The sequence below is a fragment of the Reichenbachiella sp. 5M10 genome (genome assembly GCF_002742335.1).
Taxonomy (GTDB): Bacteria; Bacteroidota; Bacteroidia; order Cytophagales; family Cyclobacteriaceae; genus Reichenbachiella.
The window spans coordinates 115,344-173,014 of sequence record NZ_MDGR01000007.1 but is presented as its reverse complement, the minus strand read 5'-3'; the positions used below and the strand labels follow the sequence as shown (position 1 = coordinate 173,014).

Genomic DNA, 57,671 nt, shown 5'->3' with positions numbered 1-57,671 from the left:
ACTAACTGAAACAGTCATATCTGTGTTCTTCGGTGTACTGAGCAACAGCAACCTAGCAAAAATCAACAGAAAATATAGGTTAACGTATGGCATTGGCAGTCCCTTGATAATCTCCTGGAAACAGAATATAGTACTGATTGAGGTACAAGTCATTTTGGATGTGGTAGTGATATACCGACTCCTCGTTGTACTGAGTGCTACTGGTGTGCCCTCCCGACTCGTCCAAGTCGTCTGGGTACGTCCCCGTCTCTGCACATTTTCGCCCATAGAGAAAAAAACCATCCGCTATAATCCCAATCAATGCGTCATCGTCTTCGGACCAAGCTGTAGTCTCTAGATGATAATGGTAACTCTGAGGACCGGTATGTGCTCCTGTGTAATCCAAGGACCCCACAGCATTGTCAAGAGGTACGTTTGGACCCTCTTCGTCGTTGTAGATGACGGCACCACTCACAGCTATCCCTATCGCTCCCAACCCTGTAGCAGAGCTCGAAGAGGCTCTCTCCGGTGTGGCATCCACGGTCAAAGCATAGGAACCATTGAAATCATCAATATTACCTGGCGCCATCTGCCCATATGAAGTAATCGTTGGTTCCACGAATAATTCATGGTTGCTCGAAGATCCCTGAGTAGTGACGCCATCCATTTCTCGAGTAGTAGTATTGGACCAATAGGGTGAGGTGTGATTAGGCAATCCGTCTGTCTCAACAATGATGTCGTCCCCATCAAGCAACACGGACACATGATCCGCATCAAAGGCAGAAAAGGCAGCAGGTAATTCAGTCAGTGTCACTCCAGAATCACCGTCAGACAATGTACCGTCAGAACTACACCCTATCCAAACAGCTGCTATTAAAACTGTAGCCCATATTGTTTTTGTTACCTTCATACTATAGAATTTTATTTTTCACTATAGACGTAAGTAGATTCCAAATCCCTCGGTAGAGATGTTTTTTTCTCCTCATCCCTACACGACATGATGATTGATCACTAGGCATAAAAAAAGCCGAGCAGTACTGCTCGGCTTTTCAAAAAAATTGTTTCAAACAAAATTAGGATTAATACCCTGGGTTTTGTGTCAACCCATCCAGCAAAGTAACATCTACTTCGTATTTAGGCCACAAGTAATCTTTGCCAGAGTCGAAGTTTCTTGTTTCCAAAGCCGGTGCAGCTCCTGAGAATACATTTCCTTTTTCTCTTCTGACGATATCGTACCATCTGACACCTTCGAAAGCCAATTCCAATCTACGCTCCTCCAGTACATCGTCCACAGTCACAGTACCTGAGATATCTGCAGGGACAGCGCTAGGAGGGTACTTTGAATCACCCGCTCCAGCAGCACCTCTCGCACGTGCTCTCACTCGGTTGATATAGCTGACCGCTTTCGCATTGTCACCCAATTCAACTGCTGCCTCAGCAGCAATCAAAATAACTTCTGCATATCTCATCATGATGTGCTTGGCATTCGAATCTCTCAAACTAGGACCAGTCTCAATACCGTGTATCACGTTGGACTCACCTACTGCTCTGAAATACTTCGCAATAGCTGGTCTAGCTACATTTTGAGGAATAGAGCCCCAATTGGTGAAGTAATAATCCGGAGTCCCCTCGAAAGTAATCGCTGTATCCAAGCTTACCGCTTTTCGGTAATCTTTGCCATCCCAGTTGGTGTATACCTCCAACTCTGGAACGATGGCACTCCAACCGAAAGCAGCTGAATTGACCGCTGTGAATCGCTCATCGCCTCTTGGTCCAGTAACTGATCCAATCTGGTCAGTACCTGCATTAGATCCGCCGATATCACCAGGAGTTTTTTCGTACGAATCATTGGCAATCATGTCTACTTTGAACAAGATTTCAGAAGACACATAGTTTGGATCAAAAATATCGTAGTAATCTTCTTCTAGTCCCACAGCATACTGACCTTCGTTGTTGATCACCTCTTCTGCATGGTCTAGGGCATCTTGCCAATCCGTTCCTTCAGCTGCAGTAGACGTAGCGCGAGTCATGTATACAGACGCTAGCAAACCATGAGCAGCCGCTTTGCCTGGGTGAGACCTGTCCGCTGGGACATCTGCCAACCACTGCGCTGCAAACTCTAAGTCCCCAATGATCCCTCTATAGGACTCGTCGATAGGAGACTGCTGTACCGCCAACGGATCATCGATAGGCTGACCATCCATGTAAATGATCTCACCAAACAATCTCACATACACATAGTGTACATAGGCTCTCAAGAAATAAGCCTCAGCTACTACCGCATTTACATCTTCTTCGCTACCCGACACAACGCCTTGAGCATTGATCACGGTGTTGGCTGCTGCCAATACTTTGTAACCAATCGGCCAAAATACGTTGACCAAACCATTGTCCACTTCCATCTGCATGAGATCACAAGTCTGTCTACGTGCAGCTGTACTCGGATCACCGATTCCACACATGTCCCCTCTTACGAGCAAAGCCAACGACAATTTCCTTCCATAAAACTCCTCTCTAGTCAACAAGGAGTATCCTCCATTCACTGCGGCCTGCAATTCCTCAGGCGTGGTAAATAAGCCCTCAGGAGCCAATACACTCTTTGGGCTCTCATCCAAAGTCTCACAGGACATGGAAAACACCATGACCAAGGCGAACATTGCTGAGATTATATATGATTTTTTCATGATATTCTTAGAATTAATATTTGACATTTGATTAATCTACTAGGCTTGAATTAAAAGCCTAAGTTTAGTCCTACCGTATATGTTTTCACATTCGGGTAACTAGCATAATCTAGTCCCAAGTTTCTGTTGGAATCGGCATTATTTGTACCTTCTCCTTCGTTGGCATATGCCGCTTCAGGATCCAAACCAGAATAATTGGTAATAGTGAACAGGTTCTGAGCACTCACGTACAATCTCAATGAACGTACTTTGATTTTTTCCAATACGGACTGAGGAACAGTGTATCCCAAAGCGACGTTTTTCAAACGTACGTAGCTTCCATCCTCTACCCATCTTGAAGAAATCTTCTGCGTTCTAGCAGGGTCAGCAGAAGGAATATCTCCTGTTGGGTTGTCTAGCGCGTTGTATCTATCTAGAGCCGCTGTAGAGACATTGTTTGTACCTCGAAATGACTCCAATTCCATTCTTGTCAAGTTCAACATTTCATTGCCATGTACTCCTTGAATGAAGATGTTCATGTCAAAGTTTTTGTAGGTGAAATCGTTATTGAACGACCATGTAAAATCAGGATGAGGGTTACCGATGATCTTCTTATCTGCATCTGTCAACTCACCGTCTCCATTGAGATCGGCAAATTGCTCTCCTCCGATTTTTGCATCTGATCCTACCAACAGTGGATCTCCTGGCTGAGTCACACCTTCATAGACATAGCCGTAGTACACACCCATAGACTGGCCTTCTTGCAGCAACTGGAATCCAGAAGTAATATTGAAGTGACCTGGAGCATTGAAGTATGAGATTGTCGATGAATCTGGAAGTGATGTCACTTGGTTTTTATTCATGGCAAATACCACGTTAGAAGTCCATGTAAAATCTCCTACCAAGTTTCTAGTCGTCAACATTGCTTCAAACCCTTGGTTCTGGATCTCTCCATAGTTTTGAAGCTGAGTCGGAACAGACTCGTTCACACCGAAGAAAGCAGGGATCGGACGATCAAACAACAAATCATATGTCTGCTTGTCGTAGTAATCAGCTGTCAATCTTACTCTGTTGTCAAACAACCCAACATCAATACCTATATCCAATTGAGCTGTAGTTTCCCAAGTCAAATCAGGGTTGGACAATGTACCCAAAATCAACGCTCCTTGTCCAGGTCTGTTGCTATAGTACGCATCCACAGTAGCCAAAGACTCGTATGCTCCGATACCTTGGTTACCTGTCAAACCATAACTGGCTCTAAGTTTCATATCAGAGATAGTGCTGATTGACTCCAAGAACGGCTCATCGCCTACATTCCAAGCAATTGCTCCAGATGGGAAATATGCCCACTTGTTGTTCTTCGCAAAGTTCGATGCACCATCGTAACGGATAGTCGCAGTAAACACGTATCTATCCATAAGCGTATAGTTTGCTCTAGAGTAATACGATTTCAAAATTCTAGTAGATTGTGCTGACACAGGCGTTATGCTTGCTGCACCACTCTCCAACAACCAGTATGAAGTAGCTTCAGACAAGAAGCTGCTTGCTCCAGTCTCTACTGCTTCGTCAACTCTTTTCTGGAAAGAATATCCATTCACCCAGTTGATTCTATGTATACCAAACTCTTTGTTGATCGTAAAGTAGTTCTCTGTCAACAAGTTGGTTGCCTTGTCAAACTCAAGTGTCGCTACTCCACTCTCTCCACCTCTCACTAGGTCCGAAGAGCTAAACACCCCTTCTCTATATGAAGTAACACCTGCTCCCAAAGTAGTTTTGAAGCTCAACCAATCCAATAGCTTGAAATCTACAAAACCATTTGATTGAAATCTATCTGTTACTCTTTCTCTATCGATCTCATTAGCGATTGCTACAGGGTTATCAATATTGTCTCCCAATTTAGATTGAGTATAGTTGCCATCCGCATCGCGAACTGGAGTATCAGGCTCCAGTCTAGCTGCTGCACCAACTACCCCTGTACTGCTGCTACCTCCAGTAGTTTCTTGTGTCAATACACCTTGATCGATACTTCGTCTACCGTACAAGTTCATCCCGATGGTTACTCGCTCAGAAGCTTTGATGTTCAAATTACTCGTCACAGAGAAGCGCTCATAACTAGAGTTGTCAATGACCCCTTCTTGTTCAAACTGCGTACCAGAGATGTAGTACTTTACATCCTCGCTACCGCCACTTACAGACACTTGGTTGTTCCAAATATGTCCTGGTCTGAATATCTCATCTTGCCAATCTGTATCTACTGTAGCATCATAGCTATATGCTGGCACCACTTCCAAGATATAATCTCTGTAATCCTCACCTGACAATAAATCCAAGCGATTGCTTGTTTCTTGGTAGGAGTACGAACTGTTGACATCTACTTTCGTTTTACCTGCTCCTCCAGACTTGGTAGTCACGAGGATTACACCGTTGGCTGCTCTAGAACCATAGATTGCAGTAGCAGATGCATCTTTCAATACTTCCATCGATGCGATATCTGCTGGAGGAGGCATTTCACCACCTACAAAACCATCAACCACCACAAGAGGATCACTACTTGCGTTGATCGAGCTACCCCCTCTAATTCTCATGTTCATTTCAGCACCTGGTTGACCACCATTGGTTGACTGAATTTGAACACCAGCAGCACGACCTTGTAGGCCCTGCACTGCACTCAAAGTAGGGAAAGCATTAAGATCTTTTGATTTGACTGAAGACAGTGCTCCTGTATTGTCACTTTTCTTGACCGTACCGTAACCTACGACGACCACTTCTTCTAATTGTTGAAAATCAGTTGTCATGGAAACATCCACTACTGATCTACCCGCCACTCCGATTTCTTGGGTTTCGAAACCGACAAAGCTCACCACCAAAATGGCATCACTTGGTGCAGATATAGAGTATCTACCATCCAAATCTGTCACTGTACCGTTAGAGCTGCCTTTCACAAGCACTGTGGCTCCCGGAACAGTCTCGCCATCCTCGTCGGATACAACCACACCCGTCACAGTAGTATCCTGTGCAGATGCGAAAAACGAAAACAAACACATGACATATATTGCCATGTACTTACTTTTTAAGAGTAATAGTTTTTTCATAATCATTCATTAAAATTTTTAGCAATTCACGTTTCAATTGGACGATATAAAATTGGTTTACCAATCAATTGAGATGCCAATATAGAGAATATCCGAACAACTCCACAAAGAATTTCAGAAAAATCACCCTCTTGTTCGGATAATATCTTCTGTAGAACATGAATTACCCGCTAAAGTGTGACAAGCTCAGCTCATACAGGTAAGCTTATATCCTAGTAGGCAAAGCATAAAGCAGCTAGCCTCATCAATACATGTATAGACATGCATTGACGTGATCAAGATTTCCTCCTATAAGTTAAGTAAATCATTATTAATCATCACGTTAAGTGTGTTAGATACACTTAACGCACATAACTAGTTAAAGCAGTTGGGAAGAAGATCATCAACACTACCCGTACACTAAATCATACTTCCTCTAGCCGCTTGATCACAAGTACAAGCCCCTCTCTCCTATCATTTCATCTATTCGCGACATTTTGGTCTACCAATTGATATTTGTTTAGAATTCCAATTGCTTGCAATCCGATTATTTAATAGGTTTGTCATCGCCTGTAGGAAGACACACCATAAAATGAAGATTATGAAGCAGAGATTATTACTATTCATCGGGATGACTGTTCTATGTATGAATTCCATCACGGGATGCAAAGAAGATGAAGAACAGGAACCCTTGTTGGACGATTCAAAACAGATAGAAAGCTTTTCTTTCGAAGAACTCGATCCAATAGTCACGGGAGCAATCAATGGCACTACCATTACGCTGACCGTACCTTATGAAACAGATGTGACCGAACTAACCCCTACGGTTACCTTTTCCGAAAAGGCAACCTTAACACCCTCATCAGACGAAAGTCAAGATTTCAGTCAAGCCGTAGTATACACGGTCACCGCAGAAGATGAGTCCACTCAGGCTTATTCGGTCATAGTGAGTGAAGAAGCGGCACCACTAAGCGATACGGCAGACATTCTCTCGTTCTCTTTTGAAGGTATGACCCCTATAGTGAATGCCTACGTCGGTGACGGTGAAGTCAAAGCATGGATCACCGACCTCTCTGCTGCCAGCAATCTGACGCCAACCATAACTGTCTCAAATAAAGCAACTGTATCGCCCAAATCAGGCGTAGCGCAAGATTTCACAAGCCCTGTCACTTATACCGTCACAGCCGAAGACGGCTCGACACAAACTTATGTGGCTACTATCGCCGAAGAGACAGAGGTCGATTTAGAGTCCGGCGATGCGTTTACTTGGATCAACTGGTACCTCTCGGTTCCTATTGACAATGGAGGCAGTGCCACCTCTATATACTATGAGGACATAGAAAACGACAACCTATCTACAGAAGCTGCTCCATACTTTTACAAAAATGATGACAACAGCTATACGATGTATACCAAATTTACTGGAGCAACTACATCTGGCTACAAAGAAGTCAATGGATCAGGGTACTGCCGAACCGAATTGCGAGAATATTGGAGAGGCAACCAAACAACCTCAGACAACTGGGTCATGGATAGAAAAAGCGTCCATGGATTAGCTTCCACACTCAGCGTAGATTTTTGCAACGGGATCGGACAAACGTATGTAGCACAAATCCACGGCAGAAGCACCACCGGTGCACCTGGGGACCCCGCTACCGTCAAGGTACTATGGAAAGAAGGCGAACTGATCACCGAACACTATGTAAAACCGACCAAAGAAGGAGACCTTTGGACGAGCAAATACATTAGAAAAAACTCAATAGGACAAGTAGACAATGAAAAATTCACAATTAGTTTGTTGGTCAAAAGAGGTGTCCTCTACTACGCATTGCGCTGTGAGGCCAAAGGTATTGATGTAGAATACACAGAACTCTACGACTATGCTGCCAATGACTATATCCACGAAAACTATTTCAAAACTGGCAACTACTTCAAGTGGAACGACGACAAAACGGAAGACTCTCAAGTCATCCTTTATTCTGCTCGTACCTATCATACAGAGTAAACGATCACAAATAATCACGCACAAAAATGAGAGGCCCCTCAGCATTGCATGCAATGCTGAGGGGCCTCTCATTTTTTACTCCTCATCCGACTCCAGCCTCGTCTCAGTAAGTACTTTGACCATAACCTCGAGTCATCACCTCACTTCGTCCTCACTGACACACCCTCCGTCTCTCTAATCGACTCACCAATTCACCTTGATACTTGGATCACAAAAAGTCATATCAAGACATAATTGGTCTACCAATCATTAATTTTTTAGATTTCCAATTGACTGTGGATCAGTTATTGGTTAGGTTTGTCTCTATCATTTGAGAAGACTAAAAGAATAAATAGAAAGATTATGAAACAAAAATTACTAGGATTCATTGGACTGGCTATCCTTCTAATGAGCACATTTACAGGATGTAAAGAAGACGAGGGCGAAGAACCATCTTTGGATGACTCCAAACAAATAGAAGTATTTTCGTTCGATGAACTCGATCCAGTAGTCACAGGAACCATCGCTGAAACGAACATCACGATGACTGTTCCTTATGACACAGATCTGACCACACTCATCCCTACCATAGTCGTTTCGCCTAACGCTACGGTATCCCCCGAATCTGGTGTAGCACAAGATTTCAGTACACCCGTGACCTATACAGTCACTGCACAAGACGAATCGACACAGGCTTATACAGTCACGGTCACCTTAGGCGAAGAACCTCCAAGCGATGAAAAATTTCTCTTGACTTTTGCCTTTGAAGCCTATGATCCTACAGCTGTAGGAATCGTCTATGAAAAATACAAGGAAGTAGACGCATGGGTACCTTACCAGGAAAATAGGAGCTCGCTCACTCCTACTATAACAGTATCCGAAAATGCCACAATAACTCCCGCATCTGGTGTAGCACAGGATTTCACTGGACCTGTCACATACACGGTAACCGCCGAAGATGGAAGCACACAAGAGTATGTAGTCAATGTTCATGAAGACGAAGACGGAACTGGCTTCCCTAGCTCTGTACTTCACATGAGAGGCCTTTGGAAAATCACACTGCCTTTGAATAAAAGTGGAGAGTACGTCACAGACAATCATGCCAGTGATGCACTCGAAATCAAACCTGAAGAACTCGCCACCTATGAAGAAACCATGTACAACTTCTTCGAAACGGTACAGGACAAAGAAGGTAACGATATCGGAGTTCGTTTTGCGACAAACTGTGGTGGAGAAAGAACCTCCAGCGGCACCTACTATCCTAGAACAGAACTACGCGAATACAACCGCAGTGGAAACACAGACTGGAGCAACGAAGGGAGCACCATGCATCGAATGTATCTCAAACAAGCAATCACCAAAGCCCCTACACAAAAACCTCAAGTTGTCGCAGGGCAAATACACAATGGCGATGACCAAATCCTGATACGCTACACAGGCAACAGCCCAGGCAAATACCAACGAAGCAGTGATGACCCGTGTGTAGGCACAGTCACGCAAGAAGGTGACCCTAATGACAACACAGGTTATCTGGCCTGTTTTTACGAAAACAGCAACCACGTAGTGCCACTTGACCTAGACTACACCCTTGGGGATGTCTTCGAACTCGAAATCATCGCACAAAACAATCAAGTGATTGTCAACTACAATGGTGAAAACAAACTCACCTGGGACAAAACGCTGAAATCATGCTATTTCAAAGCAGGCTGCTACTCACAATCAAGTGCACAGAACCAATGCAACGGAAAGAGTTCCCCTGACGAAGACCCAGACGAAATCGCAGAGGTCATCATCTACGAACTCGAGCTACAATAGCCTCCTACGTTTACTCATCAAACCATAGTCGAGATCAAAGACTCTCAACGGCTATGGCACAGGAAAACCATTTCATTTTAAAAAAATGGTTTTCCAATTTTTGAACAACCAAATCAAACAAAAGAGAAGAAAAAGCATATAAAAGCACATTTCAAGACGCTTTTATAAGATTTTCTCATACAAAGTTGGAATCAAAAAAACTATTCGCTACTTTGGTCAACCAATTATTGGTAGCCCTGTGATTGGAAAACTAGAAATTAAAGACTATTTATTACTAAAATTAAGAATGACTATGAAACAAACATTTCTAACTAAAAGTAAGGCATCTGCCTTTTTCACTAGAGGATTTGCAGCATCTCTATTTGCAATGAGTGCTCTAGTATTTGCAACATCATGTGGCAATGACGATAGCAGCGGTGACGGTGATGATGGTGACGGTGGCCCAGTAGAGGCTCCTGCAGCATCGTTTGTCGCGGAAGTTGACGTATTTGACGTAACTTTCATCAACTCATCTACTGGAGCAGTAAGCTATTCTTGGGATTTCGGTGACGAAAGCGAAGCAGCTACTGACATGAACGTAGAGCACACATATGCTTCTCCTGGAGATTACACTGTAACATTGACAATCACTGGCGCTGACGAAACAACTGACGTTGCAGAAGAAGTAATTTCAATTGTAATCCCTGAAGCATCATTCAGAAACGGAACATTTGATGACGCAGGCTATGAGTCTGAAGTAATCAAAGATGTGTACCAAACCAACAACGATGAGTGGGAACTACCTGCTGATCACGCTTGGGATGACGATGCATTCAGATGTGGCGGTATGACTAGTGATGGAGAAAAACTAGATGACGGTACGAAAACAAACGGTATCAAATTCAACGATGCACTAAGAGGTGCTTACCAGAAAATCACTGTAGTACCTGGTGCTACCTATGAAGTGACTTTCCGTGCATCTACTGAGTCTGTAGACGTCCCTGCTATCGATAAGGTAACAGCTTGGTTGTTGAAAGACGATATCCACTCTGAAACTGAAATCGTAGAAGAAAACACATACACTTCTGTAACTGTACAAAGCTATGCTGAAGCAGCAAAAGCGAACTTCCAAACATACACTATGGAATTCACTGCAGAATCTGAGAATCTAGTATTCTTCATGAAGAGTGTAGATCCAAACGCTAACGGTGATGCAGAAAGCTGGATTGATAACATCACAATCAGCATCAAATAAGACACCCCTATTACAAACAAAGGCCTGGGATTTTCTCAGGCCTTTTTTGTTCACAGCCGTCCCTGTGACCCTAGCTACACCCACCTGACCATTACAGCATGTATAATATGAAAGACAGACTATGTACACATACAAAACCAATATACAAAAGAACCTGAGCCTTGTGCTCTTATGTCTCATGTCGCTTGCTGCACAAGCCCAAGGCATCAAGACGACCGTCTCCACTATAGATGATCTCAAAGACCAAATAGAAACTGCACAACCCGGAGACACTTTAGTCCTAGCGATTGGTAGTTACGATGATGGCAGCATTTCGATCAAAGACCTCAAAGGGACAGATGACGCCCCCATAGTGATCATGGCAGAGTCCATAGGCGCAACCACTTTGACAGGCGGTACCAAATTTGTCCTAAGCACCTCAGAACACCTCATCATTCATGGCTTCACCTTTACCAATAGTGGGACAGCCATCAAACTCGAAGGAAGCAACAACATTCGTATCACGAGAAATACCTTCGACCTCCAAGAAACCTCATCAACCAAATGGGTGTACATCGGGGGAGTTTGGGATCAGCCTACTAGCTCACTGAGCCACCACAACCGCATCGACCACAACACTTTTCAAAACAAGGTCGAAACAGGTCACTATATCACCATCGATGGATCAGGCGAAACCATTCAATCACAATTTGACCTCATCGATCACAACCACTTCAAAAACAACGGGCCTCGAGCAACGAATGAAAAAGAGTCCATACGCGTAGGATGGAGCGAAATGTCCGAATCGAGCGGATACACCACCATTGAATTCAACTTTTTCGAAACATGCAACGGGGACCCCGAAATCATATCGATCAAATCCTGCGACAACATCGTCAGACACAATACGATCACACGCAGTGAAGGAACCATCTCGCTGCGTCACGGCAATCGCAACCGAATAGAAGGAAACTACATTTTCGGGGGAGACACAGCCTGCTCTACCGATGCTGATGGCACTTACTGCTCCGGAGGAATCCGCATCTACGGCGAAGACCATGTCATCATCAACAACTACATCGAGGGAATCAAAGGCAGCAAATGGGATGCCCCTATCACCCTGACCGAAGGAGATGCCGAATCAGGCAACAGCAGTCTATCTAAGCACTTTCGAATCGAGCGAGCTATCATCGCCTACAATACACTTGTCAACAATGACCATGGTATTGAAATTGGGTTTGACAACAACGGAAAGTACAGCAAACCACCCCGAGATGTAGTCATGGCATACAACGTAGTGACTGGAGAGAGCAATGAGCTTATCAAGTTTCACAACGCACCTGACAATATGGTCTGGGTGGACAATGTCATGAACCCTACAGGTAGCGCAGTACTAACAGCTGATGCTTCACAGACATTCACCGACAGTGAAATCCTCGTCTCCAATCCAAATTTAGCTTTTGACAATACTGATCAAGTCTGGAAATCCACTGCCAACACGCCAACTTATGAAACCAATACGGAGGTCATAGGTACGGCAGACGAAGATGTAGAAGGCAAGACTAGAGGAGCCGTGAGTACAGTGGGAGCACATGCTTTCAACCAAGAGTCGGTACGCTACCTCCCTCTTACTGCTGCAGACGTAGGCCCTACATCATACCACCCAGACTATGACGGAGAAACCGAAATTGACCACCTCGTACTAAGCACACAAGCATTGTCATATGGTGAAGCAGCTGGTGAAGCCACTGTAGAAATAACAACCAACCTCGATTGGACTGCTAGCACTACCGACGCATGGATCAGCATCACGCCTACCTCGGATTCAGAGTCAGCCACACTCACTATCAGCACGACTGCCAACCCTGAGATTTTCAAAAGACAAGGCACAGTAACCCTCTCTGCAGGTGCGCTATCCAATCAAATCACAGTGACTCAAGACGGTAAAGATCCCGGAGGAGAGCAACTGGATGTCATAGCCGTCACAGCTTCTGCGGAACAAGTCGAAGCAGATAAAAACAACGGCAAGGAGAATGTCCTCGACGGAGACCTCAGTACACTTTGGGCATCCGAAGGCGAACAGTCAATCACTCTTGACCTAGGGGTCCCTCAGTTTGTACACTATCTCAAAATTGGCTTTGGCAAGGGAGACAGCCGAGAAAGCTACTATGAAATAGCACTATCAATGGACGGCACAACATTCACCACCGTGGTAAAAAACGGCAAAAGCTCTGGCACTACGGCAGAATTGGAAATCATCGATCTAGAGGATACAGAAGCACAATACGTCCGGTTGATTGGCTCGGGCAACACTTCCAACAACTGGAACAGCATCACTGAAATGGAAGTGTGGGGGCTCAAGGAAGAAATTCCTCTAGAGACCCATCTCTTGAAATCGATCACCGTATATCCAGTCCCAAGCAGTGGTCAAGTCCAAATTGATGGGCTAACCTCGTCCTACACACACTATCAAATACTTGGACTCACTGGCCAAAAAATAATTGAAGCGTCTTTGCAAGACGACAGTATTGATATCAGCACATTGGCGAAAGGCATCTGGGCACTACAACTCACTGGATCCAATCAACCTACGGTGACACGCCTCATAGTCAAAGAATGACCTTATAAACGCACACAGCCAACCGCTACAGCATAATTCTAGGCCCTCAAATTGGTCCTAGAATTATGCCTTTTCGATTAAAAACATGAATTATGAAAACAATTCCCACCATACTTGGACTCTTTGCTTTCGTCTTTCTAGCAAGCGGATTACAAAGTGTCATTTACTCGAACCAGCACCCTAGCTTCTCATCCTTCCAAAGCCCTCCTCCCATCCCCATTCCTGCCGGGAGTCACTTCTATCAGGACATTCCGTACAACCGATACGAGAGGACACGGTTTGATTTCTTCAGACCTCCACACAATCCAAAATCATCCCCCTTGGTCATCATCATTCATGGTGGCGGATTCGTCCAAGGGGAAAAAGAGAATACCTATGGCAGCAGCTACCACACCCAATTGATCCCTGAACTCTTGGCTCAAAACATTGCTGTGACAACACTCAACTACCGCTATTTAGACGATGAAGGAGGAATTATCCGAAGTATCTATGACTGCAAACGTGCGTTACAGTACCTACGGCTCCATGCGGATTCCCTGGCTATAGACCCTTCTCGTATTCTTCTCATGGGGAGTTCGGCAGGAGCAGGCACCGCACTCTACATTGGTCTTTGTAACGACATGGGCAACCCCAACCATCTAGACCCCGTCCTCCGGCAAAGTACTCGAGTCTCAGGCATCATCGCTACAGAAACACAGGCTACCTATGACATTATCAACTGGGACAAACTGATCTTCACCCCATATCAAGACCAAGGACTGGACTATTCTTATATCGCTTCGGTCATCGGCCTGACTCGAATACAACAATACCTAGGCATCTCCTCTCTTGCCCAATATTCACCCCACGAAGTAAAGCGCCTGAGCCAAGAACTAGATATCCTCTCTCTAATGAGCTCCGACGATCCCGAACTCTATGTATCCAACGATAAAATCCGTAACCAACTCCCGACAACTACATCCGAGTTGTACCATCACCCATTGCATGCACTAGCACTCAAACTACATGCAGATCAAAGCGAAATCAACAGCCAATTCTACATCCCCAAATTACGAATTGACACGCGTCGCGGGGAATCCATGGAGGGTTTCATCCTCCGAAAACTAACCCCAGTACCTATGCAATAGGCTAAAAGGCCTGAAGAGAAAAACAAAACAAAGTATTTTCCTGCCGTACAGACACCGAACGGTAATGACTGGGACAAACAAGTTCGTACGCTCTCGAAGCATCGAATCCTGTATGATCCAAAACATATATACCACGGCTCTCCTCCCTACCTTGGCAATCGTATCGCACAATATGAAAGCCCGTACCTACTTGAGAAATGCAATACCAACTACCCGCTCCCTCCCCCGACAACCATCGTGCAGTCCGAGGCAGATCAGGCGGTCTATTCGGCTCTGACAATACTTCACCCCAAGCACATTCCTTGGGCACATGCACTACCCCCTCAGTCTGCAAGCGATCACCAAAATCCCCCAAACGCACCAGGTACATTGGGGAAGGTGTCACCATCCAAGGTAGACGCAACAACCACCTCTTGCGCCAGCTTGATACAGAAGACAGCAATACGTGTCGTACAAAACGTGAGCAATTGGTTCCCCTCCTTGCAAATGGACCATAAGTCCATAGTCCCTTTTCTTGCATTGCCTTGATCCGCTTTTGTGTGGACTTCACTCCTGACACAGCATAACAACCCGCGCATAGCACTCCCTCTCCATGGCAAAAAGGATTCTCTGACAGTTCCGTCAGTAGATTGTGCATATTGAGCAACCTCCCACCCTGAATATCGGCGCGTGTCAAAACTTTCAGTTCTGGATCAGTCCACACGCTTCGTACTCTCCCATATCCAAAAGGACTGTGGTACCGGCCAAAATCGAAATATGAACATTCTCCCGTCTCTCCATCCACCAATACTACCGCAGCATGTCCTACCTGGTAGTACCCCTGACGGTTGAAGCCTATCCAACGCATCAATGGATCATACCAAGCACTCGCTTGCTTGCAATAGGTCTCTGGCCAAGCCAGTGCCACGACAAAATCAACTTGAGACGACATCACAATTACAGACTTTCATAATCCGCATATCCTCTTTACTTTTCACATACAATGAGATGAAACGGGTAGTTTTCGCTCACCTCTCTGACCTCAACCAAACCATAGGAACCAAATTCCTCCTCTATGGTCTCTTGATCATAAAAAAACATCTTTACCCCACCAAACATCTCAAACCTATCCTTGCCTATAACATTCCCCTGTCCATAAATAGAGGCTTGTTTGGAAATGGTGGCAAATACCATACGACCAGACTCTGAGAGCTGATGATAGCAATCATGAATCAACTTTCGCCGTTCTTCGTTACCCAACAGATGAATCAATGCGTAACAGTATATCCCGTCATACAACAGGTTATCAAAAGGCATATCAGTCACCGAGCCATGATGAACCATCAGCTCGGGACCAAAATAAGGTCTCGCTAGATCAATAGCCGTAGATGAGATTTCAATCCCAGTCACACGCATTCCAGAAGCAGTAAAAACTCGAGCATTTCTTCCATACCCAAACCCTGGCACCAAAACATTCGACACCCTATTGGTTACAAAATAGTCGTTCACCCACACAGTCGATTTAGCAGGTTCTTCCCCCCACATTTCCTGCTTGTCTTTGAACGCTTCTTCCCAAAACTCAGCCATGGTCAATTATTTTCTCCATTTGATCCTACAATATACTCTTCTGACAACCTCTTTATCAATTTGATGTCTGCCTCACAACATGACAACCCTAAAAATAGTTGCGAAAAACCAAGTCCTTACAGCAAAAAAAAGAGGACAATCACTTGTCCTCTTTTTACTAAACTGAATAAGTATCAATATTTTTTTGAAGATTATCTCTTCACTCCTTGACTGTCACCATCTACAATCGCCATGATTTCTTGGCTCGTTGCTAGATTGAGATCACCAGGAATGGTGTGCTTCATCGCCGAACAGGCAATTGCATAATCAATGGTTTTGTATAGATCGTGCTCAAACTGGATCAGCCCATAGATGATACCAGAGGTCAACGCATCGCCACTCCCCACTCGATCTAGAATATCTGGTATATCAATCACACGTCCTTCGTAGACACTGTGTTCATCCCAGATTGCTGCAGATATTTTGTTGTGACTAGCGCTGATAGTCCTACGCCATGTCACGATTACATTTTTGAGATGAGTAAAACGAGTAGTCAATATCTCGCCAAGGTGAGCTGTACTGGACCTCAAATCATACGGGCAGTCTTGTATATCAAACAACTCCTTGATGTGCTCTTCGTTACCCAACAGGATATCACATTCTTCGATCAATTCGGGTAGCACCTCATTTGGTTTCCTACCCCAGTTCCATAGCTTCTTACGAATATTGAGATCTACCGAAATCGTCATCCCAAGTGCTCGTGCTTCTGTGATCACCTCCAACAGCAGATTGTACGCTTGCTCACTGACAGCTGGTGTCACACCCGACCAATGCAACCAATCATACCCCTTGAGTACCTCCTTCCAATCGAAATCCCCAACTTTTGCTTCCGCAAATGCTGACTGCTCTCGGTCGTAAATTACATTGCTCGACCGAAGCATCGTACCTGTCTCATGAAAATAGAGCCCTAAACGTCTGCCCTGCATCAAGACATCTGACACATCCACTCCTGACTTTTGCATGTGTCCACGAGCAGCTCTGCCCAAATCATTGTCAGGCAAAACAGTCACAAACTTTGAAGGCATCCCCATCTTAGTGAGGTTGACCGCTACATTGGCCTCCGTCCCTCCATAAGATGCCTTGAACCCATTCGCTTGCTCAAATCGCGCTTGATTCGGCACATCCAATCGCATCAATAATTCCCCAAACGTGATTACTCTTTTCTTAGACATATGACTTTAGTTTTGATTCTCACTCAAAAATACCCTTGATGGAGGAAAAAACATGCACCCAAAACATCGAATGCTATTCAAAAAACAACGCCCTGCCTGCCTCGCAACAAGCAGGGCTCTCTTCCCTCAATATTTGGATACTTTAAGAGAATGTCAAATTGCCGTAATCTACGACGTTGCTTTTTGCTCTGAAAAGCCCTTTTTCCACCATAAGGCGGCAGAGGAGGATTAACCCATCCCTGCACTCACTTGGTACCACTACCAACTAGAGTAATGAACTATTGTCCTCCAATCAAGCGCGTACGCCGACTTTCCTTAGATCCCTAAAGCTTGACCTCCACCGATTTGGATCGTCTCAGCCGTGATAAAAGAAGCATCGTCACTGCCTAAGAAAGCTACAACAGAAGCAACCTCTTCTGGCTCACCAATTCGTCCCAACAAAATGTTGTTTTTCCATGAAGCGAACACTTCAGGCTTAGTCGCTTTGATTTGAGCATGGAATGGGGTGTCAATCGTACCAGGAGATACTGCGTTCACTCTAATTCCATATTCTGCCAAATCTTTTGCAAGTGCTCTCGTGATTGCGTGTACTCCTGCTTTAGACGTACCATAGACACCTGCTCCAGGTCCCCCTGCGTTCCATCCAGCGTTTGATGTATAGTTGATAATCGACGCATTTTTTCCTTTTTTGAGGAAAGGAATGGCCGCTCTTGATGCAAAAAACACCGAATCCAAATTCAAAGCCATAACAGATCTGTAAAATTCAGTAGTCATTTCCTCAAATCTAGATCTTCCACCTAGACCACCTGCATTGTTAACCAATAGGTCAATTTTACCGTACTTTTCACCAATTTTGGTGATGTTTTCAGTGACAGCTTCATCACTAGTCACGTCAAACCCAACGTACTCCGCAGTGATTCCTTCTGCCTCAAGCTCTTTTACTCTTTCCGCTCCTTTTTCTTCTTCAATACCATTCAAAACAACAGTATATCCCTCTTTTCCTAATCTTTTTGCTACTGCAAAACCGATTCCACCTGTAGCTCCTGTCACTACGGCTACTTTACCTTCTGACTTCATAATTGTATTAATTTTAATATCTAGTTCTATTTTATTTCTATTCTTTTGATCTCCTTACAAAGGACAAATATTGCGATCACACTCAAGGGCACGAATGCACCGATGATCACGAAAGCAGGCGTATAAGACGTCTCTGTAATAAACGGGATGAGAAAATTCATTCCAATCACACAAAACAGACCGACTGTTCCTCCAAAACCAGCCAATGCCCCCACAGATTTTCCACTGAGCAAATCACTCGGTATAGTCTGGACATTGCTAATCGAAAACTGGAAGCCGAAAAGGACCACTGCAACAATCCCTACAAATTTTTCTGGCGTATTGGCAATAAAAATAGTAGCCAACAACCCCAAGAACATCAACACAGCACCAATCGAAATCGTCGTTTTACGTGCTTTGTCTACTCCTTTGCCTTGTGCAATCAACTTGCCCGCAAACCACCCTCCAGACATACTACCTATGGCAGCTCCTACATAGGGTACCCAAGCAAACATTCCGATTTCTTTGACATCAAAGCCATAGGTATCAGCCAAATAAATAGGCATCCATCCCGCAAACAGCCACCACAGCGGCTCTAAGAAAAAACGCGATGCGGGTACAGACCACGCTTCCTTGTGCGACAAGATCTCTCTTAAAGTCAAAGCTCGCTCATCCTCGTCTCGAGTCTCTACTGGCTGGTCCGACAAGATATGCTCTTGCTCCTCTGACGTAATCCAAGGGTGTTTTTTGGGAGAGGCCTTGTTGATGATCAACCATGGAATAACCCACAAAAACACCAAACTACCTACAATCACAAAAGTGACTCTCCATCCAAATCCGAGGTAGAGCATCGCAATCAATGGCGGTGCTATCACAGACCCCATAGAGGCTCCAGCATTAAAGATTCCCTGTGCCATTGCTCTCTCCTTCGCAGGAAACCACTCTGCATTACTCTTAACTGCTCCCGGCCAGTTGCCTGCCTCTGATACTCCGAGCATCACTCGAAACAACCCAAACGACAACAATCCTGAAGCCAAGGCATGCATCGCCGTGGAAATCCCCCACGCCATGATACTGACCACATAGCCCATTCGTGTACCAATCTTGTCAAACATTCGCCCCGAAACAGACTGACCAATAGCATAGGCCACCATGAATACGTTCAGCATGATAGAGTAATGGTGCTTAGTAAACCCAAGCTCCTCAGATATCCCTGGCCACATCACACTGATGGCTGTTCTATCGATATAATTGATGACGGTGGCCAAAAAAATCAATACAATGATCCACCATCTTAGTCCTTTCACTTTCATAATCTCTGCTTTTCAAAGCCCCATGGCCGCACCCCTCTCAGCATGAGAGGCATTTAGACCGAAGCACGGTTTACTATTTTTTTCCAAAATATGATACTTCCCCACCCTCAAGAAAATCCTCTCTCACTGGGCTGAAAACATCAATAAGAATACCTGCTTCGAGACAGATGGCTCCATGCAATAAATTTGGCTCTATGTAGACTCCATCACCTCCTTTGACAATCTGCTTTTCACCATCTATGGTAAACTCAAACTTGCCCGAAGCACAATAAGTAGACTGAGTATGAAAATGAGCATGTGGTGTACCTTCTGCTCCTTTTTCGAACTTCACCTGTACCATCATGATCTGGTTGTCAAACCCCAAGAACTTGCGTGAGACACCTCCGCCTAGTTCTTCCCATTCCATCTTGTCTGTTAAAATAAATTTGTCACTAAATCGTTTCATAATATCCCATTTGTTATTTTCCAGTACGTTTCCTAGATCATTTTCTCTGAAGAAAATAAGGTCCCGTCCAAGAGAGTTTTTCTGATTCTATTTCTATCGTATGTGCCTGATCGGCCTTATTGTCTTTTTTACAAATCACCAATCTAAACGACGCACCTCCATGATGCCGCACCTCGACAGCAGTATATTCATCGGATTGCATCAGTACTTCCACAGCATCCACCATTGCAAAAGCGTCCCTAGAGAATTCACTCACTGGAGAATAATCCCCATGTGACTCTAGTGTTGCTGCAAAAACAGTGCTTTTCGCTTTCCTTCGGAGCATAAACATCGGATCATGCCTCAAGTTGAAGTTAGGGTCATTTGCTCCGATACGTCCAAACACAAACTCATCCGCATCACTATCCGCAGCAGTCCAAGAGTAAAAGCGGTAGTCGTTCATCCAACTCAACTTGGCATCTTCCATCAACGATGAAGCTCTGGCCTCCTCCATGATATGCTGATACCCGTATTTCTCTCCTAGGGGCTTCCGAGCCTCCAAAGTCTCATACTCCATATTGGCAGAAATAATTTGTCCAAAATAGTAGTACGGCAAATCATACGTGTTTTCCTTCTCAGACTCTACGTCCATCACATCTACCAGCAACGGCCGCTCCCACAGCGAATCTGCAATCAGAGCAATCGTACGCTGCATACGCACTCCCTCGTAGGCATGTGTGTCTGTGGCACTAGCAATTTGTATATCCGGCTGACTTGCATCGAAAAAGAAGCGATCAGCATGGTGTTTGTTTGCGATATCAATATTCCCACCATAGTTGGTCGTTTGGTTCACTACCAAGGTATTGTGCGCTATCGTTTGCTTCGCATAAGTCTTGTTTTCTTTGAGGTATCCCCCTCCGTATTTCTGTTCGATGTTGACAAATCGTGCTACGCCATAGTCTTGCAGTACCTCTGCGCCATTGTCATACAAGGCATAAGATAGCTTGTCATAATGTCCGTGCCCCATGCCTTGTGCGGTATACTTAAACACCGCATTGATGTCGCCTCCGGCATAGTTCATTCGGAGGATCCCCAAACCTCCTTCAGACCCATCCGCACCATCTCGTAGCTCCATAGATTGCGGTACAAAATCCTTCGTTTTCCCGTCCTTGATAGCTTGTGCCACACTGAATCCACTCGCATCTAACAATACCCGGTTTTGTTTCCCGGCTATAGACAGCAACTCAGGGTTTTGTCCCCCAAAATGGTAAATGATATCCACCGCAGACACCAATTCGCGAGAATAATAGGACATTCCTTTCTGTGCGTCATTGATAGGATAAAACTCCCCATCACTATCAGTCAAATTGAGCAGTGCATAGACTGCTTTGGAGAGTATCCCTTCTCTGTGCTCAAAGATCTTCAACTCGGGCCGAGCGTTTTCCAAACTTGCTGCGAACACCACAAAAGGATAGATCGCATAACGCTGATAATATGGTCCCTCCGCATAAAACCCATCAGGAGAAAAGAGCAAATCCATTTGAGCCAAAAATCCAGCACGGTCCTGCCCCTCTTCCTTGATAGAGCCCCCATCATTGTCTTTGGCTTCCGTATTTAACCCGTCGTCCTCCAATCCATAAAGTGCCCGTTTGACCAATTCCTCGTCATTCATCACGAGACCAATCATCCCTACCCCTGCATTGGCCCAAGTGCTATGATTGTGAATACGGTTGAAGAATTGTGGAGTCTCTATAGAGAGAAAATCTGCATAAGGCCTAAACAACTTGGTCTCAAGCAACTCTTTCTCCTCGTCAGACAACTGGTCGTAGATACAGTCATAGGCTTGACTCGCATACACGAGCCAGTTGGCGTCATTGAGACATTGCCAAAAAAGTTTCCCTCTAGAGTAAGATTTTTTGCTGGGATGCCTGTCCAATGTAGGGAATAACTCCGCATAGGCACGTAGCATATCATGCACATAGGTTTTGTACTTCTCTTCGCCAGTGATGACATATAGCTTACCTGCCCGCTGCATGGTCAAGTAATTGAGCTTGTGACGCTCGTGCGTATAGCCCCCTGCCAAGTCCTTGGGTTCTGGAACATCTATACCCAATGTAATCTGTTCATCAACATCCGTGATCGTTTGCTGCATCGACTCATAGAACAGCGGCACTTGTGCATACTGCTCTTGTATAGTCCCTAATGATGCCTCTGTAAATAGAATACTCTGATGTCCAAGTTTTGCTGTTTTGTCCGCAGTATCACATGAGATAAGTGCAAACAAAAACAACAAACTCAAACAACTAAATAGACTACTACAGTATGATATTTTCTTCGTCATGATATTCTTGTCTATGAACAGATTGGACAAAGCTCCCGCTATGCACCCAATCAAAAAAGTGCTTTAATCTTGTTTAAACAGAGGCATAGAGAGTCGGTCTCACCAATGCCTTGTATCGTATTGAATGAAATGGATGATATACCTAAACGTAAGATATTGGCAAAAAACGGGTCCCGCAGGTCAATTGGGTCGCTATCTTCCAACCATAGTCTATCCGTCTTAGTCACAAAGTGACTCCATATCCATGCTTGTATTAATAGTAGTATTGCTTCTCTAGGTGGGGAAAAAAGACCTCGCACTTCTGTTAGGACAACAGATCTTGCTTATCTTTGTAATTGTGGTTAATCAAACTCAATGACAATACCGACGGCCAAATTGATATTTTATTGGTAAGATTTTCCCCTAAAAGGATTGGCCCTTGGCTAATCCTTTCTTTTTTGGTACCCTTTTATTTCATTAATTCTCTCTGGTTATTTTTTACCATTGCTTTGATTAAATCTCTCCACTTGCAGAGTGCTAGAGAAGTCCAATATATCACTCAAGTGATCTCTCATAGCCTGCGTGGCTCCATCTATATTTTTTTCTTTGATGTGAAACAAAATCTGCTCGTGCTGCTCTAGTGCCGACACAGACCTACCCTCTCCACATGCGTCCAACTCCTTGTAGTTCGTCAAGATATCTGGGGTAATCACCAGCATCAAAGACTTCAAAACAGAGTTTTTGCTTGCTTCAGCGATCTTCAAGTGAAACATCAAATCCTCATCTACCGCATGTACTGAGGCTTCCTTTTTTCTTTTATATGCTTGCAGCGCTTCTTCGAGACCTTCGATATCCTCCTCAGTTCTGTTTTGTGCTGCCAAAGCAGCTGCATTGGTCTCTAATATTACTCTGGTCTCCACCAAAGCCTTGAAATCCTTTACTTCCAACTTCAACACATCTGAGATCAGTCCTTCTAGGGCTGTCATGCCCAATCCTGCGACAACTGTACCGCTTTGAGGTAGTGTTTTGAGAATACCATAAAATTCTAGTTTTTTGATAGCATCTCTTACATGTGATCTTCCTACTCCCAACGCTTCGCAAAGCTTTCTTTCGGGTGGGAGCCTATCTCCTGGGGTCAGTTGCCCTGAGGTAATCAACTCCTTAATTTGATTGATAATCTTGTCCACCGGCGTTTCGATGACAATCTGTGTGAAGTTATTTAATAATTCCATTCGTAATTTGTTGACCTACTATTAATTGGTTGACCAATTTAGAGATTTTTGGGGAGTCTGCAAATTTTTCTTCTCAAATTTTTCCTTATCTACATTTTTCTTACAAACGATTCAGCCTCAGATTTCTTGGCACTTCTCTATTCCAGACAAACAAAAAAATACGCAAACTGCTTATTTTAAGACATTTATACTACTCCCTTCATTTTGATTTACTCATTATTTTGACGTAATTCACTTTTGGTCAACCAAACATTGATCTTCCATCAATATTGGTTACCAAATAATGAAAGACTATTTTTTACTATTAAAAACTGATTATGAAAAATTATTTTGTAAGATGGGCACATCTATGCAGTAGCATGCTCATCGCAGGTTTTGTTTTGATGGCTGGAACCACCTTTCAGTCTTGTGAAGAAAACCTCGCAACCCCTGAATTAAGTCTCGCGGACCCTGCTTCAGCGGCTGGAGATCTCGTCAGCATTGTCAACCCTGGATTTGAGAGCAACTGGTCAGGGTGGGAAGACACAGACCCATCGGCTACTTCTAGTGATTCGCACAGCGGATCAAAATCAGCGAAAATCACTGGGAGTGGTGGCAAAGTAGAGCAAGACGTCTCTGTCACCGCCAACACCAACTATACCTTGTCTGCCTATGTCCTAGAAGCAGGTACCATAGGTGCTCAAGTCGGCAGCAACAACTACAGCGACGGTGGTGACTACAGTGATTGGACCAAAGTCAGCGTGAGCTTCAATAGTGGTTCCAATACCACCATCACCATTTATGCTGCCTACAATGGGGACACGGGCCGTTTCGACGATTTCGAATTGGCCGAAGGTTCTGGGTCAGGCACCACCGACCCTGTAGAACCTACAGAACCCACCACAGAAGGTGAACTCTCTATCAGCAACGTGTCCGCTTCGGAAGATGACGGGAATGTACCCGCCAATACTCTTGACGGAGACTTGGGCACGAGATGGTCTGCCAATGGCTCAGGTCAATACATCACCTATGATCTGGGGGCGTCGCAAACGGTAAGCAGCGTAAAAGCCGCTTGGTACAAAGGAGATCAACGCAGCTCTAGCTTCAAAATTAGTGTAGGACAAAGTACTTCGACGTTGGTCGAGGTATACTCTGGTTCCTCATCGGGAAGCTCCACGGATCTAGAGACCTACAACTTCGAAAGTACTTCGGCAAGATATGTTCGTATCACTGGTCTAGGCAATAGCTCCAACTCATGGAACAGTATCACAGAAGTCAATATCTACGGTGTAGCCCAAGATGGTGGCACTGATCCTGTTGACCCTGTTGATCCTACGGAGCCTGGTTCGGCAAGCATACCTTCTGACTTGATGGACAATTGCAACCAATGGAAAATTACCTATCCTGACGGTGTAGAAGACAAAACGCTATGTGGCGAAAGCAACAACGAGTATTACTATGTCAATGACGATCAAAATGCCATCGTATTTAGAGTACCGATAAGAAGCAACAACGGGTCTACACCTAATTCGGATTATATCCGCTCTGAACTCAGAGAAAGGACCGAAACAGGAAGTTCGGATATCTACTGGACCACCTCAGGGACGCACGTCGTGTATTCCAAGCAAGCCATCACACATCTACCTATCGTGAAAGACCACCTCGTCGCAACTCAAATCCACGGAAACAAGAGTGACGGAATCGATGACGCCATGGTATTGAGATTAGAAGGGTCACACCTCTTCCTGAGTTTCAACGGAGGTAAACTAAGAGATGATGTCACGGTCTCAACCAACTATTCTCTGGGGACAGTACACGAAGTAATCTTCGAGGTGATCGATGGCAAACACTATTGCTATTATAGCGAAGACGGCAACTTGGCCAATGCCTTCGCGAATAACAATGCATCTAACTACTTGGTCAAAGACGGCAGCAATAACTACGTGATGGACAAGAGCTACGGTGAAGCTTACTTCAAAATCGGAAACTACACACAGAGTAATGCAGAAAAAGAAGGAGACGAAACCGACAACCCAAACAACTATGGAGAAGTCTTGGTGTATGACTTCTTCGTGCAACACGACTAATCATAATCGCCAAGGTTCGTCCTCATAGGGAACCTAGTGACTTAACAATACAAAAAGGCTGCTCTTTCGAGGCAGCCTTTTTGTATTTCGCAGATTCCAACTCGACAAGTTCATAAACACAAATTGCTGACATCAAAAAATAGGGCACCCCACCGTCCACAGGATGCCCCTCCAACCAGCTATGTACTGTTTTAATTGAGTCTACCCATGGTGTAGACGATTTGAGTATTACTGAATCCGTAGATGACACGTGCTTCCCATATACTGATGCTAAAGTGTGGCTTGCTGTTTGGAAAAAACAAACCGAATTCCAAAAATGACGGTTGCATACTGGACTGGAGCACTTCTTGTCTTTTGGTATAGTTGGTAATCTCTCTATGTACGGCAGTCATACCCTTCCCTGTCTGTGCCTGAGCAAAAGCACTCATCAGCAGGAGTACCAAAACGAGAGACAATGTGTGTGTGTGTTCGGCTAGACATCTTTTTGTTTTTTTAGAAATGATCCATCAATTCAATACCTCCTACAAGGTCAGTGAAATGCTTGTCCCCGCATATTCATCCCGAGCATTCGCGAGCAAAAGGCAGTAGTATTCGCCATCAGGCAAGGAAGAAATATCCATGAGGTAACGCTTGCATACTCCAGGAAAAACCATGTTGCGATCGCTATAAATATCAGTCACCTTTTCACCATCCATATCATATACTTCCAGAATCAATGAGACCCCTTCTATGAATTGTCCATCATTCTTTAATCGAATATCTAGTGCTTGTGCATAATCCAGCGTATCCAGTGCCAATTCTACATCGTCAAAATCCAATTGGACCTGATCAAAGGCATTGACGTGAGTCATCAAACCAATGGCATAGCGTACCTTGCTATCGATACTAACCCCGCTCATCAGTTGCTCTGCACTGACTGAGTTCTCGACTGACACCATCAGGACCGTCCAATATGACCCTTGGAGAGATTCATCCTCAGGTATATGGATAGAGTAATCATAAATATACTGCTCGTTTGGGGCAAGCTCTTTGTCCATCACATCGCTAGCAAACCATGCGCTAGACGACTGGCTATGTGCCTCCCGATTTGTAAACACTCGAGAAGAGTCGCACGAAAAAATCGCTTCATTCAGTTCAAACCTGACTCGCTCGGTCTGATCTGAGGTATTGAGTAGTACCACATGACCTCTGATCTCCTCGCCAGACTGTCCGCTATACATATGTGAGAGTCCGTTTAGAACGGTGACACTACCTTGACTCTGTAGGGTCGTGCCAATCAAGAATAGGAATAGGATAAGATGTTTCATATCAGTTTCATTTTTAAATTATGATTCAAATTTGCCCAAAAGAAGACTCCTAGTCTCTCAAGTATCGGTGAATTGCAAATAAGCATAGATGATCAATCAACAACCTCATATAAAGCTCAGACGATCACAAAGACCTTCAAAAGAAAAAAGCACAGACGGGTTAGGACTGTGCTCATTGGGTAAGTGTAGATTAGCTATCAACTCTTCTCCATGCGCTGTAGCTTCTCCAACAAAAGGGCCTTTTCAAAATGATTCTTGACTGCCTTGCTCTGAAATATCCTTATCTCATCAAGAGGACGAAAGTTCGAGCCTATCACAAAGATCTGTACCTTTTCCTTGACAGAGTCACTGAGTTTGTCAAATGCCTGGATAAACGTCCCTCCATCAAAACCTTGGATATCCAAATCCAAAAGCACGGTAATCTCCTCTGTCACTTTGGTCTGGGTCACGATAAAATGCAAAGCCAAATGTTCGTTGGACAATACCTGTATCGTAGATTCTTTCAACCAATGGTTGATCAATAGATTAGCAATCATATACATCACAGGATCGTTGTTGAGCAAAACAATGCTTCTTCTCATTTTCATAATTGCCGCTTTTATGTTTTTGGTAATGTGATAATGAAAGAGCTCCCTTGGTCAGGTATGCTTTTCACAACAATATTTCCTCTCATTGACTTTACTTGCGAATGGACCGTATAAAGTCCTAGCCCTTTGCCTTCGACCTCTTGATGAAACCGCTTGTAAAAACCAAACATCTGATCACCATACATATCCAAATCAATACCAATCCCATTGTCTGTAAATTGAAGTCCTATTCGCTCTCCTAAATCCATCGATTTGATTTCGAGCATTGGCTCGACTCCTTTTCTCAAATACCTAAAACTATTGTGTATCAATTGATAGAAAATATTTTTGATATATGGTTTGATAGAGATCAATGAGCCTACCTCTGAAAAGTCCGTTCGTATATCAATGTCAAAATCTTCATTGTCATTTTGCAAGCTATTACACACGGCCTCATGAATCTCAGTCAGTTTAATCTGTTCTTGAGGATACATACACGGTTTATGTATCTCCAACATCCTATTGAGGTCTGTAACCACCTGGTCCAACTTGCTCGCAGACTCTTTGAGACCATCTAGATAATTGTCAATCTCCGTTCCCAATACAGGCAGCAGGTTCGTCAACCCTAATATATTTGCTAAAGGGGCTCTCACATTGTGAGATATGATGTAGGCAAATTGCTCCAAAGCTTGATTGCGCTGAATCAATCGCGCTGTGAGCGATTCCTTTTCCAGTTGTGCTTGCTTCTGTTCGGTGATGTCATCTGATGCAATCGTCAAGCCTAAGAACTCATCTTTCACTCCAAGAATAGGTCGAATCCTGATCTTAAACCAGTGCTCTTGGCCTTCTTCCTCATAGCTCATTTCATAACCCACTGGCTCTTTTGTGTTTATCATTTTATTTATTAGACTTCTGATATACGGTTTTCTATCTTCTTGCAGCATATCAAAATAGTTGTGACCAACCTGAAGACATTTGCCATATCCAGTCTTGACCATAACTCCTGCCCGATCATTGAAACTCACAATTTGACAATGTTCGTCGAGCAAAATATATCCTGTATCTGTATTTTCTAAGATATTCTTTAGGTTAGCTCTAGCTGTTTCTAAACCTGCCACCCGATTTCTTTCTTCAGTTAAATTCTGTATGATCCCCATGACACCAATCCAATCCCCCGCCTGATTATAGATGAACTCCCCTCGCTGATGTACCGTTTTAATTTGTCCTGATAGCGTACAAATCCTATGTACTACATCAAAAGACTTTTTAGACTCCATTCCCATTGAGATTGCCTCGTTGAGTAGCTCCATATCCTCAGACACTATGTGCTTATAAAACAGCCCAACCGTCGGTTCTATCTCATTTGGCTGATATCCGCATATTTCAAAAACCTGATCAGACCAAACTAATGATTGATCTTCTAGCTTTTCTGACGAGGACAATATCATCTCCCAACTCCCAATTTCAGCAATTTGCTCTATTACTCTTGTTCGACCTCCTTCTTTGACCAAGAGCTGTTGCTGAAACTCAACGAGGTCTTCCTCTATCGATCGCTTCTCAATCTCCGAGTAGATTACTGATGATAAGTGAGTTAGCTTCATACTTGTAGGAAAATCGGTTTTGGATGGTTTGTTGGTTATCGAGAGCATCGCTTGCATATTTATAGACTGGGTGAAACAAAACTGTGAGTGTAATAAAATCTTATAAGTCAGATATTGTATACCGGATGGTCGCTTGAAACTCCTCCACTTGACTGGCTAAAAAAGTGCCCGTTCTCTCCAAAGTGTAAATCAACCTAACACCATAATTTTCGTCATCAGAGCATACACACTCTCTGACGAGTAGTACATCTGTGCCAATAGGTGTAGTTGTCCCCAAGGCTACTCCCTCCATGATAGCTTCTGTACCCGTATTGACCTCCGCTCTGTTTACAATTCTACCATGTCCTTGCGGTGTGATTTTTAAATTCATATGCCTAGGAAAGGTACTACCTGGCTCAAACTGCACGTCGACACAACGTTCCACATCAAAACCAGATCCAACTCCTCCCGACTCACTTGTAAGGTTTAGATATAGAGTATTGTCACCCGTATCCTTCAAGGCGTACAAACCAATCTCAGCATGTCTACCTACCAGAGAGTCAGTAGTCATACCCACAAAGGTTGAATTTGCTTCGGTATCTGCATAAGCCTCATAGATCTCGCTAATAGCCGCTTCGGGCACTTTCACATCCAACTGAGATAAGGCAACATTTGTATCGTTGTAATCTTGTGCCCATACACCCTGTACCGTGAGTATGAGAATCATTGTGAGCACCCCTTTAATTCGTTCCATGATAAGCTACGTTTTTTGAATATCTATATTTTAAATACTCTTCAAACATAGGGGTGTTGAAAAACACAATCGATCAACTAACGGTAAGCCGCTGTTTAGTATCGGTCAATGGGAAAAATAAACCAGTAGATTGATGTCTCACCATTCATCGGTCGACAAACATCAAAAAAACAGCATTGAGTTGACCTACAGGTTTAGAGAAGGTTCAAGCGCCTCATGAGCTCGGGTCGCTTGGAGCGACTGATAGGAATCACATCTTCACCGATGACTATACTATTGAACTCAATATCAACAATCTTTGTCATATTGATGATATGTGAACGATGTACTTGCAAGAACATGCTATCTGGCAATTTCTCTAAAATCTTCTTGAGGGTTGAGTGTACCTTATACTCCTTTTCGGTAGTCTTGATGTAGATATAGTCCCCTTTCCCTTCGATGGATTTTACCGAATCGGTTTCTATTTTGATCAGTGTCCGGTCTATATTGACAAAAAATTCCCCTGGCATCTCGCCAGAATCCACATGCCCCGTTGCCTTTTGTTGTTGTTCGGTCTTCTCCTTCTGTGGTCGCATCTGTTTTACTTTCTCTACCGCTCGTTCAAATCTTTCGAAAGCAATAGGTTTGACTAGATAGTCCACGATACAGTCGTACTCAAAGGCATCTAGGGCAAGACTAGAGTCAGAGGTCGTCAAGATAACTCTAGGGGTCTTTTTCAGTGTTTGAATAAAATCAAATCCTGAAAAATCTGGCATATGGATGTCCAAAAAAATCAAATCCACATCCTGTTCATTGAGGTACTTGATCGCTTGTATCGCATTGGGAAACTCCTCTACCAAATTCAAAACGGGCAATTCCGAACAATACTGGTTGAGAATCAGCCGTGCCGTCTGATCATCGTCAATCACTATACATTTCATAGTCGTTGGTTTACAATTCTAAAAACGTCTTCATACTATCCAACAGTTTTCTAAATTCAACTTCTCCAAAACTCTCCCCTTTCTTTAGTTGGTTTTCATACTCCTCGGCACGGAGAAAAGCCTCCTCCATCCCCAGCAAACTTATTTTGTGTTTGATTTTGTGCACACACTCTGCCGCATCCATCCATCTCAAATGTGCAATACACTCTTCAAACACCAAAATTTCTTCTGGCAGTTCCTGCCGTACCACGGTCAACAAAGCGTCCTCAAACGTTTTATTCCCTCGTGACATGGCTTGTATGTTGGACATATTGGGTTTACTCGTCATTTCTCAAAATGGCTTTTTCAATTTCACAAAAAATGTCGTCCCTACCCCCACGCCACTATCTAGGTAAACTTCCCCATCATACAAGTCCACTATCTTTTTGACAATAGACAGACCTATACCTGTTGATTCTCTATTCTCATCGGTATTCAAAGATTGGAATATTCCAAAAATTTTTTCGTGGTATTCTTTCGGTATTCCTTCTCCATTGTCCCGAATAGAAAACACATAGTGTTCTCCTTCTTCAATATAATCTATTTCCACCTTCCCTTGCTTCTGATCACAATAGTTGATCGCATTGCTCATTAGGTTTTGAAACAACTGCTGCACTCTGATCTCATCCGCCTTGATGCGCGGAAGTGCTTTTGCTATGGTCAATTCGACATGCTTAGGAATATACAAAGTCTCGATTAGCCCTCGTACGACTTGATCAACGGAGACAAAGTCTTCACGCTCTACTCCACTAGAAATCTCTGAATAAGTCAAAATACCGTTGATAAGATCTTCCATCCTCTCCGCAGTGGCCTCTATGAGATCGAGATTCTTGTGCACATCGGTATCACTCAGGTTTTCACAGTCCTGTTTGATCCAACTGACCAGAGTAGAAACGCTACGCAACGGGGATTTAAGATCATGGGATACGACATGAGCATACTCGTTGAGTTCCTGATTACTCCTTTCGAGCTGTAGCATCAGAGCATTTCTTTGGCGCTCCGCAGACTCTTGTTCAGAGACATCTTCGATGACCACTACTTCATATTTGATATTGCCTTGTTCATCTCTCACTGCACTTATGTTGGTCTTTGCGTACAGTACTCCACCATCTTTTCGTATATATTTTTTTTTCAAGGTGAACTTATCTATTTCACCTTTGATCATTCTTTGATAACCCCTACCCGACTCAAGCAAATCTTCATCAAACGTAAAATCCATAAAAGTCAAGGCCAGTACTTCCTCAGCAGTATATCCTAGCAAATCACAAAAAGCTTGATTAACCTTCATCAACCTACCCTGATCAGACAAAGCGATTCCCAGTGGGGAATGCTCATAAATGGTCTCTAGCTGTTCTTTTTGTTCTTGCACCAATGCACTTTGGTTCACTTTCTCAGTGATATCCTCTATGACTGAGAGGCGATATTTGGGCAATCCATTCTCATCCGGTATAGTAGTCACATTGACCCGCACACTGACTAGCTCTCCGTCTTTCTTACACAGCTGCTGCAAAAAATCTCCGTGCTTTATTCTACCAGCGTCCATGTCATTCTGTACTTGGACTATACGTTCAATATCCTCTGGCAATATGAATTTCAATGAATCCATTCCATTGAGTTCAGATGCAGAATAGCCAATCATTTCTTGAAAGGACTTGTTGAACTTTTTCAAGGTTCCTCTTTCTGTCAAAATAATCCCAAACGGAGCATAATTCACTATGGAAGAAAGTTCTGCCTGCTGTTCTTCAATAAACTTACGCACCTTAGATTTCTCTGTGATATCCCTAATAACCCCCTCTGCAAAAGAAGGTTCATTTTGATCATCATAGATGAGGTTCGCATTTATATGCACTAGTTTAGGAGGGCCTTGCTTGACATATACCCGAGCTACATAGTCCGAAAACGTACCCCACTTGAGCAGGCTTTTAAAACTATTTACGGCATACAGGTAATCATCTCTATAAATCAAATCCGTAACATTAATTGGGCTTACTCGAATATCAAACCCTAATATTTCCACGGCCGATTGATTCATTTCAAGAACGCTACCGTTCAAATCTGTTTTGATATATGCTTCTGGTAAAAATGAAAAATTAAGCTCCGACTCTGCCATTGATAGGCTTTCGTTGCTAGATAGGCGGTTGGCTACTTTTAACTTTTGACTTACCTCGGATAGTTCAAGAGACTTCTCTTCCAAAATTTTCTCAGCCTCTTTTCTCGCTCTTTTTTCTCTCTCTAATGCTCTTTTCAATAACTCAATTTGGTCGGTCCCCATGATGAAAAACATTAAACTTAACTTGTGTTCCATCCTCTTTCATGAGCTTGTAGCTGACCTCACATGTTTCATTGTAGTGACAAAAAGTCTGGCGGATCAAGGCTTCTGCAAACTTGTAAAACCCCTTTGGCGAGCGGTAGACGAGTGTCAGCTTTGTATCACTATGCTCTATTACTTCAAATGATGGCAATTGCGCCTGTGGGTATATCTTTCTTACTTGGACATGAATATGATCCTCGACTGAACTAATAAACGCTACAGGTGTTTCATACATTTTGAAGAGGTATGGATAATTCCCTTTAAGATACTGAAAAAAATGCATCCCAAAGGCATAAATCAAGTCATCTTTGGACAATTCTGTATAAAGGCTGAGGTGTTCAATCAAGCGTTGCATCTCTCCAAAATCATACGTCCCGATCGACGTATAGGCTCCTCCATTAGGCAATTCTGAACATTGAATGATGTGATCCACGGCCTCCAAACCAAATTTGCTTTCGACCATGACCAAAAACTCCGTAAAGACAATTCCTTTCATAATGCTACTGACGAATGGTTTCACTGGCATCCCAATAGGCCAGTACCTTACCTATTACCGTCACGTACTCTTCATATTTGAGGGGCTTTAGAATATAGCCAGCGATTCCTATGGTGTAGCATGTGAGCAAATCTTTTTTATTATTAGATGTAGTCACTACGATGGTTGGGATATAACGAAGCGTTTCATCGCTTTTTAGCCGAGTCAAAAACTCTATACCACTAATCCTGGGCATATTCAAATCCAGCAAAATCACATCAGGGAGATTTGTCTTAGTCTCTAGCAATTGCAAAGCCTCTTCTCCATTCTTTGCTTCTGTTATTTTAACCTCCAAAGGCAATGTACTAACCGCCCGGTTGAACTTCATTCGCTCAATCGTATCGTCATCAATGAATAGAACCGACAGTGGACCTCCTTGCTTCATAAGACTTCCTTTATACTACAAAAATCATCTTTTTGATTTCTTATGTAGGGTTAGAGTGTCCTACCTTCTCATAACCTTCGTTGAATGACACTTATCCTTCGATGAACGGTCATTTCATGCCGACAGACAAGCGGACACTATACCTTTCTTCGTATGATGTGATTGAGCGCCTCCTGCTGAGCGAGAATTTGCCGAGTGAGCTCCAGCTGACACCGGGCACGATCGAGATTGTGGAGAGGATGAGTTGTCTTATAGTATCGGTCACCTTGTAGATAATCCGTGAGAAACCGCACCGCCATCAAGTAGGACATCAAGGCTCCAGACATTCCTAGGTACTCAATCTCGGTTGGTGTCAGCACATCTCTCGTCACCTCGAGATATCCCGATGCAAAAGCTTCAAACTTGTCCAAGTCCAACTGTACACAGGCGAGATCTGACTCATCTTCCTGCGCAGTATTGGCACTCGTCCGAATGCCGTCTCCAAAATCATAGTGGATCACACCTGGCATGACGGTATCAAGATCGATGACACAAACTCCCCGATCGTGAGCATCAAGCAGCACATTGTTGAACTTGGTGTCGTTGTGAGTGACACGTAGCGGTAGATGGTTGGCTTGTTTCAAGTGCTCAATCTGACACATCTGGTCTGCAATGCTCCGTGCATAGTAGATCTCTGCCTGTACCTCTCTGGCTCTTCCCTCTGTATCTTCCTTTACCGCTCCCTCCAACGTCCTCAATCTCAAAATGATATTATGAAATTCCGGCAGGGTCATCGTCAGTTGCTCTACTGGCAAGTCTGACAACAATCGAAAAAAAACACCAAAAGCCCTAGCACCTTGATAAGCCTGCTCCGCAGTCTCCACCAAATCATAGCTCTTGGTGTTCTTTCTGAAGTCGAACATCCTCCAATAGGCCCCTCTATACATGGTATACCATTCACTCGCCGTGCTAGCATGGAGTTGCAGTGTCTCTTGAGTCCAGTCCGTCGAAGGGTGATGCCGGATATGCTCGGTCACTTGATGGATATTATCCATCATCCCTTTGACATCCGCAAACACATGGTGATTAATCCGTTGCAAGAGATAATCATCCAGCGACGAATCCGTGTTGAATACACGGTAGGTATCGTTGATATGTCCACTTCCAAACGGACGAATGTCCTCCACCTGCCCGTCGTAGACGAAGTGATCTATGATCTCACGGAGATCTTCCTGACCGTAGGAGGCTAGTTCCATGAAGTCTGTACTATTATGGTTCGTTGGGTTTATTCTCCCTCCTCGACTACTGTCGTATCACTCTCTATAGGAGCTTCTTGTTCTGCCAATTCGGTGAGTTGTACTACCAAGCTGGACATGAAACTAGAACTCTCTAGATCTGTGTTTTCAATGATCTCCTGAAGTGCAGCCATCTTTTCTTCTTTGCCCTCAAGGCTCAACGCTCCTTTGGCAAATTTCGCCGTAGCGATATCAATGTCGTTGAATGAAATGTTGTCGGCCTTGATCCAGCCTTCGTCCATCCATTTCCCATCCGATCGTTTGCCCCGTACTTGCATCCAATCACCTTCGGTCTCAATACTTGCTACGATATCCATAGCTGCAAATGAGAGATCCTTTTTGGTCAACAAATCTGGGCGAGAATAGATACTCGCATCCCGCACGACCACAGCAGGTTTGGCTTCCATTACCAAAAAATCCTTGAGCGTCCACCCTACGGTTTCATCGTTGAGTTGTACTTTGGCATAGGTTCTTTTTCCCGAAAGGGAATCCACCCCTAGATACATCAGAGACTCTCCCACACTCAGCGCTGTCAGGTATTTTTCTTTGGGGCCTGGGTTTTGTCGGACAGAGACTTGATCCCAAACACATACTGCTCCTGTTGTCACCTCTTCGGTTGCTTCGGCGATGCTCTCGGCGACCTCCTCTGGGGTTTCCGTGCTTTGCGTTTCTTTGGGAGTACAGCTGTACAATAGGGCAACTAGTGCCAATAAGGATGTGATTTTTGTTTTCATCGGTTGTATACTTTTTTCAAAATTTATCAATACTAATCATGTCCTCTGACATATCGAAACGATCGGGAGAATTATCTATGATTTACCTTCAAGTCAATTCCTACTCACCGAAAATCGCACTTGATCTCGATTGCCTTCTGCATCTACCACTGTGAGCACGTGAGGCCCTTCGCGCAGATATAGCGGCATGGATGGATTGCTCACCGAGCTGCTGACGAAGGAGTCGTCCACATACCAAAACATCTCCCGATCGGGAAACTGTGTCGCTACTCTGCCGATTAGGGGTTGGTGGCTACCGTCAAAATCCTTGGGCAAAAAAATATTGGCTCGATCTACAGGATAGGTAATCTGTAAGATACCATGCTCCTGCAACTGGCGGCATGCGGGGTTATGAATGGGCTCTTCCGTCACGATGACTCCATTTTTACGAAGATAATAGTTGATATCTGGTGTAAACTTCAATACGCCTGCTGCTGCTTGGTGTCCATCCCAACAACGCGAACATACGGCATACCCCGTCGATGGATCGATGAAGAACCGCTGATGATATGGACACACTTTCATTGGCCTCATGTGGACAGGCGCCTTCACTTCCATAGTATTTGGGCAGGCCGAACTCACATAAAAACCCGTCTCCTCACAGATCCGAACCATCACAAAATCCTCCGCTTTCTCTTCAAACCACAACTCCTTGGAGTCCTCTGGCAATATGTTGGCTATGTTGAACAACAGAGGTCCTGCACTCGCCATTCCCGACAGGTTCTTGTTGGACTCGCCATCAAAATTGCCTACCCACACGACAACCGTCCACCAAGGTGACGTCCCCACGGCCCAAGCGTCTTTGTGACCATAGCTAGTACCTGTCTTCCACGCCAGCGGTCGTTGATCACCATACTTCTTCCAATAAAACTCCAACCCAGGGCGAATCAACTCTTTGAGTTCGTCCAGTACCAGAAAGGTAGCCGCTTCACTGACCAACTCTTGCTCTGGTTCGAGTACCTCGCTGGGGTCGTACGTAATCCGAGCAAACCTCCCTCCCTGCGCCAAACCCCGGTAAAGCTGCGCCATGTCCCAAGGACTCACCTCCGCTCCCCCTAGTATCAAGGGCAACCCATAGTCATCCGCATGACGAAACAGAGACTGTACACCCGCCGCTTCTAGCATGTTGTAAAACTTCTGTACTCCATAGGCATTGAGCAAACGCACTGCTGGGACATTGAGCGAGTGAATCAACGCCGTAGATGCCGGTACAACCCCCTGAAAGGTCTCTGAAGCATTGCTCGGAGAGAAGCTCTCAAAATAAGTCGGCACGTCCTTGATTAGCGTTTGGGGGAGTACAATCCCCTCATCGATGGCCGCAGCATACAAAAATGGCTTGAGTATCGAACCTGAAGAACGGGTAGCCACCACGCCATCGACCCTCCCCTGTTCGTCCTGGTCGAGATTGTGATAATCCTGCGAGCCGACATAGCTCACCACGTGCCCTGTACGATTGTCAACGACCAGCGCACAAGCATTGCGGATCCCCATCTCCTTCATTTTGGCGGCATGCTGCTGTACAAAAAAATTGGTCTCGTACTGTATCTCCGTATCAATGGTCGTCTCCACGATATCCCTGTGATGAGTAGCATGGATTCGATCGGTCAGGTGGGGGGCCGCCAACGGAAAAGGAAGCATCTCATCGGGTGTTCGCTCCAGCAACGTCAACTCATAAGTCTCCTCATCGATGATCTCCAGTTCGTACATTCTTTTCAACAACTGGTTGCGCTTACGCTCCAGTTTGTCGCTATTTTTGGAGGGGAAAATCATGCCTGGGGCATTGGGCAAGACCGCCAAGGTCGCTGCTTCACCCCAAGTCAGCTGTTTGGGTTCTTTGCCAAAGAAGCGGTAAGATGCAGCTAGGTAACCACGAACATTGCTGCCATACGGCGCATGAGACAAATACTCTTGGAGTATTTCACGCTTGGAGTAGTGTGCCTCGATTTTCATTGCAAGGAACACTTCCCGAAATTTGTTGTACAGAGTCCTTGGCTGAGCCAGAATCATACGGGCCAGCTGCATGGTCAGCGTACTCCCCCCACTCACGACGCGCTGATGCTTGACGTTGAGATAGGCCGCTCGCACGACCGCCACAGGGTTGACACCCCAGTGACGGTCGAAGTATTGATCTTCGTACGTCAGCACAGCCGTTTTCAACTTGTCTGGGATTTCTGTTTGCAGCTGCGGCGGCAAACACCACTGCTCTTGGCTGTTGAGATACACCCGCAAGAAACTCCCGTCACGGGCAAGAATGACTTGGCTATAGTCACGCGCTAGTTTTTCCCCGGGCAGGGGGATCGCCAAGTACAATCCATAGATCAACACCACAGCCACACACGACACCCCAATCACTCTCCACCGAAGCCCGAAGCTACTCCACGCCCTCATTCGGCATCCACCACAGTAACAGAGAGTCCCGCTTGAGTCGCCATGAAGTCGTTGTTGTACATGGCCTCACACCTTGCTCCTGGCAGCTGGTATTTCCCCTTCGTTATGGCATTGATCTTCACCACAAAATCCAATGGTTGTCCTTGTTCAATATCAAAAAACCACATGATTCTGTCGTCTCTGATGTCAAGGTACTCTTCACGATCCACGTTCCAGTCTGCCATCCACTCGGGATACACTTCACCAGACAGTCTCATGTTTTCGATCTCCCAGCCAGAAGGCAGCAACTGTACCAGCGCCACTTCCTCGACCAGCGGCACGACGCTCTTGTTGCCCACACGGTAGCGCGCATAGAAGGTCTCGCCCTGTTTGACCTTGGCGACATCAATCTCGTACCCATCCTCGTCGTACCAGTCCACCTTGAGTGAGAGGTTCTTGTTTTCCTCTGTCGATTGATCCGTGAGCGGTACACCATTGGCAGATAGGCTCGCGTACATTTGTGAAACTTCCATCTCTGAACCTAACGTCAGTTTGAGTTCCTCTCCATAACCTTCGTTGATGTACAAGTTGAATTGATCTACCCCGGTGAGCTCTTGTCTCGTGCCATTGGGTAGCAGCACAGAACCCTGCAAAATCAGATCATCCGCTACCTGCACCCCTGCCAATTCAAAATAGTTGGCCACACCGAGGAGCATTTGACCTACGGTCTGTGTCGAGTACCAATTGCGACTCGACAATACCTCCGCAATCTTCTTGGCAAGAAGTGCCGCATCCTCTTTGCGATCCAAGATCACCAAACAACGCAGGATCAAGCCCAAATCACGGTAGCGTGAACCGTAGGTGTGAGCAAACTCGTTGTACTCGGCCACATCCATAGAAATCATACCAATCAGGTCTTCTACTTTGTCATAGGCTCCCGCCAGTTTGTAAGCCGTCACGAGCTGCCACTTCTGTGTTGGATTCATGTCTTTGTAGCTGTTTTGCTTGAGCAAGTTCATCTCCTGTATCGGGGCTTTGTCTGCCATGGCCAGCACCAAGCATCGATTGACACGCGTCATCAGATACTTCTTGTTGCTATTGCTAGATCGTGTCTCACGCTCAAGGTAGCGAATCACTCCATCGTACATCCCATCGGGTACCACATATCCCTGCTGGCGCGCTTCGACCAGAAACTGCGCCGCATAGTTGCTCCCCCATGACGAAGCTTGGTCTCCTCCTGGCCAATAGCTAAATCCTCCGTTGCTCAACTGGAAGGTACGCAAGCGATCGATCCCCGCATTGATGTTGGTATCAATCTCCTTTTGTCGGTCAGGATCATCGGCAAAGAAGCTCTTGAGTGCCAACTGCGGAAACACCGACGAAGTAGTCTGCTCGATACAACCATAGGGGTAACGAATCAGATAATCCAGACGGTGCAAAAAGTCCATATTTGGAAACACCGACAGGTTCAAACGGGCGTTGTTGGTTCCGTCAATCCCTACTTTCGGGATTTTGAAAGCTATCGTCTCACCTGGCTTGATGATTTTCTCTTCTTTGGCATATACACGTGCGGCGCTTGGCGACACAGGTACATCTGCCTCAAAACTACTCGACACTCCTTTTCCTTTCCCTCTCAGGGTAATTTTGGATTGACCAATGGCCGATTTAACCTTAACTTGAAAATGAAACATCTGATCATCTTCCTCGTCAAATGTGTGTGTATACTTAGCCTGACCGATCACTTCGAGAGGCCCTTCGGTCTCGATGCTCAGATCGATCGCTCCGATCTTGTCTCTCGTCGCAAAGACATTGACAGGCACTTCAAAAACATCTCCAGGCTTCAGCGCTCTTGGGATCGTCGGCTGAATGATCAAGTCACTTTTCACGGCTACTGTTTTGTCTTCGGAGGCATAGCTATCCCCCTGTGCCGCGATGACCATCACACGCACTGACCCGACGTAATTAGGCATTTCGAAACTTACCTTTGCCTTGCCTTGGCTATCTGTCAATCGTGGGCCTTCAAACATACAAACAGGCTTGAAACGCTTTTTCTTCTTGAAAGGATCAATCTGAGACTCGCGGTAGTCCATATCTCCCCCGATCGAGAACGTTTTGAATACATCGCTCTCGTTTGCTCCAATCACATGACCAAACATGTCGTAGGTCTCGACTTCCAACCTGACTTTCTTGTAGAACTCTTTCCAAGGATTCGGCGTCTGAAAATTGGTCAAATCCAACAAACCTTCGTCCACCACAGCCACCGTAAATTGTGTGGGTTTTCCGTCTAGGGTAGAGATTTCAATGTCAAATTTTTCTTTGGGCTTGAGTTCATCAGCCATCTTGATGACGAGTTCACGTTTGCTGCTTGGATTGACCACTGTGATCGGCAGGATACCAAACATACGGATCGGGCGATCGTTGACCGTTTGGGCATGGCTCTGCAATGTGGTGACCGTCACATAAACATTAGGAACCATTGATTTCGAGATTTTCAACTTGACCTGCATATCCTCTTGGTCCTCCGCTGGCTTGACCCATTTGCTGAGGATGATTTCATCTCCTCTTTCTACCGTGAGCAGAACATTACCCTGCTTTGGTGATGGGAAAGTAATCATGGCGTCATCACCTACTTCGTAGCTATCTTTTTCGCTTCTCAATGAGAGCGTACCGGCATTCTGATCACCGTTGGGGATACCGCCATACGGGTAGGCACTCACAAATATACTCGAGGTGTGCCCCTGACTCATAGCATCTTGTACCTCGATGAGGTACTGTCCCTTTTGACTAGGTCTGAAAGGAACCGTCGTGAATGGTTTGCCTGATATCACTGTTCCTTCCTCTACGAGATAGGAGTGCTGGTCTGTCTTGAAGCGCAGCTTAAAATTCTGGAAGCTGTTGTATTGATACCACCAATAGGAGTCGTTGCGGTAGATGCGGTAAGTCAGTTCTTTGCCCGATACAGCATTGCCCTCATGATCGACGAGGATGACGGGCACATCTGTCTTGCTGTTGAGTTTGACGTACCTCTGATCGTCTTTGATTCCTACATAGTGCGTGAACGGATGCAAGTCCAAAAACGCCCATGCGTCGTTGGGGCGTCCTCCCTCTTCCTGTACCGTCGCATTGATTTTTACCTTGAGAGGCGAAGGAGCCTGCTTGAGGTTAGGTACATTCCACACGACAGCAGCAGTCCCGTCTTCATTGAGTCGCCCTGTTTTGATTTTTGTTTTGATGTCATGAAACTCCACATACTGGTTGAAGAAATTGTAGTCCTTGTACTTAGGAAAGGCTCTAGGCTGGTCAAAGATCTCTACCTCCGTCTCATAGCTCAACCCAGACGCCGAGGCACCAAAGAGATACTTACTCTCCACATCAAAATTGAGTATCTTGTTTTCGGGCAACAATGTTTTCAGCGCTGGTGTGACCTTGACCTTGAGCCGGTTGGCAACCACTGTCTCCACTTTGAGCGTATGATAGAAGCGTTTGTTGCCCACCATGACTTGGGCATTCCAGTTGCCAGTAGGGTCATTTTGATCCGTCCCAAAATTGAAATTATAGAACCCGTCACGTGCACTCGTTTGGGTTTGTTCGACGACCAATGTCCCTTCTGGGTTGAACAACTTGAAAGTCGCTGGAGCATTGTTGGCCGAAGCATTGGCGTAGCGTACGATGCACGAGAGATTGACCGAGTCTCCTGGACGGTAAACTCCCCGCTCCGTATAGATGAACCCACGGGTTTGGAGATCGTAGGAGCTCACTCCTCCGATATCAAACCCTGATTGATTCCATCGCATTTCATAAGGTTGAATGATACTAATCTGTCCATTTTTCTCTGCTTTGACGAGGCTATTTCTGTAACCTTTGAGCGATACCTGACCTTGATCATTGGTCGTGCCCTGGCTATCTCTGTCGTAGCGTGACACTGTGACTTTGGCGCCTGGCATGGGCTGGCCAGTTTTGAGATCCGTCACATAGACATCCATACGTTCGTCTCCATGCTGTTTGGCCAACACACCTAGATCACTGATCGTCACAGGTTTGTAGATCTGGCCAGATTGCTGAATGTAGCTCAACTCATCCTCCCCGATAGGCACGAGGATATCATGGGGGTTAAAATTGATTCGTATCAAATACAAGCCATTGGAAAACTCTGCGAGGACATTGTCCAAGGCCAGGTTGTGAATGAGCCATTCGTTTTTCTGATCTCCAATCTCGAAGGTCTGGTTGTAAACAATCGCTCCGACCGTAGACACATAGGACTGTCCAAATTCGGTATTTCGGTCTTTGCTACTCTTGAGTGATTCGTTCTGAAAAAAATTCTCGATGTTGCCATCAAACACCTTTTTGACTTCCACATGGACACGCTTGAGGTTGGTGGTCAAAAACTGCAAACGCTTGTTGTTACTGGTGGGCAAGAAGATCCCATCGCTTGCAAACTCTACCTGTGGCTGGATATCTGCAAATTTCACCACTTTGCTGATGGTTTGCTCTGTTGCTGTACCCCATTTGCTCTTCACCCCAGCCTTGACATTCACAGTATACTCAGTACCAAATTTGAAATCACCGTCCAACAGGATGTACTTGCCCATCTGCTGCTGCTTGACCTGTACCTCCGGTGTGACACTCACAAATCCTTCGAGGTTTTGTTTCGCATCAAGCTGATCCGAAAACTTCAGCATCATCTTAGGTGATCGTCCTTCTTCGTCCTTGACGATTTCCGAAAGGATAAGCTTTTGGAGTGGTACCACCTCTATATTTTGTTCCATAGATTCGGAGAGATTTAGCTCCTTGTGATCCACGACGAATCGATAGTTTTTGATTTCGGCCTGTCTGGTGAGCGTCCCACTGCTAAAGCTGAACGAACGGTCATTCTCTTGGTTCCAGTTCAAAGTTGAGCCGGTCAATGATGCTGCCTTGGTCACATTCTCGAGAGTCGTACTTTGCGAAAAGCTGATCTTACCTCGGTAGACGAGCTCCTTCGGATTAGATGGATTCTGCACTTCCAGCTCTCCTTCGAATGAAGTGATCTCCTGGCCCAGCACATAAAACTTGATCTCTACTTCCTTGACGTCAAAGTCCGCACCCAAAGTGGATAGGTTGAGCGTACCTGAGTAGTTGACTCTCGAGCCCAACGGTTTGGAAGGTATAAAAACCAGCAAGTCCGTTCGGACCCAACTCGCCTCTCCTGAGATCGAAGGGGAGAAAGAAAAAGGATTGTCAACGGGCAGGTTCAGCTCCTCCTCCGACACGACGGATTCCAAAAACTGCACCTCAATCCGATCAGCAGGTGTGATTGTCCCACTTGTGATGTGACTGATAATCGCCACGATTTCATTCGAATATTGGATTTCTTCTGTGTCTGGAGCTTCTGATTTTTTGCTTGAGCAAGCAAATACTAAACAGGTCAATACAGCCAATACGGCTCTGGTAATCAAGCGATGATGTTGCATGTTGAAAGGTTGGAATTTGATAAGTTTCAAGTCATTTGTTCAAGGAGGTAATGATAACCAAAAACGGACTGAGATTGGAACTGACTCGGTCATTTTTCCGCAAATCCAGCCAAAATGAACGAAGGCTAGTCCTCCTCATTTCCGACTGACTGGACCAATTGTTTGACCATATTGAGACCAATTGAACAAATAATCGCAAGAATCGAGGGGTGAGAGGCGTGGAATATGGATATTGCAGACATCCTTCAAGTACAGCCTACATTCGACATAGAGGCTATTGCCCCATATTGAACGACCGAAACTCAAATACTGTCACCAAACATTATACTCTTGAGCCAGAAGTACACATTCGATTCGAGTAGCAACTCCTTTTTCAAAACGTTGCGAAACAAAGTAGACGACTACTTTGCTAACCAAAATCTGCACCCTTCTGGAGCAGAACCGGTCTACGTCAAAGGACTTATTTTAGTCGCTTCGGCCATTGGTTTTTATGTCACATTGGTGTTTTTCACACCGGCTATTCCGATCTCGATCGTGCTATGTATACTACTTGGCATCAACCTTGGACTCATCGGGTTCAATGTCATGCACGAGGGCAGTCATCAGTGCTTTTCGAGGCACTCCTGGGTCAATCGCATCTCCGCCTATTGTCTCAACATCCTCGGCGGCAATGCACACTACTGGAGCGTCAAACACAACATCAATCACCACACCTATACCAACATCGAGGGAATCGATTCGGACATAGATGTAAAACCATTCATGCGACTACACGCTGGACAACCACTCCGCCGCTATCACCGCTACCAGCACATCTACTGGGTCATACTCTACGGTGTCTCGTATCTGGCGTGGATCTTTTACGAAGATTTCGAAAAATATTTTACACAAAAAATCACGCCGATCTCAAAAAAAGAGGCGTTGACTCCCAAAGAGCATTTTATCTTTTGGTTTACAAAAATCGCCTATATGGGAGTCTACATGGCCCTGCCAATCTACCTAGTAGGATGGCTCCCATGGTTGGTAGGTTTCCTCATCATCACGATGACCTGTGGGCTGATCATCAGCATCGTCTTTCAATTGGCACATGTCGTAGAAGACACGGCTTTTCACGCAAGTGATACCAAAGGCGGTAGTCCCACAGAATGGGCGATCCACCAGGTCAATAGCACTGCTAATTTTGCTACGTCAAGCAAAATCCTCCACTGGCTCCTCGGAGGGCTCAATTTCCAAATCGAACACCACCTTTTCCCTCGAATCAGTCACATCCACTACCCTACGATCAGTCGTTTGGTCAAGGAGACCTGCGCGGAATTCAACGTCACCTACAACGAATACAACACCATGATGAAAGCCATCAGTTCTCATCTGCTACACCTACGCAAATTGGGTAAAGCAGCAGCGGTGTAACTACTAAGGTTTCATTCATATTGAAACACTCTTCACCCTCGTTTCAGGACACCTAAATATGACGCCATTTGTCCAAGGAGAAAGAGCTATAACCTAGTTGTACTACAGAATGCAGATACCTTAGCAGATGACCAAACACCTGATTCTATGCACAAAAAAAGGGCTACTCTTGCGAGCAGCCCTCAATCAATAATCAATACAAAAATTCAAATTATTCTTCGTCAAACCCTGCTTTGGCTTGGAGTTCTTCCAACCCCTTTTTGCCGTAGGCCAATTTCGTAATCACGATATAGAGTACTGGCACGATGAAGATCGCTAGGAAGGTCGCAGCGAGCATCCCGCCGATCACGGTCCACCCGATCGTCTGACGCGCGACGGCTCCCGCACCAGAAGCCAGCGCCAACGGTACGACTCCCAATATAAATGCCAAAGACGTCATCACAATCGGCCTCAATCTCAATTTGACCGCCTCCAGTGTAGCTGCGACGATTTCCATCCCACGGTCTACCCGTTCTTTGGCAAACTCCACGATCAAGATGGCATTCTTAGCAGCCAGACCTATCAGGGTGATCAAACCAATCTGCGCATAGACGTTGTTGCTCAGGTGTGGCAAGAACATCAACGCCACGATCGCTCCAAAAGCACCCAAAGGCACTGTCAGCAAGATCGAAAACGGTACAGACCAACTCTCATACAGTGCAGCGAGCAGCAACAACACAATCACGATCGACAATCCAAAAATCGCTACCGTGGCATTGCCTGACGACAGCTCCTCACGGCTCAGCCCTGAGAAATCATAACCATAGCCTGCTGGCAGCACTTCATCCGCCACCTCTTTGAGTGCCTCCATCGCTTGACCACTACTGTAGCCCGGTGCTGCAGCCCCATTGACTTCTGCCGATCGGAAGAGGTTGTAGTGAGAGATCACCGGTGCACTTTCCTTGACGTGATAGTTGACCAATGCACTCAGCGGTACTGATTCGCCGTTGCGGTTTTGGACGTAATACTTTTCTAGATTTTTGATGTCCATGCGATAGCTCGTATCGGCCTGAGCCACGACGCGGAAGTTTCGACCGTAGCGCGTGAAGTCATTGATGTACTGGCTCCCCATAAACGACGACATGGTTGCAAAAACATCCGATACGGACACGCCCAATTTCTTGGCTTTCTCTCGGTCTACATCCACTTGGTAGCCCGGTGCTCGTGCGGTAAAGAAGCTATAGGCCATCGCGATCTCTGGTCGCTGATTGGCTGCCATGAGAAATTGCCCCAAGACTCCTTCGAGCTCCTTGACCTCTCCGCCAGCACGCTGCTCCAGCATGAAACTGAATCCCCCTGTGTTACCCAAACCTGGAATCGCAGGTGGAGACACCACGCGAATGGTCGCTTCGTGTACACTCGCAAATGCGGCATTGAGCTGACCGATCACTCCCTGCAACTGCATGGATGGATCTTTTCTTTCCTCCCAAGGATGCATCTGGATGAAGTAGGTCGCTGAGTTGGATTTGAACGAGAAGTTGATGGCATTCAGTCCAGCGATACCCGTGTAGTTTTTGATCGCGGGGTGCTCGCCGAGTGTCGCACCTACTTTGTCCATCACTTCCAGTGTACGTGCCGTAGACGACCCTTCGGGCAGTTCCATCGCGATGAAAATACGCCCTTCATCTTCCGTTGGGATAAATCCAGTCGGTTTGATGTTGAACATCCCCACCGTGCCTACATAGATACATACTAGCGCGATCAATACCATCGGCGTGGCTTTGATGGCCTTCCGGACACCATTGCCATAAGACTCAGTAGTCCGCTCAAACCAAGTATTGAACTTGAAGAACAGCCCATTGATACCCGTAGATTTCTTGGACAAATTCATCGGACGCAGCATCAGCGAACAAAGCGCTGGTGTCAGTGTCAGAGCGACAAAAGCCGAAATCAATACCGAAATCGCAATCGTAATCGCAAACTGCTGGTACAATCGTCCTACGATACCTGGGATGAACCCCACGGGAATAAATACAGCCGCCAAGATCAAAGCAATCGCAATAACTGGCGCTGTGATGTCTTTCATTGCTCGGCGTGTGGCTTCTTTGGGCGAAAGCTTGAAGTGATCGATGTAGTGCTGTACTGCCTCTACCACCACAATCGCGTCATCCACTACGATACCAATCGCAAGGACGAAACCAAACAGCGTCAGTGTATTGATGGTGAAGCCCAAGGGAATAAAAAAGATGAACGTACCCACAATCGAAACCGGAATTGCCAAAATCGGTACCAAAGTCGCTCTCCAGCTCTGCAAGAACAGGAACACCACGATCGTCACGAGCAGCAAGGCTTCAAACAGCGTATGCAACACTTCCTCGATCGACACCTCTACCACAGAGACCGACTCAAAAGAGACCACATAATCCACATCATTAGGAAATGCTTTCTTCAACTCTTCCAATGCTTCGTTGACCCCATCGGCCGTCGTGAGGGCATTGCTACCCGGCGCTTGATAGATCAAAAGCAGCGCCGTAGGGTCTCCATTGACCACAGACGCACGGCCATAGTCGAATCGACCAAACTCGATGCGCGCGATATCTTTGAGATAGACCAAAGAGCCATCTTCAGGGTTGGTACGAACGATGATATCTTCAAATTCTTCTTTTGACGACAGTCGGCCGTTGACAGTGATCGGATACTCGAAAGCCTGATCATCTACCTGCGGCATAGCGCCTACTTTCCCCGCCGCGACTTGGAGATTTTGCTCCTGTATCGCTGCACTGACTTCTTGTGTACGGATCCCATACTGAGCCATCTTGTCTGGCTTGAGCCAAAGTCTCATCGAGAAATCCTGCCCTAGAGAAGTAATATCCCCCACACCTGGCACACGCAACAAAGCGTCTCGCACGAAGATGTTGGTATAGTTGTCGAGGTAGCCTACGTCGTGTGTCCCGTTTGGAGAGTAGATCCCTACCACCATCATGATGCTCGGATTACGCTTGCGTACGACGATACCGAGACGCTTGACCGCCTCTGGGAGTGTCGGTTCGGCGATGCTCACTCTGTTTTGCACATCCAATGTGGCAATATCCACATCGGTCCCCACCTCAAAGGTGACGTTCATTTGCATCTGTCCCGTACTCGTACTGTTGGATGACACGTAGGCCATACCCGGGGTACCGTTGACCTGTGTCTCCACAGGAGTCGCGACCGTCTGCTCTACGGTCTGGGCATCTGCCCCTGTATAATTACCCGAAATCGACACCACTGGGGGCGTAATCTCCGGATACTGGGTCACAGGCAGGTTCATGATCGCCAAGGTCCCCGTCAGCAGCAGCAAGAGCGAGATGACGATCGAGGTGACCGGGCGTTTTATAAATACATCAGATATCATTCTTCTATGTTATGTTTTGAACCGAATTGATTAATTGTTGCTCGCGACCTCTACTGCTGATCCTTCGCGTAGTTTCTGGATGCCATTGACGATGAGTTTTTCGCCTCCCTTGAGCCCGTCACGTACGACGATATCTCCACCGACAATGCTACCGAGTTGGATACGGACTTGATGTGCTTTGCCGTCTTGGACGACATAGACGAAGTACTCGCCCATCTGCTCGACAACTGCTTTGTAAGGGATCGCAATTTGCTTTCCATGGTCTTGATTGAGCACCTTGACATCCACAGTCATCCCTGGGATCAGGTCCTTCTCTGGATTAGGAAAACTCAAACGGATCGTCAGTGTACCCGTCTGACGGCCTACTGCACGATCGATGGCTATCACCTTTCCCGAATAGGGGTACTTGCTGCCGTCACTCAACGCCATGGTAAACAACGAATCAGGCTGCTCCTCACGTTTCAGCCTGTTGAATCGTGGAATTTCCTTTTCGTTGATCACGAAATCTACCGCCACAGGATCGTCAGACGAGAGCGTATTGAGCAATGGCTGACCGGGCGATACTTGCGCACCGACGCGAACTTGATGTATCCCGATGGTCCCAGCGAATGGTGCTTTGATCGTAGAGTACTGCAAGTCATTGGTCGAAGAAGACAATTGCGCTTTGGCCGCATCGACTTGCGCTTTGGCTGTTTGGAGGTCTGCTTTGGCGTAATCTACTTTTTGCGCAGCGATGGCGTCCTGCTCGCGCAGTGCTTCGTAGCGCTTCACGTCCTGCTCTATTTTTGCCAAATTGGCTTCTGCCGTAGACACATTTGCTTTGGCTTGATGATAGGACGCGATATATTTGGTTCGGTCTATTTCATAGAGTTTCTGCCCCTTTTTGACTGTTTCGCCATCTTTGACGAAGATTTCGGTAATGTATCCAGACAGTTGAGGACGAAGTTCCACTTCGTTGACCGGTACGACAGTAGCTGGATAGCTATCCAAACTTTCCACTTCTTTGGACAATACGTCCATGGCCGTCACAGTCGCTGCTCCTGCCATTCGAGGCGCACCATTCCCCCCCGTACATGCGGTCACGGCTACTGCGGCTAGGACTATCAGGATGGCGTTGAGATATAAATTTCGATGTATGTTCATGGTTTTTTGAAAGATCATTGTTGTCAATTGATTTCGATGGTTCCGATGGATTTTTGGAAGTCCAGTTTGCTAGATAGCAACTGAAATACCGCATTGAGATAGTTGAGTTGGGCTGTCTGCAATTCGGTCTCCGCTACGATTACCTCCAAGTAGGTTTTGATGCCTTCGTCGTATTGTAGTTTGATGGTTTTGTAGACATCCGCTGCGAGATCGGCATTGCTACGGAGTGTTTCCATGTCGTAGTAGTCGCTCTTGTATCCTGCGAGTGCCGTCTGATACTCGGTGCTGATCACACGCTTGGCATCTTCCAGTGTCACGTCGAGTCGCTCTTCTTGGAGCTTGGCGATCTTGATTTGCTGGTTTCGCTTGTTGCCCGTGAAAATCGGAATGCTAGCCGTCAACCCTATGCTCGACGTGGTGTAGTTGTTGTTGTACAGACTCGTGAAATCATCGTGAAAGTACTGCGGGCTATAATTGGCATACGCCGAAATCGTCGGGATCAAGCCCATCTTATAGTATGACGTGTTGAGCTTGAGCAACTCCATGTCCGTCTGTAACTGTCGGTACTCGATGCGACTCTCGATCGCTAGATTCTGCGTGGTATCCAACAGAATATCACTCTCCAAGATCTGCTTTGTGTCGTACTCCAGATTGAACTGCTCCTCCATCGGCAAGCCCATCAACTGTCTCAGATAAGCAAATTTTGCTTTCAGCGACTCTTCGGTTCTCTTCTTGGCACTTCTCGAATTGGCCAAAGTGATGCTTGCCCGCTGGTAATCGGTCTTGTCCACCATACCATTGTCGTACTGTGCACGCGAATCGTTGTACTGCTTCTGCTGACGCACGATGTTGCCCTGCAGGATATTGAGCTGCTCGCGTGTCAACAAGATGTCGTAAAACGCCTTGCTCACATCCACAACCGTACTGATCTTGCTCGATACGATGTTTTGTTCGAGCTGTCGACGGCTATGATTCGCAGCTTTGCTCGCCAAGAGCACCTCGTTGCTATAGAGCGTCTGGTCAGCGCGCAGAGACAAGTTGGAATTGTACTTCTGACCGATCTGCACGACATTGCCAGCAAACACAGTACTCTGCAACTGGGTGTTGTTGACCAAGCTGTAGCTCCCCGTGATCTGTGGCAACCAAGCCGACAAACTGGCGTTGATCTCATGGTGACCGATCTGCTCATCGATCATCGTTTGCTCCATGTCTGGTCGGTGCTCCAGCGCAAAAGTAATACACTCCTCGAGTGAATAACTCTGCTGCGCCGACACGTGAAGCGTCGTGACCAGGCATAGTATGATTAAGAAACTGAGTTTTTGTTTCATATGATTTCTACTCTCTTTGTTGTTAATTATGTTTTGACAATAGTTTTCCTATGCCTGATTATCTCCCAGACACAATTCATTCCTAGTAAAATAGTTTAGTCATTTAAATGATCATGCCCTTCCATTGCATGTCAATGATGTCATTCAAATCTGACCCATCGATATCCACCTTTCGGTAAAACTTCATTTTCAAGGCGGAAATCACACTCCCGAAAAACAACCCTGAAATCAATTCTGGGTTTTTATCGATGATTATTCCTTGGCTGATTCCTTCTTGAAAAAATGCCGAAAAATACAATTGAATCTCTTTCCTTTTGGGATAGTTGAAATAGAATGGCGAATTGACAAACTGCTCGTAAAACCGTAGGACATGAGGACGATCTATATGGAACTGGTAGATACATTTCCACCTTTTCCCAAAACGCTCTTTGAAAGAAAGGTTTTTGTCGTCACTTGTCGTTAAGCTCTCCAACAGCTTGTCCACGATATCCGTATGCAAAGCACAAATCATTGCTTCTTTGCTCTCAAAATAATGATATATCGTCCCTGCCGCCACACCTGCATGCTTAGCCAGTTGACTCATAGACGTCCCATGAAACCCACATTCGTTGATCAATTCTAGGGCACTATCGAATATCGCTTGCTTCTTCTCTACCATACCGCAAATATAGATTGAATGTTCATTCGGTTTTACTTTCCTTTTGTCAAAAAGGTTACACCCTTGATACAATTTGAAGAAGAAAAATGAAATTTAGGAGAATCTCCTATGGAGGGGAAAATAGTAGATCACTTCGTTATCCAACGATTCATTGATCGAAACCCGTTGTTGATTTGTATCTCCAGAAATACCGACTGAACCTAATATTGGTCAGAAACACAAAGCCACTATAGTTAAAATACTATAGTGGCTTTGAAAATATTCTAAGATTAACTTGTCCAAAGTTTGAGATCCTTTAGAGACACTTGGTCTAGGGTCTTGATTCTAACAATCCTGACTCTACTATTTCCTGATTACGCATTTCGAAGATGGCACTGGCCCCTAGCAGAGCCATGTCCGCCTCTCCTGAGTAGTCAATCACCAACAAATCCAATACCCGTTGATAAGGGAAGGTCTTGAGCACCTCTCGCATCGAAGCTTCAAAATAAGGGAAACAGTCCTTGATCGAACCGCCAAAAAAAATAGCCTCTGGGGACAGTATGTGTAAGGTCAACTTGACCAACTGCCCTATATGCGTCCCCAGTTCTGCCATGATACGCAAAGCACGCTCGTCACCAGCCGCCGCCTGAGCAAAGAGTACTTTCCCCTCTTCCCCATGCTCTTTCTGGAAAAACTGTCCGCTACAGTAATGCTCATAGTTGTGCGCCAGGTATGGAAGCACCGCCAACTCTCCCGCACAGGACATGAGGCCAGCGTGCAAACTACCGTTGATGACCAGTCCCACTCCCAGTCCCGTACCGAGCGTAATCCCCACGACACTGTCATAGGGCTTTCCTTTGCCATGAAACTTCTCTCCTAGTACATAGCAGTTGGCGTCATTGGTGAGGCAGACCTCTAACCCGAAATGCTCGCTGATGCTATCCACGAGATGCACCTCATCCCATGACGGTATGTTGGTCACTTGATAAACAATGCCACGTTTCTCATCAACTAGTCCCGGGACACCTATCCCGATACCGAGTATGTCAAAACCCATACTCACCTGTTCGATCCCTGCTATAATCGCATCGACCACCACATCCTTACTTTCTTGAGCTGGAGTCGGTACGCTGATTTTCTTCACGATCTCCCCGTTGCGAATCACCCCTAGGTTGATGGTAGATCCGCCTACATCCACTCCTACTATGTATTGACTGTTGTTCATTCTCTGTACAAATAATTCGTTGACCTTATTGTTCTGCTCCTACGACGATCTCTGTAACCTTGCCATATAGGGTTTCATCCGTAGCATATAATATCGCCTTGAGCCTCGTACCTTCTGCCACCATGAGCGGTGACTCATAGCGTGAAGACTCTAGTGTAGGTTCACTACCGTCCGTGGTGTAATACATCCCTAGCCAGTCCATCTGGTTGTCCAACTCGACTTGGTAACCATCGGTAGAATCCGCGGACACGGTATAGGTCACATGAAATAGACTCTTGGCATAGTTGATATCGAGCGCAGCATAGCGCACTGTCTGTCTTGGCAATTTCTCTTTGAAACGCTCCCAATCCTTGGTACTGACTGGTGACCACACCAGTTCGGAGAGTGCACTGATCCTAGGGTAGACCATGTACTCGATTTGATCTTCGGTAGGCATGTACTCCGTCCAGACATTGGCCTGTGCACCGAGGATGTAGCCTTGCTCCTCCTCCGTGAGTGAGTCAGGTAGCGGATCGTAGGCATATACATCAGCCATGGTCAGCTCACGTCCCACCACAGTCGGTTCGAATCGTGGATCTCCTTGATAATAATCGAGGTACAGAAACTGATAAGGTGCCATCACTACGCTGTGTTGACTCCTCGCTGCAGCGATACCACCAGACTCTCCACGCCAAGACATCACCGCCGCATTGGGTGCAAGTCCTCCTTCGAGGATTTCGTCCCAACCGATGATCTGACGCCCTTTGGAATTGACAAACTTCTCTATGCGCGTAATGAAATAACTCTGCAATTCATGTTCGTCTTTTAGTCCCAATTCCTTCATCTTGGCTTGTATCCGTGGCGACTCCTCCCACTGAACCTTCATCGCTTCGTCTCCACCTATATGAATATATTGGCTCGGAAACAGTTCGATGACTTCTGCCAATACATCTTCGAGGAAGGAAAAAGTGGCGTCCTCTACATTGAAGATATCAGGGAATATGCCCCAGTTCACTTCCACCTCTGGGCGCTCACCTGATGTACCCAACTCTGGATACGCAGCGATCGCCGCAGTAGCATGCCCTGGCAACTCTATCTCAGGGATCACCGTGATATACCGGTCTGCAGCATACGCCACGATCTCTTTGATTTGCTCTTGTGTATAGAACCCTCCGTATCGTTTGCCGTCATAGACTTTGGGCTGATGACGACTTGTGATGGTCAAGCTCTCCTTGCGAAACCCTCCAATCTCTGTCAGTTTCGGATATTTTTTGATTTCGATCCGCCATCCTTGATCATCTGTCAAGTGCCAATGAAAGGTATTGAGTTTGTGCATGGCCATGTTGTCGATGTATTCCTTGATGAACTCCACGGAGCTCATGTTGCGTCCCACATCCAGATGCAATCCTCTCCAACTAAATCGTGGATAATCCTCAACCTGCACCAGCGGCAGACTCCACTCCACCTCAGTAGCCTTCGCTTTGCCATAGATTTCTACAGGCAACAACTGCTTCAGCGTTTGCATCCCGTAAAACAAGCCTGCGCCAGATACAGCACGTACAACCACAGCATCTGTGGTGACACTGAGTGTATAAGCCTCCTCGGGTTGATCATTGGCTACTCCCTCAGACGTAAATACGATCTGGTTATCCCCCACCGATTGGTCACTTGTGATCGGGGCTACTGGGACAGCCCAGCCTGTAACTTGCCTCAAATCCTCCGCTAAATGCTGCGCCACGCGATTCGCCTCTTCGTTATCTGCCTGAGCAAACAACTTCAGGTCCTCTGTGAGAACCAGTTGACCAGTTGACTGTTGTAGGGATACAGGCTCAGGGATAATCTGAACAGTTCCCTTGTATTCTCCCTGAGGTTTCGGGCTACAGGCCAGTAGGCCTCCCAACACAACGCTCAGTATTCCATTCCATATCTTTCTCATGCTATGATCAGTTAATATTCTCATTGTTTTCAAAATTCATCAAGACAGATAAGCTACTCTTTGATAAAGCGGAGACTTTTGACTCTTTGGTTATTCTCTATCCTTACCAAGTATATCCCTGACGAGAGTGAACGTACATCAATTTGACGCTCGGCATCTGCCATTCCGCTCCACACCTGTGTTCCTTGTAAAGTAACGATTGTGACGGTATCGTCTCGTCCTAGCTCTGGCAATATCAAGTAATCATGCGTTGGGTTGGGGTAAATACTATCTGCCTCTACGCCTAAACCCGTCGACAATATCTCCTGATGAACCGGCTCTATCACCTCATGTATCGTCCGAAGAAGTGAACGTTCATCGCTATAGGACACATCCTGGGTGATTTCCCAAATCATCACTCCGCCTGCTTGTTCCAGTGCCAGTTCTGATTTGGCTCGGATGGTTGGCTGACCGTTGTAGTAGATGTTGTCCACTTGATCGAGAGCCTCCGCCCCCTCGTACTGCGCAACAATATCTCGGTAGACCATCGATCTGATTTGCGTGGCACTTTCAAAGTTGTAGCCATAAAACGGCAGACCAAGTACTACTTTGTCCGCAGATAGCTTTTTTGTATTCTTCCAATAACCAATGTCATATACGGCATTGTCATAGCTCGAGTGCTGCCCCGGTGTATTGGGTGTCCATGGACCAGTCTGATCATAAGACATCACCCCGATGAAATCGTAGCGATCTAGGGTTTCGGACTGCAAATTGGTTGCGCTCCAAGTTGCCATGGCGGCAGTGTACAGTTTGGTCTCAGGCAAATGCTCGTCTAACTCCCGAACGAATGCAGGGTAGGCACTGCTGAGTACCAAATCACCCTCCAAATCCACATCGATTCCATCAAAACCATGCGCTTGCATAAAGGCAATCAAATTGCCGATGACCCGTGGGCGATTGCTAGATTTCATGTTTTCGTGCCAAGCATCATTGATGGTAGTAGATCCTCCACCAATAGACATGAGGACTAGGCACCCTGATTGGTGTGCCTTGCGGATGAGACGCTTCACATCTGCCTCCGATGCTCCGATACTGACATTCCCATCTATATCCGGATTGGCGAATGCCAACATGATGTGCGAATACGACGAAAAATCTGTCTCATGAAGTAGGGCACTAAAATTGACCCAAGTAGGTATATACCCAACCACACGCGAAGGTGAAGACTGGGCTATGCTCGCAGTGATACAAAACACTGTCAAGCTAAAAAATAGGATTGCTTTTTTCATCCAATAAGAAAAACTAGCCCCCGTTTCTCCATCGGAGGCCAGTTACTTTTAAACTTAACGCTAATTATTACCTAATGCTGAATATGCTGCTTTCAACAAGGAGGTTTCAGGGTCTTTGGTGTCGCTCTCGATGCTCCACATCATCATCCCTCCATACCCTTGAGAGAGTACTGCGTTGGCCTTTTCGGTCACCGCTGGGTGTCCATCGTAGAATAAACCATCGTCTACGCTGAGCATGTTTTTACTATACGCTTCCGCATCCATCGATAAAATCTCTTTGTAAGTATGGTAAGTGGCAAACATCCACAAGTTGCCCCAGCCGACGACCGTGCCGTCTGTAGGCATGTCGTACTTCAGTCCGAAAGCTGGAAACCCGCCTACAATCTTCTCTGCGGGAACCCCCAAACCTATCCAAGTATCCGCTAGACTGGTAAAAGCCCAACCTGGCGAGTGTGATGTCGGAGACAAATCTTCATATCGATAAGGTTGTATATTCACCCAATCGATGCGCTCTACTGCCGCCAATGGACTCAACAAACTAGTCGTCCAACCGCCCGGTACAGACACGGAATAAAAGAACTCTCCGTCAGGCCCTGGCCCTTCGGGCAAATAATCCGGTACCGCTGCATAGAATGCACCAATCGCAGCAGCATCCAAACTACCTGGCCCTCCCCAAGTATCGTTAAGATAGAAATTAACTCCATCCAGCTGATTGTCCACCGCAAACTTCATGATCGTTTCCAAGACCTTAGCACGCTTGTCTGCGTCTGCTACCGCGTCAAAGAAGGTCACATCTCCATACAGACCTCCACCAGTGATGGCTGCCATATCATCCGTCACGTCCAGCATGACATACACACCTGCATTGTGCGCAGACTGCACGATCTGTGGGATATTCATCGCATCTGCGAATGTCGTATCCACGATGGTCTCAGGAAATGCCACTTCATCCACCACGGCAGATGAGATCACCAAGTGCGTCAAGCTACTGAAATCAACATCCGAAATCGACCCAGCACTCGTGAGGAAGCCAACCATCATTTTGGCATAGTCCTTCGGGACAAAAGGCTGGTTCACTTCGACAGTAGCTGTCCGGGTATTGGGCACACCATTTCGCTCGATAGCTAGATGCACTTCGTAGGTTTTGGGATCATCAAAGAGATACTCAAAAGTAGGCTCAGTAGAAACCTCTACTCCATCGAGTGTCCAGCTGTAGGTCACCCCATCGCTCGGAGATACCTGCACGGCGATCTTTAGTGAGTCTTCGATATTGGTACCGTAGAGCTGCTCCCAGCCAAATATCCTCGGCAATTCGTCCGAATCAAAGCTCGGGTTCTCTACTTCCTCCGCACAACTGACGAACATCGAGACGATGACCATCAGTAGAAATGCTTCCTTTATAAATCTATAATTTTTCATTTGGTTCAATTTTTTAGTTGACATAAGCACCG

Annotated in this window: 41 protein-coding genes (1 of these 41 only partly in view); 7 read left to right on the top strand and 34 right to left on the bottom strand. The window is 45.7% G+C overall.

What is annotated here, in order from left to right:
- From BFP72_RS00710 to BFP72_RS00695, 4 genes are all read right to left on the bottom strand, one after another.
- Positions 1 to 18, bottom strand: partial view of a toxin-antitoxin system YwqK family antitoxin gene (locus BFP72_RS00710; protein ID WP_143519888.1) — the 5' end (the start) only. Its footprint begins 513 nt before the window's first position; 18 of the gene's 531 nt are visible here — the first part of the coding sequence; its start codon is at positions 16 to 18; the stop codon falls past the left edge of the window.
- Between the two features lie 61 nt (positions 19 to 79).
- Positions 80 to 889: a YHYH protein gene (locus BFP72_RS00705; RefSeq protein ID WP_099597274.1), complete on the bottom strand. Its 810-nt coding sequence runs from the start codon at positions 887 to 889 to the stop codon at positions 80 to 82.
- A 169-nt stretch (positions 890 to 1,058) separates the two neighbouring features.
- The gene (locus tag BFP72_RS00700) at positions 1,059 to 2,663 is read right to left on the bottom strand and encodes a RagB/SusD family nutrient uptake outer membrane protein (protein ID WP_158233217.1); all 1,605 of its coding nucleotides are present in this window, start codon (positions 2,661 to 2,663) and stop codon (positions 1,059 to 1,061) included.
- Between the two features lie 50 nt (positions 2,664 to 2,713).
- Positions 2,714 to 5,701, bottom strand: coding sequence for a TonB-dependent receptor (locus BFP72_RS00695; RefSeq protein WP_221406449.1), 2,988 nt, complete (start codon positions 5,699 to 5,701; stop codon positions 2,714 to 2,716).
- A gap of 613 nt (positions 5,702 to 6,314) precedes the next feature.
- Here BFP72_RS00695 and BFP72_RS00690 point away from each other — a divergent pair.
- The 5 genes from BFP72_RS00690 (at position 6,315) to BFP72_RS00670 (ending at position 14,472) form a co-directional block, all read left to right on the top strand.
- Positions 6,315 to 7,718 (top strand): polysaccharide lyase family 7 protein, encoded by a 1,404-nt coding sequence (locus BFP72_RS00690; RefSeq protein WP_143519887.1) that lies wholly within the window; start codon positions 6,315 to 6,317, stop codon positions 7,716 to 7,718.
- 342 nt (positions 7,719 to 8,060) lie between these two features.
- Complete coding sequence (locus BFP72_RS00685) at positions 8,061 to 9,512, top strand: polysaccharide lyase family 7 protein (RefSeq protein WP_099597270.1); 1,452 nt, start codon at positions 8,061 to 8,063, stop codon at positions 9,510 to 9,512.
- A gap of 292 nt (positions 9,513 to 9,804) precedes the next feature.
- On the top strand, positions 9,805 to 10,746 hold the full coding sequence (locus BFP72_RS00680; protein WP_221406448.1) for a PKD domain-containing protein: 942 nt from the start codon (positions 9,805 to 9,807) through the stop codon (positions 10,744 to 10,746).
- A 121-nt stretch (positions 10,747 to 10,867) separates the two neighbouring features.
- Complete coding sequence (locus tag BFP72_RS00675; protein ID WP_099597268.1) at positions 10,868 to 13,345, top strand: chondroitinase-B domain-containing protein; 2,478 nt, start codon at positions 10,868 to 10,870, stop codon at positions 13,343 to 13,345.
- Between the two features lie 92 nt (positions 13,346 to 13,437).
- Positions 13,438 to 14,472 (top strand): alpha/beta hydrolase, encoded by a 1,035-nt coding sequence (locus BFP72_RS00670; protein ID WP_099597267.1) that lies wholly within the window; start codon positions 13,438 to 13,440, stop codon positions 14,470 to 14,472.
- A gap of 1 nt (position 14,473) precedes the next feature.
- On the opposite strand, the gene BFP72_RS00665 is transcribed toward BFP72_RS00670, so the two are convergent.
- The 8 genes from BFP72_RS00665 to BFP72_RS00630 all read right to left on the bottom strand — a co-directional run bounded on the left by BFP72_RS00665 (position 14,474) and on the right by BFP72_RS00630 (position 23,594).
- Positions 14,474 to 15,403: a DUF6695 family protein gene (locus tag BFP72_RS00665; protein WP_099597266.1), complete on the bottom strand. Its 930-nt coding sequence runs from the start codon at positions 15,401 to 15,403 to the stop codon at positions 14,474 to 14,476.
- A gap of 35 nt (positions 15,404 to 15,438) precedes the next feature.
- Positions 15,439 to 16,038, bottom strand: coding sequence for a bifunctional 2-polyprenyl-6-hydroxyphenol methylase/3-demethylubiquinol 3-O-methyltransferase UbiG (locus BFP72_RS00660; RefSeq protein WP_099597265.1), 600 nt, complete (start codon positions 16,036 to 16,038; stop codon positions 15,439 to 15,441).
- Positions 16,039 to 16,229: 191 nt separating this feature from the next.
- Positions 16,230 to 17,249 (bottom strand): sugar kinase, encoded by a 1,020-nt coding sequence (locus BFP72_RS00655; protein ID WP_099597264.1) that lies wholly within the window; start codon positions 17,247 to 17,249, stop codon positions 16,230 to 16,232.
- 315 nt (positions 17,250 to 17,564) lie between these two features.
- On the bottom strand, positions 17,565 to 18,326 hold the full coding sequence (locus BFP72_RS00650; RefSeq protein WP_221406447.1) for an SDR family NAD(P)-dependent oxidoreductase: 762 nt from the start codon (positions 18,324 to 18,326) through the stop codon (positions 17,565 to 17,567).
- Positions 18,327 to 18,352: 26 nt separating this feature from the next.
- Entirely contained in the window at positions 18,353 to 19,618 is a 1,266-nt protein-coding gene (locus BFP72_RS00645) for an MFS transporter (RefSeq protein ID WP_099597263.1), read from the bottom strand.
- A gap of 73 nt (positions 19,619 to 19,691) precedes the next feature.
- Positions 19,692 to 20,063, bottom strand: coding sequence for a cupin domain-containing protein (locus BFP72_RS00640; protein ID WP_099597262.1), 372 nt, complete (start codon positions 20,061 to 20,063; stop codon positions 19,692 to 19,694).
- 37 nt (positions 20,064 to 20,100) lie between these two features.
- On the bottom strand, positions 20,101 to 22,383 hold the full coding sequence (locus BFP72_RS00635; RefSeq protein ID WP_099600644.1) for a heparinase II/III family protein: 2,283 nt from the start codon (positions 22,381 to 22,383) through the stop codon (positions 20,101 to 20,103).
- Positions 22,384 to 22,853: 470 nt separating this feature from the next.
- On the bottom strand, positions 22,854 to 23,594 hold the full coding sequence (locus BFP72_RS00630) for a FadR/GntR family transcriptional regulator (RefSeq protein ID WP_099597261.1): 741 nt from the start codon (positions 23,592 to 23,594) through the stop codon (positions 22,854 to 22,856).
- 317 nt (positions 23,595 to 23,911) lie between these two features.
- Between BFP72_RS00630 and BFP72_RS00625 the strand changes: the two genes are divergently transcribed.
- Positions 23,912 to 25,660, top strand: coding sequence for a polysaccharide lyase family 7 protein (locus BFP72_RS00625; protein ID WP_099597260.1), 1,749 nt, complete (start codon positions 23,912 to 23,914; stop codon positions 25,658 to 25,660).
- A 191-nt stretch (positions 25,661 to 25,851) separates the two neighbouring features.
- Here BFP72_RS00625 and BFP72_RS00620 read toward each other — a convergent pair whose 3' ends face one another.
- From BFP72_RS00620 to BFP72_RS00555, 14 genes are all read right to left on the bottom strand, one after another.
- Positions 25,852 to 26,115 carry a hypothetical protein gene (locus tag BFP72_RS00620; protein WP_143519886.1) on the bottom strand — a complete coding sequence of 88 codons (264 nt, stop codon included), beginning with the start codon at positions 26,113 to 26,115 and terminating at the stop codon, positions 25,852 to 25,854.
- A gap of 66 nt (positions 26,116 to 26,181) precedes the next feature.
- The gene (locus tag BFP72_RS00615) at positions 26,182 to 26,967 is read right to left on the bottom strand and encodes a hypothetical protein (RefSeq protein ID WP_099597258.1); all 786 of its coding nucleotides are present in this window, start codon (positions 26,965 to 26,967) and stop codon (positions 26,182 to 26,184) included.
- Between the two features lie 197 nt (positions 26,968 to 27,164).
- Positions 27,165 to 27,554, bottom strand: coding sequence for a hypothetical protein (locus BFP72_RS00610; RefSeq protein WP_099597257.1), 390 nt, complete (start codon positions 27,552 to 27,554; stop codon positions 27,165 to 27,167).
- An 11-nt stretch (positions 27,555 to 27,565) separates the two neighbouring features.
- Positions 27,566 to 29,134 carry a PAS domain S-box protein gene (locus BFP72_RS00605; RefSeq protein WP_158233215.1) on the bottom strand — a complete coding sequence of 523 codons (1,569 nt, stop codon included), beginning with the start codon at positions 29,132 to 29,134 and terminating at the stop codon, positions 27,566 to 27,568.
- Between the two features lie 100 nt (positions 29,135 to 29,234).
- Positions 29,235 to 29,867 (bottom strand): hypothetical protein, encoded by a 633-nt coding sequence (locus BFP72_RS00600; RefSeq protein WP_099597255.1) that lies wholly within the window; start codon positions 29,865 to 29,867, stop codon positions 29,235 to 29,237.
- A 194-nt stretch (positions 29,868 to 30,061) separates the two neighbouring features.
- Positions 30,062 to 30,787, bottom strand: a complete 726-nt coding sequence (locus tag BFP72_RS00595) for a LytTR family DNA-binding domain-containing protein (RefSeq protein ID WP_099597254.1) — start codon at positions 30,785 to 30,787, stop codon at positions 30,062 to 30,064.
- Between the two features lie 10 nt (positions 30,788 to 30,797).
- The gene (locus BFP72_RS00590) at positions 30,798 to 31,079 is read right to left on the bottom strand and encodes an Hpt domain-containing protein (RefSeq protein WP_143519885.1); all 282 of its coding nucleotides are present in this window, start codon (positions 31,077 to 31,079) and stop codon (positions 30,798 to 30,800) included.
- Positions 31,080 to 31,118: 39 nt separating this feature from the next.
- Positions 31,119 to 33,074 carry a PAS domain S-box protein gene (locus BFP72_RS00585; protein ID WP_158233214.1) on the bottom strand — a complete coding sequence of 652 codons (1,956 nt, stop codon included), beginning with the start codon at positions 33,072 to 33,074 and terminating at the stop codon, positions 31,119 to 31,121.
- Positions 33,075 to 33,078: 4 nt separating this feature from the next.
- Positions 33,079 to 33,633, bottom strand: coding sequence for a heme NO-binding domain-containing protein (locus BFP72_RS00580; RefSeq protein WP_099597251.1), 555 nt, complete (start codon positions 33,631 to 33,633; stop codon positions 33,079 to 33,081).
- Between the two features lie 4 nt (positions 33,634 to 33,637).
- On the bottom strand, positions 33,638 to 34,057 hold the full coding sequence (locus BFP72_RS00575) for a response regulator (RefSeq protein WP_099597250.1): 420 nt from the start codon (positions 34,055 to 34,057) through the stop codon (positions 33,638 to 33,640).
- Positions 34,058 to 34,194: 137 nt separating this feature from the next.
- Positions 34,195 to 35,292, bottom strand: a complete 1,098-nt coding sequence (locus BFP72_RS00570) for a phosphotransferase enzyme family protein (protein WP_099597249.1) — start codon at positions 35,290 to 35,292, stop codon at positions 34,195 to 34,197.
- Positions 35,293 to 35,321: 29 nt separating this feature from the next.
- Positions 35,322 to 36,065, bottom strand: a complete 744-nt coding sequence (locus tag BFP72_RS00565) for an SH3 domain-containing protein (protein WP_099597248.1) — start codon at positions 36,063 to 36,065, stop codon at positions 35,322 to 35,324.
- Between the two features lie 93 nt (positions 36,066 to 36,158).
- Entirely contained in the window at positions 36,159 to 38,492 is a 2,334-nt protein-coding gene (pbpC, locus tag BFP72_RS00560; protein ID WP_099597247.1) for a penicillin-binding protein 1C, read from the bottom strand.
- On the bottom strand, positions 38,489 to 43,921 hold the full coding sequence (locus BFP72_RS00555; protein ID WP_143519884.1) for an alpha-2-macroglobulin: 5,433 nt from the start codon (positions 43,919 to 43,921) through the stop codon (positions 38,489 to 38,491). Before BFP72_RS00555 ends, pbpC begins: the two co-directional genes overlap by 4 nt.
- A 330-nt stretch (positions 43,922 to 44,251) precedes the next feature.
- Between BFP72_RS00555 and BFP72_RS00550 the strand changes: the two genes are divergently transcribed.
- Positions 44,252 to 45,331 (top strand): acyl-CoA desaturase, encoded by a 1,080-nt coding sequence (locus tag BFP72_RS00550; RefSeq protein ID WP_099597245.1) that lies wholly within the window; start codon positions 44,252 to 44,254, stop codon positions 45,329 to 45,331.
- Positions 45,332 to 45,542: 211 nt separating this feature from the next.
- Here BFP72_RS00550 and BFP72_RS00545 read toward each other — a convergent pair whose 3' ends face one another.
- The 8 genes from BFP72_RS00545 to BFP72_RS00510 form a co-directional block, all read right to left on the bottom strand.
- Complete coding sequence (locus BFP72_RS00545; RefSeq protein WP_099597244.1) at positions 45,543 to 48,704, bottom strand: efflux RND transporter permease subunit; 3,162 nt, start codon at positions 48,702 to 48,704, stop codon at positions 45,543 to 45,545.
- Between the two features lie 30 nt (positions 48,705 to 48,734).
- Complete coding sequence (locus BFP72_RS00540; protein ID WP_099600643.1) at positions 48,735 to 49,847, bottom strand: efflux RND transporter periplasmic adaptor subunit; 1,113 nt, start codon at positions 49,845 to 49,847, stop codon at positions 48,735 to 48,737.
- Positions 49,848 to 49,870: 23 nt separating this feature from the next.
- Positions 49,871 to 51,175 (bottom strand): TolC family protein, encoded by a 1,305-nt coding sequence (locus BFP72_RS00535; protein ID WP_099597243.1) that lies wholly within the window; start codon positions 51,173 to 51,175, stop codon positions 49,871 to 49,873.
- Positions 51,176 to 51,278: 103 nt separating this feature from the next.
- Positions 51,279 to 51,833 carry a TetR/AcrR family transcriptional regulator gene (locus tag BFP72_RS00530; protein WP_099597242.1) on the bottom strand — a complete coding sequence of 185 codons (555 nt, stop codon included), beginning with the start codon at positions 51,831 to 51,833 and terminating at the stop codon, positions 51,279 to 51,281.
- Between the two features lie 310 nt (positions 51,834 to 52,143).
- A complete protein-coding gene (locus tag BFP72_RS00525) occupies positions 52,144 to 53,037 on the bottom strand; it encodes an ROK family protein (protein ID WP_099597241.1) in 894 nt (297 codons plus the stop codon).
- A 25-nt stretch (positions 53,038 to 53,062) separates the two neighbouring features.
- Complete coding sequence (locus BFP72_RS00520; RefSeq protein ID WP_099597240.1) at positions 53,063 to 54,952, bottom strand: beta-N-acetylhexosaminidase; 1,890 nt, start codon at positions 54,950 to 54,952, stop codon at positions 53,063 to 53,065.
- Positions 54,953 to 55,005: 53 nt separating this feature from the next.
- Positions 55,006 to 56,220 carry a glycosyl hydrolase family 18 protein gene (locus BFP72_RS00515; protein ID WP_099597239.1) on the bottom strand — a complete coding sequence of 405 codons (1,215 nt, stop codon included), beginning with the start codon at positions 56,218 to 56,220 and terminating at the stop codon, positions 55,006 to 55,008.
- Between the two features lie 60 nt (positions 56,221 to 56,280).
- Positions 56,281 to 57,639, bottom strand: a complete 1,359-nt coding sequence (locus BFP72_RS00510; protein ID WP_158233213.1) for a glycosyl hydrolase family 18 protein — start codon at positions 57,637 to 57,639, stop codon at positions 56,281 to 56,283.
- Positions 57,640 to 57,671 lie beyond the last annotated feature (32 nt).

What these genes read in the sequence shown, in the direction of transcription:
- BFP72_RS00600 (WP_099597255.1), bottom strand. Translation starts at nt 29,867, where the DNA reads ATGGAACGAATTAAAGGGGTGCTCACAATGATTCTCATACTCACGGTA.
- BFP72_RS00530 (WP_099597242.1), bottom strand. Translation starts at nt 51,833, where the DNA reads ATGGTAGAGAAGAAGCAAGCGATATTCGATAGTGCCCTAGAATTGATC.
- BFP72_RS00670 (WP_099597267.1), top strand. Translation starts at nt 13,438, where the DNA reads ATGAAAACAATTCCCACCATACTTGGACTCTTTGCTTTCGTCTTTCTA.
- BFP72_RS00580 (WP_099597251.1), bottom strand. Translation starts at nt 33,633, where the DNA reads ATGAAAGGAATTGTCTTTACGGAGTTTTTGGTCATGGTCGAAAGCAAA.
- BFP72_RS00650 (WP_221406447.1), bottom strand. Translation starts at nt 18,326, where the DNA reads ATGAAGTCAGAAGGTAAAGTAGCCGTAGTGACAGGAGCTACAGGTGGA.
- BFP72_RS00605 (WP_158233215.1), bottom strand. Translation starts at nt 29,134, where the DNA reads ATGAAGCTAACTCACTTATCATCAGTAATCTACTCGGAGATTGAGAAG.
- BFP72_RS00640 (WP_099597262.1), bottom strand. Translation starts at nt 20,063, where the DNA reads ATGAAACGATTTAGTGACAAATTTATTTTAACAGACAAGATGGAATGG.
- BFP72_RS00610 (WP_099597257.1), bottom strand. Translation starts at nt 27,554, where the DNA reads ATGAAAATGAGAAGAAGCATTGTTTTGCTCAACAACGATCCTGTGATG.
- BFP72_RS00615 (WP_099597258.1), bottom strand. Translation starts at nt 26,967, where the DNA reads ATGAAACATCTTATCCTATTCCTATTCTTGATTGGCACGACCCTACAG.
- BFP72_RS00695 (WP_221406449.1), bottom strand. Translation starts at nt 5,701, where the DNA reads ATGGCAATATATGTCATGTGTTTGTTTTCGTTTTTCGCATCTGCACAG.
- pbpC (WP_099597247.1), bottom strand. Translation starts at nt 38,492, where the DNA reads ATGAGGGCGTGGAGTAGCTTCGGGCTTCGGTGGAGAGTGATTGGGGTG.
- BFP72_RS00685 (WP_099597270.1), top strand. Translation starts at nt 8,061, where the DNA reads ATGAAACAAAAATTACTAGGATTCATTGGACTGGCTATCCTTCTAATG.
- BFP72_RS00515 (WP_099597239.1), bottom strand. Translation starts at nt 56,220, where the DNA reads ATGAAAAAAGCAATCCTATTTTTTAGCTTGACAGTGTTTTGTATCACT.
- BFP72_RS00535 (WP_099597243.1), bottom strand. Translation starts at nt 51,175, where the DNA reads ATGAAACAAAAACTCAGTTTCTTAATCATACTATGCCTGGTCACGACG.
- BFP72_RS00565 (WP_099597248.1), bottom strand. Translation starts at nt 36,065, where the DNA reads ATGAAAACAAAAATCACATCCTTATTGGCACTAGTTGCCCTATTGTAC.
- BFP72_RS00690 (WP_143519887.1), top strand. Translation starts at nt 6,315, where the DNA reads ATGAAGCAGAGATTATTACTATTCATCGGGATGACTGTTCTATGTATG.
- BFP72_RS00510 (WP_158233213.1), bottom strand. Translation starts at nt 57,639, where the DNA reads ATGAAAAATTATAGATTTATAAAGGAAGCATTTCTACTGATGGTCATC.
- BFP72_RS00595 (WP_099597254.1), bottom strand. Translation starts at nt 30,787, where the DNA reads ATGAAATGTATAGTGATTGACGATGATCAGACGGCACGGCTGATTCTC.
- BFP72_RS00675 (WP_099597268.1), top strand. Translation starts at nt 10,868, where the DNA reads ATGTACACATACAAAACCAATATACAAAAGAACCTGAGCCTTGTGCTC.
- BFP72_RS00520 (WP_099597240.1), bottom strand. Translation starts at nt 54,952, where the DNA reads ATGAGAAAGATATGGAATGGAATACTGAGCGTTGTGTTGGGAGGCCTA.
- BFP72_RS00555 (WP_143519884.1), bottom strand. Translation starts at nt 43,921, where the DNA reads ATGCAACATCATCGCTTGATTACCAGAGCCGTATTGGCTGTATTGACC.
- BFP72_RS00545 (WP_099597244.1), bottom strand. Translation starts at nt 48,704, where the DNA reads ATGATATCTGATGTATTTATAAAACGCCCGGTCACCTCGATCGTCATC.
- BFP72_RS00570 (WP_099597249.1), bottom strand. Translation starts at nt 35,292, where the DNA reads ATGGAACTAGCCTCCTACGGTCAGGAAGATCTCCGTGAGATCATAGAT.
- BFP72_RS00645 (WP_099597263.1), bottom strand. Translation starts at nt 19,618, where the DNA reads ATGAAAGTGAAAGGACTAAGATGGTGGATCATTGTATTGATTTTTTTG.
- BFP72_RS00655 (WP_099597264.1), bottom strand. Translation starts at nt 17,249, where the DNA reads ATGTCTAAGAAAAGAGTAATCACGTTTGGGGAATTATTGATGCGATTG.
- BFP72_RS00540 (WP_099600643.1), bottom strand. Translation starts at nt 49,847, where the DNA reads ATGAACATACATCGAAATTTATATCTCAACGCCATCCTGATAGTCCTA.
- BFP72_RS00665 (WP_099597266.1), bottom strand. Translation starts at nt 15,403, where the DNA reads ATGTCGTCTCAAGTTGATTTTGTCGTGGCACTGGCTTGGCCAGAGACC.
- BFP72_RS00660 (WP_099597265.1), bottom strand. Translation starts at nt 16,038, where the DNA reads ATGGCTGAGTTTTGGGAAGAAGCGTTCAAAGACAAGCAGGAAATGTGG.
- BFP72_RS00680 (WP_221406448.1), top strand. Translation starts at nt 9,805, where the DNA reads ATGAAACAAACATTTCTAACTAAAAGTAAGGCATCTGCCTTTTTCACT.
- BFP72_RS00635 (WP_099600644.1), bottom strand. Translation starts at nt 22,383, where the DNA reads ATGACGAAGAAAATATCATACTGTAGTAGTCTATTTAGTTGTTTGAGT.
- BFP72_RS00590 (WP_143519885.1), bottom strand. Translation starts at nt 31,079, where the DNA reads ATGTCACGAGGGAATAAAACGTTTGAGGACGCTTTGTTGACCGTGGTA.
- BFP72_RS00575 (WP_099597250.1), bottom strand. Translation starts at nt 34,057, where the DNA reads ATGAAGCAAGGAGGTCCACTGTCGGTTCTATTCATTGATGACGATACG.
- BFP72_RS00705 (WP_099597274.1), bottom strand. Translation starts at nt 889, where the DNA reads ATGAAGGTAACAAAAACAATATGGGCTACAGTTTTAATAGCAGCTGTT.
- BFP72_RS00700 (WP_158233217.1), bottom strand. Translation starts at nt 2,663, where the DNA reads ATGAAAAAATCATATATAATCTCAGCAATGTTCGCCTTGGTCATGGTG.
- BFP72_RS00625 (WP_099597260.1), top strand. Translation starts at nt 23,912, where the DNA reads ATGAAAAATTATTTTGTAAGATGGGCACATCTATGCAGTAGCATGCTC.
- BFP72_RS00630 (WP_099597261.1), bottom strand. Translation starts at nt 23,594, where the DNA reads ATGGAATTATTAAATAACTTCACACAGATTGTCATCGAAACGCCGGTG.
- BFP72_RS00525 (WP_099597241.1), bottom strand. Translation starts at nt 53,037, where the DNA reads ATGAACAACAGTCAATACATAGTAGGAGTGGATGTAGGCGGATCTACC.